The sequence below is a fragment of the Stenotrophomonas sp. TWI377 genome, from assembly GCF_039674525.1.
In the GTDB taxonomy this organism is placed as follows: domain Bacteria; phylum Pseudomonadota; class Gammaproteobacteria; order Xanthomonadales; family Xanthomonadaceae; genus Stenotrophomonas.
In genome coordinates this window covers 55,599-108,555 of record NZ_JBDJNT010000015.1, presented here as the reverse complement: position 1 = coordinate 108,555, position 52,957 = coordinate 55,599, and the positions used below count along the sequence as shown (strand labels likewise).

The window sequence follows — 52,957 nt, the reverse complement described above, 5'->3', positions numbered from 1 at the left end:
GGGCGGCAGCCCCCCCCCTGTTGGGCCGGCGGGGGGCCGCAAACGTTGACCTTTGAGGCCTCCCGGGGGCCCCGCCCCGCGCCCGCCACTACCGTGGATCCATCATCGGCGGCTGACGTTTCGGCGGGTACGCTGGCTCTCTCGTGAAACCGATGGAGCCACCCATGCGCCTGTCCCGTACCCCGTTGCTGTTGGCCTTGGCCAGCCCGTTGTGGTTGGCCGCCTGCAGTCCGTCGGCGCCGCCGCCGGCCGATACCGCTGCCGCGGACCCTGCCCAGGGCCCGGCCACCGCCATTCCTGAAGGCCGCCCGACGCCAGGTGACACCGTGCCGTCCTCGGGCCTGTCGCCGGATGCGGTCACTGCCGGCAGCCCCGCGCCAGATGCCGCTGCGCCTGCTGCGGGCGGTGCCACGACATCTGCCGCGGATGCCGCCGCCACCCCCCCCGCGCCGACCAGCGACGTCCGTCAGCGCATCGACCAGGTCCTCGGCGACGCTGCCCAGTACGAAGCGGTCTTCAATGCCTTCCAGAAAGCCGTCAATGGCGGCGATCGCGCGGCCGTGGTCGAGGAGGTCCGCTTCCCGTTGAACATCGCCAACGGGGCCAAGATCACCGGCCCCGGCGAGTTCCAGCGCAACTACGAGCGCATCCTGACCCCGGCCGTGCGCAAGGCGATCGCGGCGCAGAAATTCGACGACGTCATGGTCAACCAGCAGGGCGTGATGATCGGCGACGGCCAGGTCTGGCTCAACGGCACGTGCCTGGATGCGGCCTGCAGCCGCACCGAGGTCAAGGTCGTGACCATCCAGTAAGCCGATGTAGCGCCAGAGCGCGCGTGAGTTGTGCAGGCTGCCGGCGATGCGCCGGCAGCCTGCCAGGGCTCAGGCTTTCGGCGTGAGCTTGAGCAGCTTGCCGTTGCTGCCGTCTTCCAGCAGCCAGATGGCGCCATCCGGACCCTGTTCGATCTCGCGGATGCGCTCGCCCATGTCGAAGCGCTCGGCCTCGCGGGCGGTGTCGCCGTCGAAGGCCACGCGGACCAGCGCCTTGGACGACAGGCCGCCGATGAAGCCGCTGCCCTTCCACGCCGGGAACTGCGTCCCGTTGTAGATGACGAAACCGGCCGGGGAGATCACCGGGGTCCAGGTCACCTTGGGGGCAGCGAACTCCGGGCGGGTGTCATGGTCGGGGATGTCGCGGCCGTCGTAGTGGCTGCCGTTGGAGACGATCGGGTAGCCGTAGTTGGCACCGCGTTCGATCAGGTTCAACTCGTCACCGCCGGCCGGGCCCATTTCATGCACCCACAGCTTGCCGCGCGCATCGAAGGCGATACCCAGTGCATTGCGATGGCCCAGCGACCACACCTGCGCGGCAACGCCGCCCTGCGAGGCGAACGGATTGTCGGCCGGCACGCTGCCGTCGTCGTTGAGGCGGATCAGCTTGCCGAGGTTGCCGCTCATCTCCTGGGCCGGATCGAACTTCTGCCGTTCGCTGGAGGTGATCCACAGTTTGCCGTCCGGACCAAAGGCGAGACGGTGGCCGTAGTGGCCCTTGCCGCTGACTTTCGGGGTCTGGCGCCAGATCACCTTGAGGTCTTCCAGCGTGCCGCTGCCATCGGCGGCCAGTGCCAGGCGCGCGCGCGCCACCGCAGCACCGCGGGTATCGCCGTCGCCTTCCTCGGCGTAGCTGAGATAGATCAGCTGGTTCTTCGCGAAGTCAGGATGCGGCAGCACGTCGCCGAAGCCCCCCTGGCCGCCGTAGGCCACCTCGGGCACACCGGTGATGGTCGCGGTCTTGCGGGTCTGCACGTTGAAGTGCTTCAGCGCGCCCTTCTTCTCGGTGACCAGCAGGCTGCCGTCGGGCAGGAAGCTCATCGCCCATGGCTCGTCGAAGCGGGCGAATTCGGTGGCCGCGAACGGCCACTGGGCCTTCTTGAGCACGGGCGCGCTGGGGCTGGCCGTGTCTGCCGCGACGCAGGCGGTGGTGAACAGGGCGGGGGTGAGGCTGATAGCGAGGGTGAGCAACAGCTTGCGGGTCATGGAAGTCTCCGTCGGGGAGGCGATGGCCAGCCCCTGTTGTACACCATGGCCATCAACGTCGCGTGGACCAAAGGTCCTGCGGACATGACAACGGCGACCCGAAGGCCGCCGCTGTCGTTTGCGCTGTCGCCGTGAGGGCAGGCGCGATCAGGTACCGCGCGGCACGCCTTTGTCCAGGTGTGCCTGGCGCAGCGCGGTGGATTCATCCCAGCCGCGGCGGACCGCATTGCGGGCCTGTTCCCAGCTCAGCTTGCTCTGGCCGTGTTCCTGCGCCCAACGGGTCTGCAGCTCGGCCTCCACTTCTTCATACGCGCGGATCATGTCGTCGGCACGGGTGCGATGACCGAGCTGATACGCGGGCTCGTAATCATCGAAGAACTGGTTGTTGTCGTAGTACGGTTCGCTCGGGAAGCGCTCACGCCAATAGTCCGATACGGCCTGGCGCGGGACACCGTCTTCCGGCACCCGGCCGGGGATCTGATAGTCAGTGCTCATGTGTTGGCTCCGGTTGGGTGAAGCTTCACCGTACCCAAAGCCGGGTTAACGTCATGGACCCGCGAGGTGAATGACACATCAAGCGCCATTCACCTGCGCATCGGCTCAGCCCGGGTGATCGCGGCGCGGGAATTTGTAGATCACCGCACCCACGGCAAACGCGATGCCTGCCGCGGCGATGTTCTGCCAGCTCGCACTGGCGAACAGGGCCAGGCACAGTACCAGCGCGAGGATCGGAATCAGCGGGCCACCCGGCAGTTTCAGCGCACCCGGGCGATCACGGAAACGACGCGCCAGCACCAGCACCGCGGCGGCCGTGCCGATGTAGGCGAACAGGCGCGTGGTCATCGACAGCAGTGCCAGCTGCACGAACGAACCGGACAACGCCAGCGCCAGCGCGATCAGGCCCTGCGCGATGATCGCCGCCGCCGGGGTGCGGAAGCGCGGGTGCACCTGGGCCAGGATCTTCGGCCCGTAGCCATCGCGCGCCAACGCGAACAGGAAGCGCGGCCCCATCATCATCGTGTTGCTGTTGGTGCCGAGGATGGAGATCGTCGCGCCGACGGTCAGGATCAAGGCGAGCGTCAGACCACCGAAGCTGGCGGCGGCATCGGCCAGCGGCGTCGGCGAGCTGGCCAATCCGCCCAGCGTGCCCTGCGCGATGAACTGCACCGCGCCATAGATCACGGTGACGGTGATGATCATGGTGATCAACGCGAACGGAATATCGCGGCGCGGGTTCTTGTACTCGCCGGCGGCGGCCGGGATGTTCTCGAAGCCGGCGTAGGCATACAGCAGCAGAAGTGCGGCTTCGCCCATGCGCTGCAGATCGTGCGGGTCCGGGCGCACGCCGGAGAAGGCCAGATCGGTATCGACGTAGAACACGCCGATCGCCACGAACAGCAGCAGCGGCAGCAGCTTGCCGATCACCAGGATCACCCCGGTGCGCGCCGCCGAGCGCACGCCGGCCACGTTCACCGCGGTGAGGAAACCGAGCGAGACCACGATGATCGCGACGCGGCCGATGTCATGCCCGGCCCAGGGCCAGAAGCGCGCCACCGCATCGGCCAGTGCATTGCTGAGCGCCGCCGCGGAGCTGATCCGGGTCAGCCAGATCATCCAGCCGATCTCGAACCCGGCAAACCGGCCGAACGCCTCACGCGCATACAGATAGCTGCCGCCGGGCTCGTCGAAGTAGCTGGCCGCCTGCGCGTAGCAGAGCACCAGCAGCGCGACCACGATGCCGGCGGCGACCACGCCCCACAGACTGAAGGGACCGAGCAGGGCAACGGTGGCGGCCGGCAGCAGGTAGATGCCACTGCCGATCACATCGTTGATCGAGAGCCCCACGATCTGCCAGCGGCTGACCGCGCGTTCGAGCTGCGGATCCGGCGGTGCGGTACTCACGGTACGCTCCCCGCCAGCACGGGCAGCTGCCACTCGGCCTGCAGGCGCTGGTACTCCGCGCGCGGCAACAGCACGAAGCGCGGCCGCGCGCTGGCCTGCAACCAGGCCAGCAGCGTGGTCATCGGTGCGGGCGCCATCGCGGTGCAGCCGGCGGTGGCCTCACCGGGCGCGCGCCACAGGTGGGCGAAGATGCAGCTGCCACGCCCGGGCGTGGCCTTGGGGTTGTGCTCGATGACGAAGCCCTCGCGGTAGCGCACGTCGCCCTTGTTGTGCAGGTCCAGCCGCATCGGCTCGGTCGAGCCTTCCACTGCCTCCGCCCCGACCACCTCGGCATCGACGATGCGGTTGTAATACGGCGAATCCGGCACATCCATGCAGTAGCTGGTGTCGCGCATCGGCTGGTAGGGCAGGCCGCTGGTGACGCCGGGCGCATAGCCGAAGGCCGGCCCGATCGCAAAGATACCGGCCGGGCTGCGCCCGTCGCCTTCCTGCTTCTGCGGCGTTCCGGCCTGGGCCGGATGCAGTCCTTCACCCCAGGCGCTGCCGCTGCGGCCCACGGCAACATCGACGGCGGCGCCGTGCGGCTGCCAGCCCTGCGCAGTGCGCTCAAAGGCCTGGAGATTGCCCTGGGTGGCGTCCCAGCCTTCGGTGGTGACCACGACCAGCTGCGTGCTGCCGTCCAGTGGGGTGGCCAAGACGGGAGCGGTGGCGAGCAGCAGCACCGCGGCGGTGACGGAACGGAACAGCGACATCATCGTGGCGGACTCCCGGGATCAGCTGTCGATCAGGTGTTCGATCCGTTCCAGGTTCACCCCGAGCTGGCGGTGGCGGTCCGGGTTGGCGTGGCACAGCAGGACGAAGACAACATCCAGCAGGGACTGCAATGAGGAACGGTACAGCAGTTGTGCCACGTGCGGCGCCGGGTCGTGGGCGCACAGCACCAGGCTGGCATCGGCGTGCGCGCGCAGCGGGTTGGCGCTGTGGCGGGTGATCGAGACCACCTTGCCGCCCATGTCCTGGAACTGGCGCGACAGCTGGAACAACTGCGGCAGCTTGCCGAATTCGGAGAACACCAGCATCGCATCTCCGGGCCGCGCGGCCGAGAGGTTGGCCATCATCAGGATCGGGTCGGCGTGGTGCACGGTGAGCATGCCGAGCAGCGACAGCCGCATGGCGAACTCGCGCGCGTACAGGCCGTCATCGCCCAACCCGTAGACGAATACCTTGGGCGCCCCATCGATCAGCTGCACGATGGCTTCGATGTCGGCCTGGGGATTGGCCAGCCAGGTCTCTTCTTCGGCCGCGGCTTTGCTTGCGCGCAGGCGCTCGGCGATCTGGGTGAAACCGTCGGCCGCCTCAGGCGTGGGTGGCCGGCTGTGCGGGTCGTTGCCGGCGCGCGCGACGGCCTCGCCGATGGAGTACTTGAGATCGGGGTAGCCCTTGAAGCCCAGCTTCTGGCTGAACTTGACCACGCTGGACTGGCTGATCCCCAATGCACTGGCCAACTGCTGGGAGGAGTAATCGCGCAGGAGATGGGCGTTGTCGAGGATGAAGTCGGCGATGCGACGTTCGATCGCCGACATGTGGTCACGCTCGGAGCGGATTTTCACCAGAGGGGGCATGGGTGGGGCATCAGGACCGGAAAGGAGAGAATACGCAAAGCACCGGGTAGAGCCGACCGTTGGTCGGCTGCGCAAGGCGGAATCGCGCGAAGTAGAGCCGACCGTTGGTCGGCTACGCACGCCGGAATCGCGCGAACAGCAGCCACCCATGGGGTGGCTCTACCCGCAGGTGGTGCAGGCAGTGTCACCACCGCCGCGGCGTGATCACCTCCAGCCCACGTACCTCGGTGATGCCCAGCCCGGGCGCATCGCTGATGGTGATTTCCGATTCGTTGAAGTTGACCCCACCGGTGACCGGGTTGAACTGGCCCAGTGACGGCCCGTCCAGATCCACCTTGGTGATGATGTCGCTCTTGGCGACGGCCAGGTGCACGGCGGCGGCCACGGAGATGCTCGATTCGATCATGCAGCCGATCATGCACGGTACGCCGTAGATCGCGGCGATGTCGGCGATGCGGATCGCGTTGGACAACCCGCCGGTCTTCATCAGCTTGATGTTGATGATGTCGGCGGCGCGCTGCTGGATCAGGTCGAATACCTGGCCGGGGTTGAACACGCTTTCATCGGCCATGACCGGGGTGTTGACGCGGTCGGTGACGTATTTCAGGCCACTGATGTCGGCGGCCTTGACCGGCTGCTCGAGCAGTTCCAGCACCACGCCGGCTTCTTCCAGCGCACGCATCGCATGCACGGCCTGTTTGGCGGTCCAGCCCTGGTTGGCATCCAGGCGCAGCAGGGCGCGGCCCTGCACCGCGGCGTGGATCGCCTTGACCCGCTCGATGTCCAGGCCGATGTCCTTGCCGACCTTGATCTTCAGCGATTCGAACCCGCGTTCGATCGCCGAGAGCGAGTCGGCCACCATCTTGTCGATGTAGTCCACGCTGATGGTGATGTCGGTGGTGATCACCGGATCGCCACCGCCGAGCATGCGGTACAGCGGTGCGTTGTGCAGCTGGGCCCACAGATCGTAGACCGCGATCTCCACCGCCGCCTTGGCGCTGGTGTTGCGCTCCATCGAGGTCTGGATCAGCCCGCAGAGCCGGTTGAGGTTGGCCACGTCCTCGCCGATCAGGCGCGGTTTGATGAAGCTGTCGATGGCCTCGATGATCGAGCCGTGGGTATCGCCGGTGATCACCGCGGTGGCCGGCGCTTCACCGTAGCCGGTGTGGCCGCTGTCGGTGCGGACCAGCACCACCACGTCTTCGACGGTGTCCACGGTGCGCAGCGCGGTCTTGAACGGGGTCTTCAGCGGCACGCGCAGCATGCCGAGTTCGATGTCGGTGATCTTCATTCAGGGGGTCTGTGGCCGAAGGCGCTGGATGTTGGTGATGCGGTCGATGTAGCTCACGGTATCGCTGGCCATCATCGGCTCCAGTGGAGTGACCGACACGCCGTTGAGATGGGCCTGCACGCGCTTGCCGTCCGCGCCGATCCAGCCGCCGCCGGCGGTGTCATGGATCAGCCAGGCACGGCCGTCGATGTGGCCGATCGCCATCATCACGTGGCCGGGGATGTAGACCAGATCGCCGACCTGCAGTGCTTTTACGGCGGCATCGCGCGTGGGCGTGCCGTCCTTGGCGGTAAAGGCGATGCGGTCCAGCGCGGGGCTGATCGCCTGCGCGCTGGTGTTGCGTGGCATCAGCACGCCGGCACTGCGGTAGATCTCCGAGACGAAGCCGCTGCAGTCGCGGGTGTCGTAATCGTGGCCCCAGCCGTAGCGTTCGCCGAGGAACTTGAAGGCCTGGGTCAGCAGCGTGCGCGGGGTCAGCGGCAGGTAGTCGTCCGCAGTGTCCTGCGAACGCGGCAGCAGTGCCGGGATCAGCGCCAGGCGGCCCTCGGCATCGCGCACCGGCAGCTGCACCACATGCGCGGCGTGGGCCTGTTGGCCATTGACGGTCTTCTCCAGCGGCCAGTCGGCGATCACCGGCAGGCGCACGCCCATGTCCAGTTGGAGCCGCGACACGCGCGGTTCCTTGGGGGTGTAGGCGGTGAACGCCGTGGCGCCGGTGACCACGCGGTAAGGACCGTGCTGACCGTAGCCGAGCACGGTGTCCGCGTCACCGATACCCACGAAGCGCTTTTCGATCCACGCCGAATAACGTTCGCTGGTAATGAACAGCCAGCGCCCGTCGGCGCTTTCATGCAGCACCGCCACGGCGTCGCCGGGGAACAGCGCCGACTCCTGGAAGCGGTCGATGTCGGTGTCGCCTTGGCTGCTGAACACCCGCAGCGCGGTCGGGAACGCCCGCAGCGCGGCACGATGGGTGACCAGGCCGTACTGGAGGGGGCGCTGCGCCGGTATCGCCTCCAGCGCGAGATTGGCCAAGGTGTCAGTGCGCTGCCGGTCGCTGATGGTCTTGCCGTCCTGGCCATACAGCGTGCGCTCCGGCCATTTGGACAGCGACTGGATGCTGCCCAGCACGTGAGCGCGGGGCAGCTGCGCCGGCAGCGCGCGCAGGTCATGGATCGAGGCATCCTCGGCCCGCATCCGGGCGTTCTGCGCTGCGATACCGGCGCGATCGAGGATCACGCGGTCCGGATCGGGCAGGCGATCGGCCCAGAAGCCGGGGCTGAGGTAGGCCTCGCGCAGGGCGATGACCCCGCCGAAATCAGCGCTGGGCGCGGCACGCGGCGCCTCGGCCCACACTGGCGCGACGCTGGTGGCCAGCAGTGCAGCCACCACGGCGCGCGACAGCCAGCGGGACCGCACGGGGCGGTGGGGGGAAGCCTGGATCATCACGCGGTCACCCTCCTCGGAAGCATCAGGAATATTTATTCCTTTTTTCGGCGAAAGCAAGAATAAATTATTGACCGGCTATCAGGCCCGTGTTACACAGCGATTACCCCACCCGCACCTTGGGAAGTGTCGCCGTGGATCCTGTGATGCGCAAACCGCGATTGCCTCTGCCTGCTGTCTGGTGCCTGTGCGCTGGTCTGCTGGCAACGCCGTGGGGGCTGGCCGCTGCGCCGGCCGCGCTGCCGACGGTGATCGCCGGGATCGACCGCGGTGCGTTCGCGCAGGCCGAGGCCGACATCGCGACGGCGTTGCAGGATCCGAGCCTGTCGGCAGCCGATCGTCAGGCCTATACCTTCGAGCGCGAACGCATGCGACGCATGCGCCTGGACTTCGCCCTGGATGCGGCGGCTGCCAAGGCGCAGCTGCGCAAGCAGATCCCCGACCTTCGCGAGGACGAGTTCGCACGCTGGGAGGCGGCCGGCTTGCTCGAACACCTGGATATCGATGGCCAGCGCCGCTACTTCAAACGCGCGCCGTCCAATCTGTTCCGGATCAGCGCCGAGGCACGCGCCCGGCGCGCGCCCGATGCCCCGGTGCCGAAGGACGGCCCTTACGAGCACCTGCACCCTCACCACGAAGAGATCGTCGCCGCCGCCCGCGCTACCGGCGCGACCAGCCTGGTGCCGCGCCGCATCGAGGTGACCCAGTCGCTGGTGGTCACACCCGATGCCGTGCCTGCCGGCGAAACGATCCGCGCGTGGATTCCGTACCCGCGCGCCATTGCTGGCCAGCAGGAAGACATCACCTGGATCGCGAGTACGCCGGCCGGTGCGCAGGTGGCGCCTGAAGCCACGCTGCAGCGGACCGCCTACCTGGAGCGCAAGGCAGTGGCCGGCACGCCCACGGAGTTCCAGATCCGCTACGCAGTGACTGTGTACGCGCGGCATATCGAGGTCGATCCGGCCAGGGTCCAGCCCACCCCGGACGATCCTGCGCTGACGCCGTACCTCGCCGAGCAGGCGCCGCACATCGTGTTTACCCCGGCGCTGCGCGCGTACTCGACGAAGGTAATGGGGACTGAGACCGATCCATACCGGATCGTGCAGACGCTGTTCGACGCGGTGGACGCCATTCCGTGGGCCGGTGCGCGCGAGTACGCGACGATCTCCAACCTCAGTGATTACGCCCTGCACGCCGGTCATGCCGATTGCGGGCAGCAGACGCTGCTGCTGATCGCCCTGTTGCGCTTGAACGGTATTCCCGCGCGCTGGCAGTCCGGCATGGTCTATTCGGATGATGCGGTCGGTTACAACAATCTGCACGATTGGGGCGCGGTGTATCTGGCCCCGTATGGCTGGGTGCCGATGGATGTCACCACCGGGCGGCTGGACAGCCCGCAGCCGGCGCTGCGCGATTTCTATCTGGGCGGGCTGGATGCCTATCGCATCGCCTTCAACGACGACTACGGCCAGCCGCTGGTGCCAGCCAAGCAGCACGTCCGCTCGGACACGGTGGATTCCCAGCGCGGTGAGGCCGAGTGGTCCGGCGGCAACCTGTACTTCGATCAATGGCATTACGACGTCCAGTCGCACGTGGTGCCACTGGCGGCAACGCGGTAAACGGCGGTATCCACGATTCCACATCTGCAGGAGAGAGCAGGGAATGAATGCAAAGCGATTGAAGCGTGCGGCGTTGTACGCCGCGCTGGGGGTGTGTCTGGGCAGCTTGGTGCCGATGGGCGCTTCGGCACAGAACGTCAGTGGTGCCGTGGCCGGTCGTGCCACGGCCGGTGACCAGGTGACGGTGGTCAGCAACGCGACCGGCCTGACCCGTACGGTCACCGCCAGTGGCGATGGCAGCTACCGCCTGGGCCAGTTGCCGGTCGGCGATTACCAGCTGCAGCTCAGCCGTGATGGCCAGAAGCTGGGCGAGCCGTTCGCGGTGAGCGTGGCAGTCGGCGGCACCACCACGGTCAACCTGGCCAGCAGCGGCGACGTGGTCAACCTCGATGCGCTGCAGGTGATCGGTGCCCGCGTGGTCAATCGCGTGGATGTGTATTCCACCGAAACCTCGTTCAACGTCAACCGCCAGGAGCTGTCGCGCCTGCCGGTGGCGCAGGATCTATCGGCAGTGGCATTGCTGGCACCCGGCGTGGTCGGCGGCAATTCCTCGTTCGGTGGCCTGTCCTTCGCCGGTTCCTCGGTGGCTGAGAACGCGGTCTTCATCAACGGCCTGAACGTCACCGACATGTACACCCGTCGTGGCTTCTCCAGCGCGCCGTTCGGGTTCTTCAACGAATTCCAGGTCAAGACCGGTGGCTACTCGGTCGAGTTCGGGCGCTCCACCGGCGGCGTGATCAACGCGGTGACACGCTCGGGCACCAACGAGTTCCAGGGCGGCGTGGAAGTCACTGCCGAGCCGAGCGCGCTGCGCTCCAGCCCACGTGACCATTTCCACCGCGACGGCACGCCGCATTCCTATGCCAGCCGCGACAACAGCTCGTTCCTGAAGACCAACGTCTGGGGTTCCGGCCCGATCATCAAGGACAAGCTGTTCCTGTTCGCGATGTATGAAGACCGCGACGACACCGGCCACAACACCTCCTCCGACGCGCTGAGCTGGTTCAAGAACAAGAGCGACAACGGCTTCTGGGGCGCCAAGCTGGATTGGAACATCAACGACAACCACAGCCTGGCGCTGCTGGCGTTCTCCGATGAAGGCGAGATCACCAACGGCGCGTACAACTACGATTGGGATGACGATCAGATCGGTGCGTGGGGCGGCGATTCAGTCACCGAAACCGGCGGCAAGAACTGGTCGGCAACCTATACCGGTCACTTCGGCGAGAGCTTCACCGCGCGTGCCATGGTGGGCGAGAACAACCAGCGCGCCTTCACCAGTTCCTCGCTGGATGAAGCGTGCAGCCCGGTATTCACCGATGCCAGCTATGCATCACGTCTGGGCAAGCTCAACGGCCTGCGCCCGGGCTGCCACCCCACCGGCGCCGCCGTTGCCGAACGCGACGACACGCGTGAAGTCGCGCGGTTGGACTTCGAATGGCAGGTGGGCACGCACCTGCTGCGCTTCGGTGTTGACCGCGAGCTGATGACCACCGAACAGTCCACGCGTTACCCGGGGCCGACCCAGCTCAGCTACACCGCCTACGTCGCCCGGCCCGGCGATGAAGTGTGGGACGGCGCCAATGCCTATGTGCCGGCCGGCGTGACCGAGATGCTGCGTGCGCGCAACCGCGTCTCCGGTGGCACCTTCGAGACGGAAGCCAACGCGTTCTACCTGGAAGACATCTGGAACATCACCCCGAACCTGATGTTGAACCTCGGTGTGCGCTGGGACCGCTTCGAGAACCGCACCGCCGATGGCGACGCCTTCATCAAGATGGACGACCTGATCGCGCCGCGCTTCGGCTTCTCGTGGGACATGAAGGGCGACGGCAGCACCAAGCTGTTCGGCAACGCCGGCCGCTATTACCTGCCGGTGACCAACAACATCAACGTCAACTTCGCCGGCGGCCTCACCGACGAGTACTCCTACTACGTGCTCAACGGCTGGCAGCAACAGGCCAACCCGGTCACCGGCGCGCCGTACATGGCTCCGGTCATCGGCCAGCAGATCGGCCCGGTCGATACCCGCATGAACACCGGCGCGGCCGACCTGCGCCAGAGCGTGGACAAGGACCTGAAGGCGGTCTACCAGGACGAGTACATCCTCGGTTTCCAGACCATGATCAACCAGGCCTGGTCGTGGGGCGTCAACGCGACCTACCGCAAGATGGACCGCGCCCTGGATGACATGCGCATCAACCACACCCCGTGCGGCCCGACGGGCACCACCCTGTGGCCGATCGCCAACCCGGGCGAGAGCCTGACCATCTGGGGCGACTCCAGTATCGGCTGCGCCACCGAAGGCTGGATCACCATCGACACCTCCAAGGATGGCTACCGCAAGGGCGGTAGTCTGGAGGTGGTCGGCTATTCCAAGCCCAAGCGCACTTACAAGGCGCTGGAATTCCAGATCGACCGCGCGTGGGATGAGAAGTGGCTGTTCAATGCCTCCTACCTGTGGTCGCGCAGCGATGGCAACTTCGAAGGTCCGGTCAATTCGGATACCAACTACGGCGACACCGGCATGGTCCAGCACTGGGATCATCCGTCCAACAACCAGCGCTATGGCCCGCTGTTCAACGATTTCCGCCATCAGTTCAAGTTCCGCGCCGCCTACGCGCTGAACGAGCAGTGGTCGTTCGGCACCACGCTGCAGGTGGTGTCCGGTGGCCCGATCACCGCCTTTGGCGTGATGTGGCCCAATGACACCGTGGCCGGCGGCAGCACCTCCAGTGAAGGCAGCGGCGGCGGTACCGGCTGGCTGTGCGTGGCCAACTGCTCGGGCGCGTACAACCAGCGCCAGTTCGAGTACAGCCCGCGCGGCGCCTTCGGTCGCCTGCCGTGGACCTGGACCATGGGCGCCAACGTCACCTGGCGGCTGCCGGTGGAGGGCATCGACCTGAGCGCGCGCCTGTCGGTCTACAACCTGTTCAACAACCAGACCGTCATCAACGTGCACCAGCGTTATGAAGCCCAGCCGGGCCAGGTGCGTGAGAACACCTTCAACACCGGCACCCGCTGGCAGGCCCCGCGGTACACGCAGCTGATGGTGACCTGGAACTTCTGATCCGGTGCGCACGTGGCAGGTGCCGACCGTGAGTCGGCACCTGCCTTCACCGCCATCCGGTAGGTACCGACCGTTGGCCGGTACAGCTTTCAACCGGCGGCCAAAGAAGCACGCCCTCCGGTCATGACGAGGGAACCCATGCCGTCACGCGCTTCAGCACACAGTCGATCCCGTCTTCTCACGCTTGGCCTGGCCTGCACCCTGGCCATCGCCCCCAGCGCATGGGCAGCCGAGCCCGCTGACACCTTCAATCGCCTGCTCGATCAGACGGTCGCCCACGAACAGCTGCCGGGCATCGCCATGGCCGTCGTCGACGATGGCAACCCCGTCTTCATCGGCACCCGTGGCGAGCGCCGCGCCGGGCAGGGTGAGGCCATTGATCCGGATACCCTGTTCAAGATCGCCTCCAACAGCAAGGCGATGACCGCCGCGCTGCTCGCCCGGCTGGTCGACCGCGGTCTCCTGCGCTGGGACGATCCGGTCATCAAGTACCTGCCGCAATTCCGCATGCATGACCCGTGGGTCACGCAGCAGATGCAGGTCCGCGATCTGCTGATCCATAACAGCGGCCTGGGCCTGGGCGCCGGCGATCTGATGCTGTGGCCCGAGCCGAACCGCTTCACCCGCCAGGACATCATCGCCGGGCTGGCCCATCTCAAACCGGTCACCAGCTTCCGCAGCGGCTATGCCTACGACAACCTGATGTATGTGGTCGCCGGCGAAGTCGCCGCCGCCGCCGGTGGCAAACCGTACGATCAACTGCTGCGCGAGGAAGTCTTCTCGCCACTGGGCATGGATCGCTGCCAGGTCGGCGCGTGGTCGGTCGCGGCGGTGGGCAACGTTGCCCAGCCGCACGCGCGGAAAGACGGTCGCAACGTGGTGCGTGCTGCCGATGGTGACACCAGTGCCGATCTGACCTCGATGGCCGCCGGTGGCATCCGCTGCAGCCTGCGCGACATGACCCGCTGGATGCAGGTGCTGCTCGATCCGGCGCTGGTTCCTGGTTGGCTGAGCACGGCGCAGCGCCGCGCGCTGTGGACCGCACACATGCCGATCCCGCTGGGCGAGCGCCAACGTCGCTGGGACAACGCACATGTGTCGGCCTACGGCTACGGCTGGCGCGTGTCGGACATGGACGGCCAGTGGAAGGTGGCCCACACCGGCACGCTGTCCGGGATGTATTCCTCGCTCGCGCTGCTGCCGGACCGCAAGGTCGGCGTGGTAATCCTGATCAACAGCGACGCCGAGGATGCACGCACCGCGCTGATGCAGGCCGCGTTGAAGACCTACACCGCACCGGACGACACGGCCGACGTGAGTCATTATCTGGCCCTGCTGGACCAGGAGCGCACTGGCCGCCGCGAAGCCGGGCAGGTGCGCCCGGATACCGGCGCGCGCCGACCCGCATCGCTTCGCACCACCGCCGCCGCGCACGGCCGTTATCGCGACCCGTGGCTGGGCGAGGCGCTGCTCTGCCCGGCGCAGGGCGCGCTGCGTTTCAGCGTCGCCAAGTCGCCGATGCTGCGCGGCCAGGTCATGCAGCTCGGTGAGCGCTGGCTGGTGCAGTGGGATACGCTCGGGGCCGATGCCGAGCCCTGGTTGCAGTTGCAGCCCGGCGCGACGCCCGCCCTGACCTTGGCCGCGATCGATCCGGAGATCGACTTCAGTTATGACTACCAGGACCTGCACTTCACCCGCACCGGCGATTGTCCGTAGCGCGCTGCTGCTGGCGTTGCTGGCCGGCAGTGCCCACGCGGCAGCGCCAGCGGTCACGATCTCGTCCGCGCGCGATGTGGCCGAGGCCGGACTGGTCGACATCCGCACGCTGGCCCCGGCGATCGAACAGGACATCCGCTACGCCGGCCCCGACAACTTCACCGGCCAGCGTGTGCCCGGTTATGACGCGCCCAAGTGCTATCTGCTTGCCCCGGCGGCCACCGCGCTCGCACAGGTGGAGGCCGACCTGCGCGCAGAGGGCTACGCGCTGCGTCTCTACGATTGCTACCGCCCGGCTCACGCGGTGACGGCCTTCGTCGCCTGGGCACAGGATCCCAAGGAGCAGTCGCGCAAGGCCCTGCAGTACCCGGACCTCGACAAGCCGGCCCTGCTCGGCGACTACATCGCCGAGACCTCCGGCCACAGCCGGGCTGCCACGGTCGACCTGACCCTGCTCGATTGCCGCACCGGCCCCTGCGCGCCGGTGGACATGGGCACCGACTTCGATTTCTTCGGCCCGCGCGCGCATACCGATGCGCCGGAGATCAGCACGGCCCAGCGCAGCCACCGCCAGCACCTGCGCCAGGCGATGGCCCGGCATGGCTTTGCCAACTACCCGATGGAATGGTGGCATTTCACCCTGCAGCCCGAGCCGGCGCCGACCACGGCCTACGATGTGCCGGTCCGCTGAGGCGCACCGCTACACTGTGCGCTGACCGCCGGATCGGACCACGATGAATCTGCCGCTGCACGTTGGATTGCTGGGAACGCTGGAGGCAGGGCTGATCGCGCTGTTCGTCGGGCTGCTGGTGTATGCGCTGTGGCATCGCCTGTGCCGCTGGGCAGGCTGGACCGACGGGCATGCGATCGGCTGGGCCTGCGTGATCGCGGTGGTGGCCTCGGCCGGCATCGATGCGTGGAATCTCTTCTATATGGGCATGATGCGGCTGGAGTCGCCGCTGTATGCGCGGTTGTTCCTCGCCGGTATCCATGATCCGAACGAGCTGGGCTCGCGCGTGGTGCTCGAAGTGGCCGGCGCGATCGGCGGTGTTGCACTGGGGTGGCTTCTGTTCAGTTCCCGCTCAGGCGAAAAAAACAGCAACACCGCGTGAGATTGCGTTCGCATCCGGTTAAATTCGCGGCCAATGAATGGGCGTGTTACCAACTGCTCACCTGCGGCTAACCACTGCGGTAATGCACGCGTTCGCGCAGGTGGTTAAGGCTGCGTGCGCAGCGCGGTCGAGGGGCAATATCGATTCACAAACGGGGTGGCAGTGTGGGGCCGTGCGGAAACAACAGGCCGCGCAATACCTACCAAGGAGACCACCCCAATGACTATTCGCAACCGCAAGCCCCTGATCGCCCTGATCGTCGCCGCAGGCAGTGTGCTGGCCATTCCGGCGATGGCCCAGTCGGCACAGCAGAGTGCCGCGCAGGCGCAGAATCAGGCCGCCCAGGCACAGCAGGCGGCAGCGCAGGCGGGCGACGCAGCAGATACCGCTGCCAACGCCGCCGCACAGGCCTCCGCGCAGGCCGGTGGTGGCGGTGGCCAGACGTGGGCAAGCGTCGATACCGACGGCAACGGCACCATCAGCAAGGCCGAGGCACAGGTGAACGCGGGCCTTGCCCAGGTGTTCGACCAGGCCGACACCAACAAGGACGGCGAGCTCTCGCCGGATGAATACAAGGCGTACGTGGCCGCCCAGCAGGGCAAGGCCGCCGGCAACGGCGCCCAGCAGAGCAAGTAAGGACCGGGGACACCGGTAGCGCAGTGAGGGGGAAAGGGCGGCTTCGGCCGCCCTTTCTTTATGCGCCGCCGGGGTGGGGTCGCTGGGCCGCTGTTGGTATCCTTGGCCGATGATGACTTCCCTGCCCACGCCGCAAGGCGCTATCGGCCTGGTTGGTTTTGACGGTGATGACACGCTGTGGAAGAGCGAGGATTTCTACCGCAAGGCCGAGCAGGACTACCTGGATATCCTGTCGCGCTACATCGACGTGCACGACACGCAGACCGCGCGCCACCTGCTGGAAGTGCAGCAGCGCAATCTCGGTGTGTTCGGCTATGGCGTGAAGGGCATGACCCTGTCGATGGTGGAAGCCGCCATCGAGATCACCAACCAGACCATCAGTGCCCGCGACCTGCAGCAGATGCTGGACATCGGCCACGACACCCTGCGCCACCCGGTCGAGCTGATCGACGGCGTGCGTGAGTCGGTCACCGAGATCGCCCGCGATTACCCGGTTGTGCTGATAACGAAGGGCGACCTGTTCCATCAGGAAGCCAAGATCAAGCTCGCCAAGCTGCGCGACCTGTTCCCGCGCATCGAGATCGTCTCCGAGAAAGACCCGGAAACCTATGCCCGCGTGCTGGAAGAGTTCGATCTGCCGATCAAGCGCTTCGTGATGGTCGGCAATTCGCTGCGCTCGGATATCGAGCCGGTGATCACCCTCGGTGGCTGGGGTATCCACACCCCGTACGCAGTGACCTGGGCGCACGAGACCCAGCACGGCGTGGCCGATGACGAACCGCGCATGGTCGATGCCCCGACCGCCTTCGACTGGCCGCAGGCCCTGCGGACCATCGAAGCCAAGGCCGCACAGGCCGGATGATGCGCGCCGGCCTGCTCGCGCTGCTGCTGATGCTGCCCGGGGCAGCCACGGCCGAGCAGACCCCGGAGAAGTCCGCAGCGTACGTGGTGGACACCGGCGATGCCTGGGTGGATGCCCAGCTGCAGGACATCAACCACTACGCCGAACGCTACCCGGACAGCTTTCTGGATGAAGTCTCGCGCTATGCCGGTGTCTCGCGCGGCTATATCGCCGCGCTGATGCACACCCACGGCTGGCAGGCCGGCGACATCTACTTCGCCTGTTTCTGGGCGCATGTGATCGAACGTTCCTGCCGCGAGAGCGTGCAGACGTGGTCGCGCACGGTTCCGGAGGACGGTGAGGCCAAACGCTGGGAAGCGGTGGTGGCCCAGCTGCCGGTCACGCCGACCAACCTGCACTGGCGCGCGCTGCGCCACGCCATCGTCGCCAGCCATGACCACTGGGACCGACCGGTGACGCTCGACGCCACGCTGCAGCGCCAGCTCGGCAACCGCGAGCAGCGCCAGCGTGCGGCGAGCAGTCCCACGCCACCCGCGCGCTGAGTTGCCGCGCACGCACCCACCGGGTGCCATCGGGTAGAGCCACCCCATGGGTGGCTGCCCTTTGCGACCATTGCATTCCGTGCAGCAACCCATGGGGTGGCCCTACCCGGTTGTCCCTTTGCTGCTGTGCAGATCGCGGTAACCCACGCCCTCGGCGACAATGCAGCGCTTGCTGCACCTTCCCCCGTGATCCGTTGCCGAGTACGTCATGAGCACCGACCGTTTCGTTTCACCCGACGATATCCGCAGCCTGTTCGCCCAGGCGATGTCCACCATGTACCGCGCCGAGGTGCCGCTGTACGGCACGCTGGTCGACCTGGTGGCCGAGATCAACGATGCCGTGCTGACCGCCCATCCGGCGCTGGCCGAGCAGTTGGACCGCACGGACGAACGCGCCCGGCTGGACCAGGAACGCCACGGTGCGATCCGGGTCGGCACGGCCGAAGAACTGGCCACGCTGGGCCGCCTGTTCGCGCTGATGGGCATGTACCCGATCGGCTACTACGACCTCTCGGTGGCCGGTGTGCCGGTGCATTCCACCGCCTTCCGCCCGCGCACCGCGCAGGCGCTGGCGCGCAATCCATTCCGCGTGTTCACCTCGCTGCTGCGGCTGGAGCTGATCGAGAACGCCGCGCTGCGCGAGCAGTCCGCTGCCATTCTTGCCCAGCGCCGGATCTTCACCGACACCGCGCTGGCCCTGATCGCGCAGGCCGAACGCGACGGTGGCCTCGACGAGGCCGATGCGCGCCGCTTCGTCATCGAGGCGCTGGAGACCTTCCGCTGGCACGGCGATGCCACGGTATCGCTGGATACCTATCACGCGCTGCACGACGCGCACCGGCTGATCGCCGACGTGGTCAGCTTCCGTGGTCCGCACATCAATCACCTGACCCCGCGCACGCTGGATATCGACGCCGCGCAGGCCGGCATGCTCGCCCGTGGCATCGACGCCAAGGCGGTGATCGAAGGTCCGCCACCGCGGCGGTGCCCGATCCTGCTGCGCCAGACCAGCTTCAAGGCGCTGGAAGAAACCGTGCACTTCCCCTCGGGGGAGGCTGGGGATGCCGGCACGCATACCGCGCGTTTCGGTGAGATCGAACAGCGGGGCCTCGCCCTGACGCCCAAGGGCCGTGCGCTGTATGACCAGCTGCTTGCGCAGGCGCGCGACAGCGGTGGCGCCGGGAGTACCGGTCAGGATTACCCGACGCGTCTGGCCGCGGCATTCACTGCCTTCCCGGACGACCACGACACCCTGCGCCGCGAGGGCCTGGGGTACTACCGCTACGCCCTGACCGACGCCGGTCGCGCCAACCCGGCGGCCGTTGCGGATCTCCCGGCCGAAGCGCTGATTGCCGCCGGTCTGGCCAGCGCCGACCCGATCGTCTACGAGGATTTCCTGCCGGTCAGCGCCGCGGGCATCTTCCAGTCCAATCTCGGCGGCGACGAACAACGCGCCTACGCCGCGCACGCCAACCGCGATGCCTTCGAGCAGGCGCTGGGCATGAAGGTGGAGGACGAGTTCGCCATCTACGCGCGGCTGCAGGCCGAATCGCTGGCGAGCCTGCGGAACCGCTGACGGCGAGCGATCGCTGACCGCGCGGTGACCGCCCTGCAGACGGGATCCTGAGCCACGCGGGGGCCGCTCCCCGGGTAGTGCCGGCTGCTGGCCGGCTCTTCATGTACCAAACGCGCATCCGGGCTTGCGGACGGTAATGCGTGGAGCCGGCCAGCGGCCGGCACTACCACGAAACAGAACGCCCCGGTCCGTGCATCGCAACACGGAAACAGAACGCCCCGGTCCGTGCATCGCGACACGGAAACAGAACGCCCCGGTCCGTGCATCGCGACACGGAAACCGAACGCCCCGGTCCGTGCATTGCAACACGGAAACCGAACGCCCCGGCAGGTACCGACCGTTGGTCGGTACCGTGCAGCATCAGGCCTTCATCGTCCCGGTATCCAGCCACCGCTGGTGCCACGACAGCGCTTCCGGCAGCAGGTGCGGAGTGTGCTTGCCGTAACTCTCACGGCTCGCACGGTCGAAGTAGTCATTCAACTGATCGCGGAAATCCGGATGCGCGCAGTTGTCGATCACCACCCGCGCACGCTTGCGCGGGGTCAGGCCGCGCAGATCGGCCAGGCCCTGTTCGGTGACGATGACCGACACATCGTGCTCGGTGTGATCCACGTGGCTGACCATCGGCACGATCGCCGAGATGCTGCCGTTCTTCGCCGTCGAAGGACTCAGGAACGCGGACAGGAAACCGTTGCGCGCGAAATCGCCCGAGCCGCCGATGCCGTTCATGATCCGGCTGCCCATCACGTGCGTCGAATTGACGTTGCCGTACAGGTCGGCCTCGATCATGCCGTTCATGCCGATGCAGCCCAGGCGGCGCACCAGTTCCGGATGGTTCGAGATTTCCTGCGTGCGCATGATGATGCGCTCGCGGTAGAAATCGATGTGTTCCTTGAAGGTCTCGTTCGCCTGCGGGCTCAGCGCGAAACCGGTGCAGGAGGCGTAGCTCAGCACGCCATCGCGCAGCAGATCGAGCATGCCGTCCTGGATCACCTCGGTGAACGCACTCAGATCGCGGAAGCCGCTCTTGGCCAGCCCGGCCAGCACCGCGTTGGGAATGTTGCCGACGCCGCTCTGCAGCGGCAGCAGGTTGGCTGGCAGGCGGCCCTTGGCCACCTCGTGCTTGAGGAACTCGATCAGGTACTGCGCGATCTGCTCGCTGGTGGTGTCGATCGGGCTGAACGGGCTGTTGCGGTCCGGGCCGTTGGTGCGCACGACGGCGACGATCTTGTCCGGGTCGCAGCGCAGCGCGGTCTCGCCGATGCGGTCGTTGGCGTGCACCAGCGGAATCGGCTTGCGGTGCGGCGGCAGCGCGGTGCCGTAGTAGATGTCGTGCATGCCGTCCACGCCGGCCGGCTGCCATTCGTTGACCTCGACGATCACCTTCTTGGCCAGGTCCAGCCAGGTCTTGTTGTTGCCAACCGAAGTGGAGGGCACCAGCGAGCCATCCTCGCGGATCGCCGAGACCTCGATCACCGCGGTATCGATATCGCCATAGAAACCGAACCAGACGTGCTGGGCGACATGGCTGAGGTGGATGTCGATGTAATCCAGCTTGCCCTCGTTGATGCGGTTGCGCGCATCCGGGTCGCTCTGGAAGGGCATCCGCATCGCGATGCCATCGGCCTTGGCCAGCGCGCCATCCAGCTCCGGTGCGGTCGAGGCGCCGGTCATCAGGCTGATCTGGAAGGGCAGGCCCTGGGCGTGCACCGCTTCGATGCGCTGCGCCAGCGCGACCGGCACCGCCTTGGGATAACCTGAACCGGTAAAGCCGCTCATGGCGACGGTTTCACCCGGCTGGATCAGGGCGGCGGCGGCCTCGGCGGAGACAACGCGGTCACGCATACGCGCGTTTGCAATGCGATCGACAGACATGACGACAACGTTTTTGGGGGGATCTCCATTATCGGCGATCCACGCAGGGGCAGGGGTTCTACCTTGGTGGGATGGCGTTTTCAGTTCGTCGCTCCCCTGTTCAGGTTTCCGGCCTACTTCTGTACCCGCAAGTATTGTTTTGCAGTGCAGCGTGCAAGTTCGTCGCCGACCCTAGAAGATCGACCTGCATCCCGACGTGGGGGAGGGAGCAGAGCCCGCTGGCAGTTCGCTGCAAGCGGGCTTTTTTATGTCTCGCCTTCGGAACACCGGGGCGCCGATGGGTCTCGCGCGTCGACACGCGCCCGGTCATGACCGCGCAACCGGTGAACACGCTTCTTGCCCTGCAGGGCGACCCGCGCCGGGCATAATCCCCCCATGCCGATCTCCGACCTCGCCGCGCCCGCGCGCGTCCCCGACGCCCTTGTTCCCCTGGTGGATCGCGCCCTGGCGCGCCTGGCCCTGTCGCTGACCGACGCCGGCCACTGGCCGCCTTCGGCGCCCGTACTGGAGACCCTGCGCGCGCTGGCCGTCACCAGCGACTTCGCCATCGACACCCTGTGCCGCCAGCCGGCGCTGTTGTCGCATCTCACCCAGGAAGGCTGCCCACCGCTGCCCCTGCCGGCACTGGATCCCCTGCAGCCCAGTGAATGGCAGCAGCGCCTGCGCCGCTACCGCACCGCCGCCTCCACCCGCCTGATCTGGCGCGACCTGACCGGGCAGGATGACGTGCCTGCCACGCTTGCCGGTGCCACGCGCCTGGCGGAGGCGTGCCTGCAACTGGCGCTCTCCGCGCTGGAGCAGGAATTCACCGGCCGCCACGGCGTGGTCCGTGCGGCGGATGGCAGCGCGCAGCAGCTGGTCGTGTTCGGGCTGGGCAAGTTGGGCGGTGGTGAACTCAATTTCAGTTCGGACGTGGACCTGGTCTACGCCTACCCGCAGGGCGGCGAATCCGATGGCGCGCGCCCGCTCGCCGCCGAGGAATACTTCGCACGCCTTGGCCAGCGCCTCGCGCGGTTGCTTGATGACACCACCGTGGATGGCTTCAGCCACCGCGTCGATCTGCGCCTGCGTCCCTTCGGCAATGCCGGGCGCGTGGCGCTGTCGTTCGCCGGCATGGACCAGTATTTCCAGCGCGAAGGCCGTGACTGGGAGCGCTATGCCTGGCTGAAGGCGCGTGCCGTCGCCGGTGATATCGCCGCGGGCGAAGCGTGGCTGCAGACCCTGCGCCCGTTCGTCTACCGCCGCTATCTGGATTTCACCGCGCTCGATGGCCTGCGCGAGATGAAGGCCGCGATCACCGCCGAGGTCTCGCGCCGCGAGATGCACGACGACATCAAGCGTGGCCCCGGCGGCATCCGCGAAATCGAATTCCTCGCGCAGGCCCTGCAGCTGATCCGTGGCGGCCGCGAAGCCCCACTGCGCGAGCGTCGTCTGCTGCACGCGCTGCCGGCGCTGGTCGCCTCCGGCCAGATGGCCGAGCAGGATGGCGCCGACCTGCTGCATGCCTACGGGTTCCTGCGGCGCCTGGAAAACCGCCTGCAGATGCTGCGCGATGCACAGACGCATGCGTTGCCCACCGACACCACCGACCGCCTGCGTATCGCCAGCGGACTCGGTTACGAAGACTGGGACGCGCTGGTTGCCGCGCTGGATGTGCAGCGCGAGCGCGTCAGCACCGAGTTCGCCGCACTGCTCGCACCGCGCCGTGGCCAGGCCGCGCCGGATGCGCTGGCCAGCTACTGGCGCGGCCTGCCCGACAACGGCAGCGCCGAGGTGCTGGCCGAAGCCGGCTTCTTCGATGCCGGCAGCGCCGATCAATCGCTGCGCGACTTCGCGCAGAGCTCCGGGGTGAAGTCCTTGTCCGATGCCGCGCGTGCGCGCCTGGACCGCGTGCTGCCGGCGCTGCTGCACGCCGCCACGCGCTCACCGCAGCCAGATGCCGCGCTCAAGCGCGTGCTCGGCCTGCTGCAGGCGATTCTGCGCCGGACCAGCTATCTCGCCCTACTCGACGAACAGCCCAGCGCATTGGCGCGCCTGGTCGACGTGCTTGCACGCAGCGCACTGCTGGCCGAGCGCCTGGCGGCGTATCCGCTGTTGCTCGATGAACTGCTGGACGTGCGCGTCTCCGGTCCGATGCCGGACGCCGCGGGCATGCAGGCCGAGTGCGCTGTCGCGCTGACCATCGAGGATCCCGAAGCCGCGCTGCGCCTGCTCAACGAGACCCGGCTGGCGCTGAGCTTCCGCATGGCGATGGCCACGCTGGATGGTCGCCAGCGTGCCGTCGACACCACCCGGCAACTGGCCGAACTCGCGCAGGCGGTGGTCGTCACCGTGCTCGCGCTGGTGCAGGCCGACATGCAGCGCCAGCACGGCGGCATTCCCGGCGGGCGTTTCGCCATCATCGGTTACGGCAGCCTGGGCGGACTGGAGCTGGGCTTCGGCTCGGACCTGGATCTGGTCTTCCTGCACGATCACCCGGCCGATCAGGACAGCAGCGACGGCCCCCGCCCGCTGGACCCCGGCCGCTGGTATGCGCGCCTGGCGCAGAAGGTGATGGCGATGCTCGGCGCGGTCACTGCCGCCGGCCGCCTGTACGACATCGACGTGCGCCTGCGCCCGGATGGCGGCAAAGGCGCGCTGGTGTCCTCACTGGCCAGCTACACCGAATACCAGCGCGAACGCGCCTGGACCTGGGAGCACCAGGCACTGGTGCGTGCCCGCGCCATCGCCGGTGATGACTCGCTGTTGGCCGACTTCGAACGGGTACGCGCGCAGACGCTGGCGCGCCCGCGCGACAACGCCGTGCTCTACAGCGACGTGCTGAAGATGCGGGCGCGCATGCGTGCCGAACTGGACCGCAGCGATGCCGCACGGCTCGATCTCAAGCAGGGCGCAGGTGGCATTGTCGATCTCGAATTCCTGCTGCAGACCGGCGTGCTCGACAGCGCCGGTACGCACCCGCAGGTGGTGCAACCGCGCGATACCCCCAGCCTGATCGACGCGCTGGCCGACATCGCCTGGCTGCCCGGCGGCACCCGCGCTGGCCTGCATGAGGCGCATGCGGCGCTGCTGGATGTGGGCCTGGCCTGCACGCTGGACCGCCGCCCACGCCTGGCGCCACCGACACCTGCATTGGAAGCGGCACGCGCGATGATCACCGCGGCAAGCGATGCGGCAGGGTTGCCGTTCCAGCAACAGATCGATGTCGTCAGCTGACGGCGGTTTGCACCGTCACCGACCTCGAACCGCTCTGGCACCGGTAGTGCCGGCCGCTGGCCGGCTCCCATGAACTCTGCAGAGCCGGCCAGCGGCCGGCACTACCCATCGTGATGCCCGACCGATAGCGATACCCGACCGATAGCGATGCCCGACCGATAGCGATGCCCGACCGATAGCGATACCCGGCCGATAGCGATGCCCGACCCAGGGTGATGCCCGACCGCCAGCGCTACACCGGGCGATCGGCGCGATGTCACACCGCGCGCGGCGCCATCTTCCACAGCAACGCGCGGAACGGCGCCAGCAGGAACACGCCGATCGTCAGCTTCACCGCGAGATCGCCCAGCGCCCAGCTCACCCACGGCAGGCTGGAACCGGCGAACGCGATGCTCCAGAAAATCGTCGTATCCAGCGTCGCGCTGCAGGTGGTCGCCACCATCGGCGCGCGCCACCAGTGCCCACGGCGCAGCCGGTCGAACACGGTGATGTCCAGCAGCTGCGCAGCGATGAAGGCCAGGCACGAGGCCACCGCGATCCGCGGCGTGGCGATCCAGATCGACAGCAGCACCGCCAACGCAAACCCGGCCCAGGCCACCCGCCGTGCCGCCTCCGGCCCAAAGCGGCGGTTGATCAGATTGCTGACCAGGAACGCCACCGGGTAGCTGAAAGCGCCCCAGGTGAGCCAGTCGTTGATCGGGTACTGCACCAGCACGTTCGAGCCCAGCACCACCGCGCCCATGGCCAGCACCGCCAGCAACAGCGAGCGCGGGGTCAACGGGGCAAAGGCAAGGGCAGGACGCGCGGACATGGCGGGAATGGGGCAGGCATGCAAGGGGCGGCATTATGGTGGCAGTTTCAGCTGTCTGCCACTTGCAAGCTTAAGCCGCAACAGACGTTTCGCTCGGGTACCATCAGAGTCCTTAGGACTCTGATGGTACCCGAGCCAGTCGCCTTCTGCCTGAACCTGCAGCACATCCGTGAGCTGTGACTCTGCAGCTGCTTCACGCGCAGATGGCTGGATTCGTAGTACCATCAACGTCCTGAGGACGTTGATGGTACTACGCACCAACGGTGTGTAAGAACTCAGCAAGAGGCCTGACTTATGTCCACCCAATCCCAGCTAGCGTGGCGCGACGCACTCGACCTCAAAATCCGTGAGGAGTTCAGGGCGCCCGTGATCAGCAACCATGCGCTGGCGGTTGCTCTGATTCAGCTACTTGATAAGGCTGAATACGCCGGCCGACCTGTGCGGCTCCCTCGCAGCGAGCTGGACCGCAAGACGTTTTTTTCCGCTCGCCAAGCCTTGATAGACCGCGGGGCGCTGCTCCCGGAGCGGGGATTGCCCAATTCCCTTTTACGCATCCCCGGGCGCAAGGACGCTTCGCCGGGTGAAGTAATGTGCGCGATTGATCCTTTTGGGCACGTTGCCTTCCTGAGTGCGATGGAATTCCATGGCCTCACCAACCGCCTGCCCAAGATTCTCTACTTCGTCACTTTCGACGCCGTGTCATGGCGTCAGCAGGCGTTGCAGCGGATGCAGCGTGAACTGGGCGATCTCCTCGCGGTCTTCAACGACGCTGACCTGCCCCCGTTGCAGTACTCGAACATCAGGCGACTCAACGGCGTCGTCATCGAAACCCTGCGGACGAAGGATGCAGGCGATTGGCGACATGCATTGGACGGTGCGCTACGGGTGACAGGCGTCGGGCGCACCTTTCTGGACATGATCAAGCGGCCCGAGCTATGTGGTGGTATCCGGCATGTCATCGAGGTGTTCGAAGAACATGCGCTGACCTATCTCAATGCCATCGTTGCCGAATTCAACACACATGGTGGGAAGATCGACTGTGTGCGTGCCGGCTACATATTGAACGAGCGATGTGGGATCGACCGCGCTGAAATTGATGCCTGGGTTGTCCATGCTTCACGAGGTGGGTCGCGAAAGCTGGATGCGCAGGCGGAGTACTCGCCAGACTTTTCCGAGAAGTGGAGCCTCTCCATCAATGCCTAGTCTGCTTCACGACATTCCGGTCTGGGTCCGCTCGGCAGGCGTCCAGCAGGTGCCGCTACGGCAAGCGGTCCATTGCGTGCTCGAGACCATTGCGCGGACCCCTCGGCTGAGAGCATTGCTCTGCATGAAAGGGGGCATTTTGATGGCCCTGCACTACGACAGCCCCCGCTTCACCACCGACATCGATTTCTCCACGCCGGATTCGTTCACCGAAGAGGCAGAGAAGGAAACGGTGGCGCTGATGTCTGCCGTGCTTCCGGGCGTCGGCGAAACGCTTGGTTATGACGTGGAGTGTCGGTTGCAGGGGCATAAGGTAAGGCCCAACCGCGAGGGCACACGAGTCAACCTCACCATGAACATTGGATATGCCCTCAAGGGCACCCCAGCGCATAGACGTCTGGCGGCGGGCCAGTCGCCGTTCTCGCTTTCGATCGACTTCAGCTTCAGGGAGCGCATCCCTGCCTCGGAAGAGGTGGAGATCGGCGAGGGGGGACATCTGTGCGTTTACGGTTTGACTACGTTGGTTGCCGAAAAGATGCGTGCGCTGCTTCAGCAGCCACTCCGCAATCGATACCGCCGGCAGGACGTGTTTGACCTTCATTACCTGCTCGAACAGCGCTCGGAGCTTTCGCTCCCGCAATGGCAGAGGGAGGTGCTGAGTGACCTGCGGATCAAGTGCGAGGACCGCTCCGTTTCTCTGAGTGCTGACGCGATCGATGACCCCGCCGTTGCCGAGCGCGCCGAACGCGACTACGACACGCTTCTGGCGGAGGTTGACGGCGACGTTCCGCCATTCCACATCGCCTTTGAGCGCGTCCGCACCTACTTCCACACGCTGCCTTGGCAATAGGTGCGGGACCTACCAGCGTTCGCTCATGCTGGTAGCCGCCGCATCCTGGGTCGGCAGGAACGCCAGCGCAGCGCCTTCGGCATTGGCCACCATCCAGCCCGCACCGGCCGGCGTCGGGGTGAACGCCAGCACATCGCCCACCTTCACGCCTGCCGCCGGATTGTCGGCACGCGCCGGCCATGCCACCACGGCCGGTGCCTCGGGGGCCTGCGGGTTCTTCAGCACCACCTGGTAGCTGCCGTCCGGTTGCTGCGCCACGTGCTCCACGGTAAGTGGCGGCATCGGCGCGGCCTTCTGTCGCTTTGCGGCCCGGGCGGCGCGGTTGTGCGGCATGGCGGCGTCATGCAGTTCGCTCACGCCCAACGCGCTGAGCCAGACCGGGGCGGTGATCACCGCCAGGCTCACCACCGAGGTGGTGAGGACGCTGCTGGTGACCGGCGAGGCATTGCTGAGGTTCTGGGCGCTGACCGGCAGGCTGGTCGCGAGCAAGGTCAGCGCCAGCAGTGGCGCAGCGGCAGGACGGAATATCCGGTTCATTCACCAGCTCCACGAGACAGCGGACAGCGAGGGGTCACCAACGTGCACTCGGCTGCGCGGCCGCCGCATCGGTGGGCAGGAAGGCCAAGGCCGTGCCCTCGGCCGTGGTCACCGTCCAGCCGGCGCCGCCCTGGGTGGGTGTCAGCGCCAGTACGTCGCCCACCGCCACCGCGGCTGCCGGGTTGTCCTCGCGCGCAGGCCAGGCAATCACGGCCGGCTCGTCCGGTGCCTGCGGGTTCTGCAGGGCCATTTCGAGGCCGCCGTCGGGCGTGCGTTCCACCTTCTCCACGGTGAGCGGCGGCAGCGGACCGGCTTTGCCACGGGCGTCCTTGGCCGCGCGGCTGCGTCGGGCCGAAGCATCGCTGGCCTTGCTCAGGCCGGCCGAGACCAGCCACACCGGTGCGGTCACCACCACCACGCTCACCACCGAGGTGACGATGACGCTGCTGGTCACCGGGTGATTGATGCCCACCACCTGCGCGGGCGCGGGCAGGCTGGCCGCGCCTACGGCAATGGCCAGCAGCGGTGCAACGACTGCGCGCGAAACACGTGTCATCGAAGATCCTTCTGATGTCTCAACATAGGTCCGCAGTATGCCCGCTGGCGTGCTGCCCGCCGCTGACTCACGGTTTGGGGGCGGTAATGCCTTTCACCGGCACATGCGGCACGGCCAGCTCCTGCTGCAGACTGCTGCGCAGTTGCAGGAAATCAAAGATCGATTCCACCGTCACCACCGAGTAGTTGCCGGAAATGCGCTCGCTGGCCGGGTGGTCGGTAACGGCGGCATTGGGCACGAAGAAGCGCGCGCCCAGCCGCTTGGCCACGCCGATGTGCAGCGTGCTGGGGGTATACATGTGCCGCTGCAGCCATTGCTGGGCCTGGGTACGGTTGACGATCAGGGTGCGCTCTTCCACCTGCGCCATCGCCGCGCCCAGCACTTCCAGCACCCATTGGTTGGAATTCTGGTACTCGGTGCGGAACGGATAGGCCACCACGCTGTAGCGCGCCTCGTGCAGCGCCTTGGCTTGGATCGCCGGCTGGGTGAGCATCGCCTTGACTGCATCGCGCAGCGCAGGTGTCGGCACGCCGATGCGCAGGTCGGTATGGCTGGAGGTTTCGCCGATGAAGGTGGCGACCCCTTCGCGGAACAGGTGCGACTCGGCGGTCTTGCACGGATTGAGCAGGTGCACCGCGCGCCACTGGCCGTCGTCTTCGCGCAGCAGGAAGGCCAGATGGCTGTGGCGCAGGCCGTACTTGCTCAGGTCCTGGCCACCGCGGGCGATCAGCACCACATCCACGCCCTCGAGTGCATCCAGCGCGTCGGTGGTGGCCAAGGCCACATCGAACATGGAGGCCAACGCGGCCGGAGTGGGATAGCGTTCGGTGCACTGCGGTTCGGCGTGTGCGGTCAGCGTAGCGCCCAGCAATACCGCACACAGCAGGGCGGGATGCAGGCGCTTGATCAGCGCAGCGCAGGGTACGTCCATGTCACACGGTCTCCGGCGGCACCGGCCGCGGCCGCATCATAACGCTGCGCGATGCCGTCAGGCCTGAATCCCCAACCGCGCACGTACTTCATCGGCAACGCGCGTGGTCTCGCGCAGCGGCTCGATGCGGCCCTGCGTCTGCCAGTCCAGCCAGCGCGTCTGCAACCGGCCACGTTCGCGCAGCGCGTGCTGGAAGTGTGCGAGTCGCCCTTGCGCCTGGTCGGCCAGGGCCACGGCGACCGGCATGCGCGTGGCGCACGCTTCAGAAAGCAGGTTCACCGAATCCGGCGAGACCACCACGCGGTTGGCCCAGCCCAGCAGCCCGGCATACGGGTTCACGCCGTCGCCGCCATCGCCCCAGATCACATTCGGTACCTCGGCAAACGCACTGCGCAGCGCCCCGACCAGGGCCGGTGGGGTACGTCGCGAGGTCGTGGCCAGCAGGCTGCCGCCTTCCTCGCGCAGCTGGGACGCGAGCTGCTGGAACACCTGCACCATGTCCGGCTCGTGCCAGGGCGCATGCGGGGTCGGCCCACCGACCAGCAGCGCGGTGCGCGGGCCGGGCAGGGCGCTGAACGCGGCGAATGCCGCACGGCCGCAGGCCAGCCAGTCATCGTTGACCGGATTGAGGCTGCCGAGCAGGGTGAGCACGTTGCTGCCGCGCAGGCGGTCGTGTTCGGGCACGACCAGCAGGTCCCAATGGCGCGGGCTGAGGCGAGGGTCGAGGATCTGGACGACCCTGGTGCCACGGCGGCGCAGTTCGCGCAGCGCGCCGGCGGCCTGGCGGCCACACCCAATGGCCAGTTCGGGTACCTCGGTGGCAAGCGTGGCGAAGGCCTCGCCGTAGCCGTTGGCGGCACCCGGCAACCAGCGCGGGGCCAGCCAGCGCCAGGGCGCGCGCGGGGTGAGCACCAGCGGACGATGCGCCCCCAGCTTCAATGCCGTGGCCAGGGCCACCGCCTGCCGCACATTGCCGGCACGGCCGTCAGTGATCGTCCAGGGCGGACTCCATCGTTTCACGTATGGCATTAATTCGTTTCAGTCAGGCTGGGTGTTGCAACTGTCGCGACACTCTACACTGCCAGCCTTCGCCGATCGCGCGGTCGCCCTGCCACGGTAGCCGATGCGCGAACGATTCCCCTTGTTTCCGGAGGCTTCATGTCCCACGTCCTTGACGATGCTGCGCTCGATCAGTTGTTCCGTACCGCCCGCACCCAGAACGCCTTCCTTGATAAGCCGGTCGACGACAGCCAGCTGAAGGCGCTGTACGAGCTGCTCAAGTGGGGCCCGACCGCCGCCAACGGCAGCCCGGCGCGCTTCGTGTTCGTGAAATCCCCGGAAGCCAAGGCCAAGCTTGCCCCGGCCCTGTCCGAAGGCAACCACGACAAGACCCTGGCCGCCCCGGTCACGGTGATCGTCGCCTTCGACGAAGACTTCCACGAGAAGCTGCCGTTCCTGTTCCCGCACACCGATGCCAAGGCGTGGTTCGACGGCCCGCGTGAAGGTCGCACCGAAGGCGCGTTCCGCAATGGCAGCCTGCAGGGCGCCTACCTGATCCTGGCCGCGCGCGCGCTGGGTCTGGATGCCGGCCCGATGTCCGGGTTCGACAACGCCAAGGTCGACGAAGCCTTCTTCAAGGGCACCGCGATCAAGTCGAATTTCCTCGTCAACCTGGGGTACGGTGACGCCTCGGGCCTGTTCCCGCGGCTGCCTCGCCTGTCCTTCGACGAAGCCGCCCGCATCGCATAAGCGTTACCGCCGGATCGTGGCCCGTCCGTGCGGATGGGCTGCATGAATTTTTTTCTTTTCCCTTCGATTACGAGAGAGACCTGACATGACCGTGACCCGCAAACTGCTGCTGCCGCTCGCCCTGACCCTGGCCATCGCCGCCTGCTCCAAGCCGGCCGACGAAGCCGCTGCTCCGGCCGCTGACGCGCCGGCCGCCACCGAAACCGCCGCCCCGGCGGCAGATGCTGCGGCTGCCGCCCCGGCTGCCGAGGCCATCCAGATCGCCTCGGGCACCTACAAGCTCGACCCGACCCACACCGACGTGCTGGTCCAGTGGAGCCACTTCGGCTTCTCGCACCCGACCGCCCACTTCGGCAGCGCCGAAGGCACCCTGGTGTATGACGCCGCTGACGTGACCAAGTCCACCGTGGAAGTGAAGCTGCCGCTGACCGGCCTGAACAGCTTCACCGCCAAGTTCGACGAGCACCTGAAGAGCGCCGATTTCTTCGACGCCGCCAAGTTCCCGGCCGCCACCTTCAAGAGCACCAAGGTGGAAGCCAACGGCACCAACAAGCTGACCGTCACCGGCGACCTGACCATCAAGGACATCACCAAGCCGGTGACCCTGGATGTCACCATCAACGGCGGCGGCGAGCACCCGATGGCCAAGGTGCCGGCGGCAGGCTTCGATGCCACCACCACCATCAAGCGCAGCGATTTCGGCGTCGGCGCGTACGCCCCGAACGTCAGCGATGAAGTGAACATCCGCATCACCACCGAGGCGACTGGCGAAAAGCCGGCTGCCTGAGTTTCTCCTCACTCGTCGTGAGAAGGCAGAAAGCCCGCCAATTGGCGGGCTTTCTTTTTGTGCGACCGCCGATCGACACACGGTAGTGCCGGCCGCTGGCCGGCAACCAGGAATCCCGCCGAAGCGCAGCCACGCATGGCGTGGCTCTACCGTTGACGCGGCCGGGGTAGATCCACAGCGCAGCCACGCATGGCGTGGCTCTACCGTTGACGCGGCCGGGGTAGATCCACAGCGCAGCCACGCATGGCGTGGCTCTACCGTTGACGGGACCGGGGTAGATCCACGCCATGCGTGGATATCAGCGCGATCAAGCCGCCGCCACCTGCGCGCTCACCTTGCCCAGCCACAGCGTGGTGAAATCGGTTGGCGTGCGCCGCGCCGGCGCGGTCAAGCCGCTCTCACGCAGGAACGCATGGGTGGCCTGCGCAAACGCCTGGCGGGCCAGCAGCGCGGCCTGCTTCACCGAGGCCTGCTGCTTGCGCAGCTGCACGATCTGCAGGCTCGGCTTACCGGGCATCGCGTACTTCTGGTAACGGCGCAGCTCATCGGCGACCAGGTCGATATCGATGTTCGCCTGCACCAGCGCGGCCTGCGCACGGGCCAATGGCACCAGGGCGGTGCGCAGCTGGGCGATGTTCTCGCCCACGGAAGGCGCCAGCGCCGCCAGGGCGGCATCCAGCGCGGGATCGGCACGCTCGGCGCGGTCGATCAGATCGGTCAGTGCCGAAAGAGGAGAGGCTTGCATGAAAGGCACCGGCACAAAACGCGATTGTCGCATTCGCGGCCGGTGCCCGTCGCGGGCTCAGTCGTCGTGGTGCTCGCTGCCGTGCGCCTTCCAGTAGCCGGTCGAGCGGATCCAGTCCTTCGGCACGCCCAGGTGGCCCTCGATGTACTTGCGCATCATCCGGGCCCGGCGCGATTCGGCCGCGATCCAGTAGAAGGTATCGCCGTCCGGTTCCTCGAAATCGGTCAGCACGTCTTCCAGCAGGGTGCTGCTGGCCGCGTCGAAACCGTTGCGCTCCAGCCACGAGATGCGGATGCGGTCGTCCTCCGGCAACTCTTGGCGGTCGCCGGATTCGGGGATCTCGATGTAGACATCGGCATTGGCGCCGTCCGGCAACGTCTCCAGCCAGCGGCCGATGGCCGGCAGCGCGGTCTCATCGCCGATCAGCACGTAGGTGTCGAAGTCATCGGCGGTCATGTGCGAGCCACGCGGGCCGCCCACGGCGATCGCATCGCCCGGCTGCGCGTTGGCGGCCCAGGTCGAGGCCAGGCCGTCGCCGTGCATGACGAAATCCAGCGCCAGCTCGTTGGTCTCCAGGTCCCACCAGCGCGGGGTGTAGTCGCGCGAGGGGGAGGGCGTCTGGCCGTCCGGATAGCGCGGGCCTTCCGGGGTCATCGTCGGGACCACGAACTGGCCCTCGGCGTTGGGGAAGAACAGCTTGACGTGGTCATCCGGCGAGGGCGAATCGAAGCCTTCCAGCGCCTCGCCACCGACGATCACCCGGCGCATGCACGGGCTGATCTCTTCGGTGCGCAGCACCTGCAGCGGGCGGAACTTCACGGTATGACGGAGCAGTCGGTTTTCATGCAGAGCCATGGGAATACCTGGATCAGTGCCGCAGCGCGGCGTTGAGAAAGAAGGACCTGGCGGGCGGTGGCTGGCTGGGTCTGAAACGAAGATGGGAGGTCAGCGGCCCTGCGCACGGATGTGCGCGGCGGCCTCGCGCAGCGCCTCGGCGACGGCCGCGGCGTTGTCGTCCTGCCAGCGGCCGTGGCACAGCCCCAGCGCGTGCTTGAGCTCGCGCAGTGCATCGCGCACGGACGGCGGCAGGTTGGCCTTGGTGATCGTGCGCGCGCTGTCGCGTACCCGGTGCACCGCGGCATCGACCTCGTCGCGCTGTGCCTCCAGTTCGGCCAGGCCCAGTGCGCTGAGCGCATACCGCTTGCGCCCACCGTCCTCGACCGCGCCAACCCAGCCGGCGGCCTCGAACTGCGCCAGCACCGGGTAGATCGAGCCCGCGCTGGGTGTGTAGACCCGCACGAACATGTCACTGATCAGCTGGATCAGCTCATAGCCGTGGCGGGGCTGGTCGGCGAGCAGGGACAGCACCAGCAGGCGCAGGTCGCCGCGGCTGAGCGGCCGGGCGGTCAGCGGGCGGGCAGGGCGGTCGAGGTCGCGCGGAGAGGTCATTTCGATATATCGAATGCAGTGGCGGAACGATATATCGAAAACTCCGGTTCGGCCAGCCGTGGCGCACGCATGGCAGGGATGCGTTCAGGTGAATCCAGCGTGCGACGGTGCGTGCTTGTGATGGAACACTGCACTCGGTTGCCGCCTCCCAACGGTACCGATGATCCACGCCGATGCGCGTTCAAACGCCCCGGCGTCGCGCACGATCCACGCCAATCGCCTGCGCCGCAGCGCCTGCGCTGTCCATCGGTGTCCTGCTGACGCGCCGGTGTCATCGCCGCCGGGCAGGCTGAAATGCAGCGTGGAACCTTCCGACGCGGCCCTCGCGCTGTCGCCTGCTGTCCTTCCGGACACGCCTGGATGGTTCCATACGCAACCGTAGCGAAGTAAGCAAACCCCTTGGTGCGCTACACTTTGCGGCTAGAAATCTAAAACAGTCGCGCGCGTGCGTGCGGTCATGGGAGCGCAAATGAACTGGTTGAACGAGGTGCTGAACAACGACCCGAATCCTGTGGAAACCCAGGAATGGATCGAGTCGCTGAAGGCCGTTATTGATGTCGAGGGCCCCGAGCGCGCGCATCAGCTGTTGGAAGGCATGGTGGAACTGACCCGTCGTTCGGGTGCTTACCTGCCGTTCTCTCCCACCACCGAGTACGTGAACACCATCGCGCCGACCCTGGAGGCCAAGAGCCCGGGCAACGCCGAACTGGAATGGCGCATTCGTTCCATCATCCGCTGGAACGCGATGGCGACCGTTGTGCGCGCCAACCGCAAGCCGGGCGACCTGGGCGGCCACATCGCCTCCTTCGCCTCCGGCGCCACGCTGTATGACGTGGGCTTCAACCACTTCTGGCGCGCCCCGAGCGAAGACCACCCGGGCGACCTGCTCTTCATCCAGGGCCACAGCGCTCCGGGCATCTATGCGCGTTCCTTCCTGGAAGGCCGCATCGACGAAGCCCAGCTGGACAAGTTCCGCATGGAAGTCGACGGCGGTGGCCTCTCCAGCTACCCGCATCCGTGGCTGATGCCCGATTACTGGCAGACCCCGACCGTGTCGATGGGCCTGGGCCCGCTCGCCGCGATCTACCAGGCGCAGTTCCTGCGTTACCTGGAAAACCGTGGCCTGATCGAGAAGTCCGACCGCAAGGTGTGGTGCTTCATCGGCGACGGCGAGAGCGATGAGCCGGAAACCCTCGGCGCGATCGCGCTGGCCGGCCGCGAAGGCCTGGACAACCTGATCTTCGTGGTCAACTGCAACCTGCAGCGCCTCGACGGCCCGGTGCGTGGCAACGGCAAGATCATCCAGGAACTGGAAGGTGTCTTCCGTGGCGGCGGCTGGAATGTCATCAAGCTGCTGTGGGGCGGTTACTGGGATGCCCTGCTGGCCAAGGACACCAACGGCGTCCTGCGCAAGCTGATGATGGAAACCGTCGACGGCGAATACCAGAACTGCAAGGCCTTCGGTGGCGCGTATACCCGCGAGCATTTCTTCGGCAAGTACCCGGAAACCGCTGCGATGGTCGCCGGCCTGAGCGACGATGACATCTGGCGCCTCAACCGTGGTGGCCACGATCCGCACAAGGTGTACGCCGCCTACCATCAGGCCGTGAACACCAAGGGCATGCCGACCGTGATCCTGGCCAAGACGGTCAAGGGCTACGGCATGGGCAGCGCGGGTGAAGCACTGAACCCGACCCACCAGACCAAGAAGCTGGACGACGACGCCGTCCGCCACTTCCGCGACCGCTTCAACATCCCGGTGACCGACGCCCAGCTGGCCGACGGCCAGGTGCCGTTCTACCACCCGGGCCCGGATTCGCCGGAAGTGAAGTACCTGCAGGAACGCCGCGCCGCCCTGGGGGGTTACCTGCCGCAGCGCCGTCGCAAGGCCGAAAAGAGCTTCAACGCACCGAAGCTGGAAAGCTACGAGCGCCTGCTCAAGAGCAGCGGCGAGCGCAGCTACTCCACCACCATGGCCTTCGTGCAGAGCCTGAACATCACCCTGCGCGACAAGGAACTGGGCCCGCACATCGTGCCGATCGTGGCCGACGAAGCCCGTACCTTCGGTATGGAAGGCCTGTTCCGCCAGATCGGCATCTACGCGCCGTTCGGCCAGAAGTACAAGCCGGTCGATGCCGACCAGCTCATGTTCTACCGCGAAGACCAGAGCGGCCAGGTACTGCAGCAGGGCATCAGCGAGCCGGGCGCCATTGCCTCGTGGATGGCGGCCGGTACCAGCTACTCGGTCAGCAACGTGCCGATGCTGCCGTTCTACATCTACTACAGCATGTTCGGCTTCCAGCGCGTGGGCGACCTTGCCTGGCAGGCCGCCGACATGCGTACCCGTGGCTTCCTGCTGGGCGGCACCGCCGGCCGCACCACGCTGAACGGTGAAGGCCTGCAGCACGAAGATGGTTTCAGCCATATCGTGGCCGGTGGCATCCCGAACGTGCGCAGCTATGACCCGACCTTCGGCTTCGAAGTGACGGTGATCCTGCAGCACGGCACCAAGGCCATGATGGAAGATCAGATTGATGAGTACTACTACATCACCCTGATGAACGAAAACTACACCCACCCGGAAATGCCGGAAGGCGCGGCCGACGGCATCGTCAAGGGCATGTACCTGCTCACCGACGCCGGCAAGCCGAAGAAGGGCGAGCTGCGCGTGCAGCTGCTGGGTTCGGGCACCATCCTGCGCGAAGCCATTGCCGCGGCCGAGCTGCTGGACAAGGACTTCGGCGTGACCGCCGATATCTGGAGCTGCCCGAGCTTCAACGAACTGCGCCGCGACGGCTTCGACGTGGAGCGCTACAACCGCTTCCACCCGGAAGGCGAGCAGCGCAAGGCGTTCGTGACCGAGCTGCTGGAAGGCCGCCAGGGCCCGGCGATTGCCGCCACCGACTACGTGCGTGCGTACGCGGACCAGATCCGCTCGTTCGTGCCGATGTCGTACACGGTGCTGGGTACGGATGGCTTCGGTCGTTCGGATACCCGTGCGAATCTGCGTCGCTTCTTCGAGGTTGACCGGTATTACATCGCGCATGCCGCGATTGCGGCGCTGGCGAAGGAAGGGAAGATGACGGCTAAGGATGTGGCCCGGGCGATCAAGCAGTACAAGATTGATCCTGAGAAGGCTAATCCTGTCGGGGTTTGAGGCTTAGGACATGGTTCAACAAAAAGCGGCCGAATGGCCGCTTTTTTTCTTTTCCATAGTTGCCCTCTTCTGCTTTCATGTGTAGCAACGTGGTCCATTGGCTGGAGCTATCCAACTGGGTAGTATCGATCTTTCTAATTGACCGATGAGCGGGCGAAGTCGCCCATTTCATCTACAGGGGGCTGTAATGAGTAAGGAGTTAGTAGCGTTTGCGCTTGTCGCAGAGGAGTACGAAAAGACTGGCGATCCCTTACGGGGCCTGCAGCCGCTATTCGCTCCTCTGCTTATGGATTGCAAAGGGCAGCTGTTCAATCCAGAAAAGTTCTCTGCCGATTTTACAGAGGCTTATGGTCTCCAGATGAGCGCTTTCGTAGCGAGTGCGCTAGCCGAGAGAATGGAAGAATTAGGCTTGCTTGTGCGGAGCCATGATAGAAATACCGGAACCAGCTACGCTGTAGCTGAGTTCGAATGGGCCGCGGAGCCAATTGCCGAGGCGCAGGTTGAGAACACAATAAATTTCTTCGTCGAGTGGGCAGTGGTTCGAGCGTCCGAATATGGAAAAATATTCGATAACGCTGTATTAGAAGAGGCAATGCTATCCCGACTGGCCAGGCCGGAATTCGCGTCAATCTTCGTTCAAAACGACGGCGATAAGAATAGCCGTCTGCGCAAAATGATGGGTGTTGCTGCGGTAGATTTTAATGCAAAGGATGAGGCTTTTCTGGACTATCTGGTTGCATCTTTCATCTTGCATTCTGAAGCAAATGCACCTTCGATATTTGATTCGATATCGCTAGTTTCATACGGATCTCTAATTGCAGATGCTGTTGCAGGTCTGGCGGTCCCCGTTAGGCCACAAACTGGTGAGAAGCAGTTAAGAATTGTGCTTGATGCGCCTCTGGTGCTAGATTTGCTTGATTTGAACTCTCCAGCCCACCGCCAGTACGCGGCAGGATTACTGGAGATCGCGAAAAGTTCCGGAATGATGCTCGCAATTTTCGATCACTCGCTCGAAGAGATGCGGCAAACCATTCAAGCAACTCTTGAGGCAAGTGCAAGGGGGGAAGGGTATGGCCCCATGGCACATCGATTCAAGACTGAGAATGGAAAGCGGTTAAATGCGACCTTGATCCGAGATCACTTGCGCGAGCGAGTGACCGATCTTGGATTCACCGTAATGCGAGCGGAGTTGTATCGAGAGGCCCGGTTTATTAAGTGGTTCCCGGAGGAGCGTGTCGATCAGGTAAGAAATGCAATTGGCGATCTTCATGAGCATCTTGATGCGCGTGTTAGAGATGCGGAAAGTGTTGCCGCGGTTGCGAGACTTAAAGGGGAACGGTCTGAAGCTGGCTCGCTTTTTGATTCGGGTTCAATATTCATCACTCGCAACTCAGTTCTGTGCAAGAGAGTTAATCGTGTTCTATCTCGCGGACGCAGTGGGCCAAGTCCGACCTTCACTATTGCCACTGACGGCCAGATTGTTGGGGTGCTCTGGTTCGTGAGCGGCATGCAGGGGGTGGAGTTGTCTAGAAGGCGACTCATCGCCAACTGCTCTGCGGCTGTGCTCCCAAAACGGGAGTTAATTTCTCGAATCTCATCCATGCTCGAAGGAATAGCGCCGGAGCTTAGGCAAGAATTTGAAGTGCTCATGGCCGATAGTCGAGCAAGCCTTTGCGTAATGCGCCTAACGGCTGGGGACCTTGATCTGATTGATAGGGATAAATCAATCGAGTTGATCGAGGAAATGAGAGCGGAACTTGCTGCCCCTGCGATAGAGCGTGCCGAGGCCGCGGAGGCCCACGCCTCAGCCGTCGAGAAAGAGACGTCGACCAAAATCAATGACGTAGAGCGACTTTTGCAGCAGGAGAAGGCTTCTGGCCTACGCCTAGTGGGGGAGAAAGAGGGCCAGATTCAGGGTGTCAATGCAGAGCTTGTTCAGTTGCGGCTGGAGCTTGAAGCTGAAAAGCGACGGAATGAAGAGGCTGAGGCCAATGCTGTCGCTGAAAGGACTGAAAGAAAGCAGCGCATTAGTGAGTTGGAACTTGCATACAGTGAAAAAAGCAATGGGCTTGTGAGGAGAGTAAAGGTTCTGATTCTGCTCTTGGCGGCCATTATTATAATGGCCGCCATCAGTCAGGATGCAGCAATGTGGATGAGGGTGGGGGGCGCGGTTATATCGATACTTTCCCTTGGTGTGTTTTTGCGATTCGCAGAGGATGCCTTAGTTAAGTTTTCTCGATGGTATTTTAGGGAGGATAGAATCGCAATTTCGGAGCTTAGAAGGGCTGCTGATCGGTAGCTTTAATATGGTGCTAATTTGCGAAAAATTGTGAATGGATTTAGCAATTTTATACGCGGCATCTATGAGCTTGATAGATCAACAGGAGCGGACGATCTCCCATCTTCCGGACCATCGCGCATGGTGTTCATCGGATTGTAGAAAATCCTCTGATCACAGAACGTTGGATGTTCCTTTGTCGGAGGTGGCTATTACAGCCCCCTCGTTGAAATACCCCAGCCGGTCGCTACTAGACGCTTTCTAACCTCACGACGCCCTTGCCATCCCGGCAAGGGCAAGCCCTGCAGGAGGTCCAACATGTTTACGCCGTGGGAGGTCGAACCCGATGACGCGCGCCCGAAGCGAAATCCCTACGCCCGCCCCCACGCAGCTACCGCGTAGGCGCGCTACGCATTCAGCGGCACCCGCTCGCGCTTTGGCAGACGGCGCTTAGCAGCGCTTCTCATGTTGAGCTTCGTCGCCTTGCACGCGCGATAGATGCGCATCGGATTCGAGTCCGGTCGTTTCTTGCGGAGTTGAGCCTGTACTTCCAGAAACCTCGGCTGGGCTGCTCCTCGACCGATTTGACCAGGGCGGAGATCAGTTCCGCATCAAGCGCAGTCGAATCTGGTGGCGGCAAATATCATGCCGCACGAGACATACCCATGTAACCGCACGACCCGCTCCGGGACCGTGCATGCACGTCGGTGAGCAGACTCACAGCATCAGGCTTCTGACCCGGCCGTACAGACCCTCTGCGATCAGCTCCTTCGATGCTGCTGGGCTGTCGAGCGCCATCTCCGCGGACATAGGTTTGAGCCTGGCGTTCTCACCTTCAAGATCCTTAACGCGCCGAAGCTCGGATGCTTTAAGCCCACCGCATTTGCTCCTCCGCCGCTAAGACGTCGCTGCGCCGATGCCGGACTGGCGGCGTGGGCCCTTCACCGCTAGCTCGGCACCGTCCTGCTTGGGATCGAGATGATCTGCGTCTCGGTGAGTTTTGATGTGCGCATCCAATTTCTCGACTGGTGAGGAAGATGCCAGATATTTTCACGTATCGGGTGTCTGAATACAGTGGCGAAGCCAAAGGGTCATTGATGAAGGCTATGGCGTTCCGATACTGTGACGCAATTGGCCCATTTCCTGCGCGGCCACCAGACAGCGGCTAGGAGCTTCATATGACAGATCAGTTGCCAGGCCAAGAAGCCCAGGACCTAAGGGGCATGCTTGGCACGATCCTTCGCACGTACCAGCAGGCGCGATCTGAAGTCAGCTTTGGCGGAGAGAATGAAGTCTCAGAAGTCTTTCGGGAGCTAAGAGAGGCAGTCGAGAGCATTCCGACTGTTGCCGGCAACGAGCACCTAAAGGTGGTAGCGAGCTACGGCAAGGGCAACTGGGCAACGATCCCTTGGCTGTCAATCCTTGATCGACGAGAGACGACCACCACTCAGCGTGGTGTCTATGTGGTCTATCTCTTCAGCGAGGCAGGGGACGGGGTCTACCTTACTCTCGCCCAAGGAGTCACCGAGCTCGAGTCACTTCATCGCAGGGAGGCTGTTAGGAAGCTCAATGACCGCGCAGATGGGCTGAGGACTCTCATTCCCAGCCTTGCTGAAGCGGGCTTCGACTTCTCCGCGGGCATAGATCTCCGCTCCAAGGGCAGCAAGGCGCGTATGTATGAAGCGTCGACGATCGCGTCCAAGTACTACGGTGTGGATGAACTCCCCTCCGATGAATCGCTGATCGCCGATCTCGACGCTGCTCTGCAGGCTTACGGCGCAGTCGTCGATGCTCACAAGGACCGGGTGGCGCCAGGGCTAGAAAGGCGCGTTGCCCTCGTGGGGACATGGGGGACAATCTCTCGGGACTTTAGCTCTGTACGAGAGAGCATAGACAGCAATGGTGGATGGGCGAGCGGCTGGACATTCAGGCTCCGAGAGGGCGTTCGTGACGAGCTCTCCAGAGGTTTCACGCTTTACATCAATGGCGGCAGGCGGCAGATCGTCGCCAGGGCGCGCGTGGGCGCGCTCCGCTGCGCGCCGTCTGCGGATGGAATGGCCAATCCATGGCCCGCGCTACCGGGGACCCACGACGAAGGAAATCGATTCAACGATAGCGCCAACGGCGCTTACAAGACGTGGTTCAAAGTCGAGGCCATCGAGTCCATTGCCCCATTCCCGGTAGAAGAATTGGACCTGGTAGACGGGTTCTCTACATCTCTCAGCGTGGTGAATCAAAATGCATTCGGCTACGTTTACGAGAGACTCATAGACTCATACCCCGGCGCCGATGACGGCCGAGATGCTGCCGGCGCGGACGAATCGACCATTTCAGCCGAGCCCGAACCGGATCTGGACATGTCATGGTTGGCGGCTGAGACGCTCCTCACCGAAGAAGCACTTGGCAGCATGATCGATTGTCTGCGCGGGAGTCAGCCACAGCTGATTCTGGCGGGCCCACCCGGCACAAGTAAAACCTGGGTGGCCCAGAAGCTTGCAACCTACCTGACCAACGGTCGTAAGGGTGCGGTGCGACTGGTGCAGTTCCATCCCAGCTACACGTACGAGGCATTCATCGAAGGTTTGCGCCCAGTAGCATGTCCTTCGGGCGTTTCGTTCGATGTGACCGCTGGCGTAGTGCTGCAGGTAGTGCGTGATATGCACAAGGGGGGACATCTCAACGATCCAGACCACCCTTACGTCATCATCATGGATGAGGCAAATCGGGCAAATCTCCCTCGGGTGATGGGCGAGCTTCTGTATCTTCTTGAGTATCGGGATCAGGCAATCAGTCTCCAGCTCTCCAAAGAGTTCAAGCTTCCTTCCAACCTGATGTTCATCGCAACGATGAACACCGCCGATCGCAGCATTCGCTCCATAGATGCGGCGATGCGGCGCCGTTTCGAGATTTTCGAGCTCGCACCGGATGCGGAAATGCTGGAGCGCTACTTCAGCTCCATAGCTCTACCCTCAGCAGCCGTGATAGAAGGGCTGTCCAGGCTCAATGGGCATCTCACAAGGGATCTGGACCGACACCACACCATCGGCCATTCCTTCTTCATGCGCAATGACATGTCCCCAAAAGTTCTACGGGAAGTCTGGATGCGAAAGCTGTTGCCCCTCATTGAGGAGTACTACTACGATCAGCCGGACGGCATGGGTTCCCTGAGCGTCAACCAGTTGTGGCCTGACTATGCTGACTGAAGTGGTTCTCGAGGAAAATCGAGAATGCTCCGTTCGGTTATCAGATCAGCAGGTCCAGGCGTTAGAGGAAATTGGTCGTCGGATGGCCGGCCGCCTAAACTGGTGGGGCTCAAAGTCCAAAACGAATGCCGACGGTAGCGGTAACCCGGATGAACAAGCATCAGTGGTTAGCGTCAGGTATCGGCCTAATGGCACGCACCTAGTGAAATTTAGGAACGTAGTGGGCGTAGTTCGTTTGGGCGACCTACAGCTCCAGGTTGTGCCCAAGATCCCGCTGAGCCACTTCTGCCACCTCATGGGGAGGTCTGAGGTGGCGCCGAGAGTGGATGATTCACCAACTCGTATCGGCAGCTCGCAAGAATTGCGGGAACTGGTCTGTAGATGGCTGCTGGCGGAAGCCGAGCGCGTGCTAAGGCTTGGGCTGCATAGGGACTACAGCGAGTACGAGGATGAGCTCTCTGAGGTGAGAGGCTCCGTACAGCCTGTACCCACGATGCTGGCAAACCTCTCTGGTCGAGTCGCGGTTCACTGCACCTATTCAGAGCTAGACGAAGACGCGGCGATCAATCGCCTGATGAAGGCGAGCTGTGCAGCCGTTGCTGCGGACCCGGCTATCGACTTGTCCCAGAGACGGCAGGCGCGCCGTCTCGTACTGGCGATGGGTCCTGTGGGTGTCCTACGTGAATCCGACTGGCGATTCCAAGCGACACGTCTGCATGCACGCTACTCACGGGTACTGCCGCTTGCGAAGCTAGTTCTGGCGTCACGAGGAGCATCCATGGAAGCGGGAAATGTCGCGGGGACCTGCTTCCTGATCCCAACGCCAGGCATCGTGGAGAGCGGATTGCGCAACATTCTCGCAAACGCGCTATCACCGATTGATGTCAGGAAGCGGGGGCTCCGGTTGACGGAAGGTGGAATCACGCTCAATCCAGATCTCGTTGTGGACGGAGGTCGCATCGTGGGGGACGTCAAATACAAGTACTTCGGCGGCGACTGGGACCGTGCTAGCTTCAATCAGATCGTGGCATTCGCATCTGGCTTTGAGGCAGAGAGAGGCTTCATCGTCGGCTTCAGGCACAGGGAGGATGGCTTGGTACCCTTGCCAGCCGCAATCGGAAAAATTCGGGTGAGGAAGTTTGCGTGGGTGGCGTCATCTGGGACAGACCCTGTGCTGAGCGAAGGCGTGCTCGCTGAAGAGATCCGAACTTGGATCAGCGTGTAAGCCTACGAGTTCAGCCGCGCCAAGTTCCTAGGGCTGGCGTCGTAGTGACCAGAATGAGTCCATCCGAACCAAGTCGTAGTCCTCCCCAAACGCCAGCGCTGCCTCCCACGCTGGAAGGTCCATGTAACACGCAAGCAGAGATTCATCCATTCCGGCGTCCGAGTGGTCGATGGCAAAGAACTCCTGCATTGCCTCATCAAACGCCCGCAGCCACTCCCCATCAATCTTGGTCATCCAACCACCTCGCGAAAGAGGGCGAAGGATGCGCGGAAGCGATCCCACAGGCTGCGACTGCTGCCTTTCGACTCCCTGCGCAGGCGCTTATCTACACACCCTGCTACCATTCTCCGGCATTCCAGCCAGCCATCCCACGCACCACCATGCGGGGCCGGCCGTCACATGTACGGCCCAGCGAGCCAGGACACCCTCCCGTGCCCCTTCAAGGAAGCTCGCATGTACCGCAATTCCGTAATCCGCTCGGCCGCTCTGGCCCTCGCCATCTCCCTGAGCCTTGGCGCCCCGTCCGCGTTCGCCGCTGATCAGGCCACCGCATCCGCCAGCAGTACCGCCGTCCAGCGTAAAGCCGTCGCTCAGGGCCTCTATGAGCTGGCCTTCAGCCCCAAGCAGAACGCCGTGTTCGTCGCCTCCTCGGGCGGCTTCGGTGACGCCGCTGGTCCCTCCCAGGTCCTGCGTCTGAACCCGGAAACCCTGGCCGTCGAAACCACCATCCCGCTGGAGCGCAAGGCCTTCGGTGTGGTGCTGGACGATGCAAACAACCGCCTGTACGTCGGCAACACCGTCGATACCTCGGTCACCGTGGTCGACACCGCTACCAACAAGTCGGTCGGCATCGTGCAGCTGATGGAAAAGAAGGTCGGCAAGGACGGCAAGGCCGCCTACACCCACGATCTGCGCGAGCTGGTCGTCGATGGCGCGAACAACCGCCTGTACGTCACCGGTCATTCGGGTGAGGGCAGCGTGCTGTTCGTGGTGGATACGCAGTCGCTGAAGGTCATCAACACCATTCCGGGCCTGGGCAACGCCAAGGCACCGGGCCTGGCACTGGATGCCAAGGCCAAGCGCGTGTACACCTCCAACCTGCTGGCCGAGGTCGTCACCGTTGGCACGGACAGCGGCAAGGTCGAGCAGCGCTTCAAGGTCAGTGCCGAGCAGCCTATGAACATCGCGCTGGATCCGGCCGGCAAGCGCCTGTTCGTGACCGACCAGGGCTCGGAGATGATCCGCAAGTACCAGGCCAGCAGCTCGGGCTTCGAATCTAAGCATCCGGGCCAGCGCGTGCTGGTGCTGGACCGCACGACCGGCAAGGAACTGGCCAGCATCCCGACCGACGCCGGCCCGCTGGGCATCCTGCTGGACGCACCGCGCAAGCGCCTGTACGTGACCAACCGCGATGGTGGCACCGTCACCGCATACAACAGCGATAGCTACAAGCAGGTGGCGACGTACGCGGTGCCGACGCACCCGAACAGTCTGGCGCTGGATGCCAAGAAGAACGTGCTGTACGTGACCGTCAAGAACGGTGACAGCGAGCCTAAGGGCAGCGAAGAATCTGTTGCGCGGATTGCGCTGTAACGTGTTGTAGCTGGACCAAGGGCCGGCCGCCTCGCGCGGCCGGTCCTGTATTCGCTGCGTCGGAAGCTCTATTCCCGCGCGCCGTGATGCGAGACTGGCGCAAAGCCCTCGGCGTCGGCCCCAATCGTCATCAAATATCCCGCTTCCGCCGCACGTAATACCCCCGCCCCTCCCCAAACACCACACTCAACGCTTCCACCTTCCCGAACGCATCCCGATGGAACTCGATCTCCAGCCCATCGATATCCGGTGACACAAACCGATTCGGCGACACCGGCAGCACGCGCCCATCGCGCTTCGTCCCAGCCACACCGACGCGCACCTCCCCACCAGCCACCTTCACCTCCAACGCCGGGATGTCGAAGATGTCGGCCAACGCACGGCGTTGCGCCATCGGCACGCTCTCGTCCTGCTCGAACACCCCGGCATAGTCCGCATACCGCGGCTCGCGCAGGTCCAACGCAACCGTGCGCACGGCAGGATTCACCCCACGCCCGATCGCATCCGACAGTGCATTGCGGATCTCCGTCGCGAGCGCGGCGCCATTCTCACCATTGGTAAGAATCACAAAGCCATCGCCCGTCTCCAGATACCCCTCGATCCACGCCCGGTAACTGTCGTTGGAGCCGCCATGGTGGAAGATCCGGGTCTGCCCGGTACCGTCCAGACGCGGGCCAAGGCCGTGCCAGCTCGGCGAGACCTCGGTCATCATGTCGGTCGCGATGGGGTGCGGCAGGAAGTTGCCCTGGCCACGGTAGCTGGCGGTCAGGGCGGCGACGAACGCGGCCAGGTCGTTGGCGCTGGTCCACAGGCCCGAGGCGCCCTGTTCGGGGAAGGACTGCCAGCCGCGCGGCAGGGCGGTGGGCTTGCCGTCGCCGTCATGCGCTTTGGCAATGTTGTCGGTGTTGGTGGGCGGATCGGTGAAACGACTGCGCTGCATATGCAGTGGCTCGAAGACCTGCCTGCGTGCGAGCGTGTCCAGCGGCTGGCCGGTCACATCTTCGAGCACAAGCTGTTCCACCATCACGCCGCCGCCAGAGTAATCGCCCCGTTCGCCGGGTGTATGGATCAGACGTACGGGTTTGTTCTTGGCCGGGGCGATGCCGTCCAGTGTCTGCAGCAAGGTGGGCAGCGGCTCGCCGGGCAGGTAGTCGGCGAAACCATGGACGCCGAGCCCGGCGGTGTGCGACATCAACATGCGCAGGGTCAGCTGCGGTGCCGGCACCGACGGGGTAGCCGGGACTTTCCAGCTGCGCAGGTAGGTGGCGATGTCCCGGTCCAGCGCGAGGGTGCCGTCGGCGACCAATCGCAGTGAGGTGGCGGCCGTAACCACCTTGCTGACCGAGCCGACCGAGAACAGCGTGTCGGCATTCACGGCAGCCTGCGTGCCCGCCTCGCGCGTACCGTAGCCGGCGCTGTGCACGAGCTTGCCGTCGCGCAGAACGGCGATCGCAACGCCCGGGACATGGTGCTGGGTCATGCGTTCCTGCAGCGACCAGTGCGGCAGCCCGGTATCGGCCGGCACCACGGTGGGGCGCAGGCCGGAGGCGAGCGCCGTGCGAATCGTCGCGTCTTCGCGGTCCGCCGCCGCGCCGGGGCCGGCAAGCAGCAGTAGCAGCGCGGCACACAATGACGCGCGCAGCAGGCCGTACTGAGCGCGGTGGAATCGCAATGGTGTGGATGCCTGCGGAGTGGATGCGTAAGCCATGCGATACCTCATGAGGGGGGCGATGGGCGAAAGACAGGCGTGCGCGTGCACGCCGCAGAGAGGGGCGATACGGTGCAGCGAAAGAGGTATTGCGTGGCAGGCGATGGCGGCGGAGGCCATCGCACCGATCAGCGTCACCCGTGGGGAGTGCGGCCGGTCAGCGTCTGCCGGCGACCGCACCACGCTGGGTGAGGTAGTCACGGACGCGATCGTTGCGTGCCTGGTTCAGCGGCGAGCGCCACTGCCCGAAATCGGCCACCACGCCCAGGTTGACGTCGGCACCGTGCTCGACCAGATAGGCCACGGTGTCGACGTCACCGGAGCGGGCCGCATTGATCAGCGGGGTTTCGTCGTAGGCGACGATGCGGTTGACGTCGGCCCCGGCGCCGACCAGACGCTCCACTACCGGCAGATGACCGCGACGTGCCGCAGCGATCAGCGGATTGCCATCGCCGCGCGAGGCCAGGTCGGGTTGCGCGCCGAGCACGAGCAGGGCGTCGACCATCGCCAGTTCGCCGTGCTTGGCGGCGACGATCAGCGCGGTGCCGTCGCCACTGACCTGCGTGTCCACGGCAACACCCGCCTTGACCAGCTGCTGCACGCGGGAGATGTCGCCGTTGCTGGCCGCGCTGAGCAGCTGCTCGGCGTGCGGCGAGACGGTGCGCGACGTGGTGGCGGTCTCGTTCTCTGCAATGACGATCGCGTTGCCCAACCGCGGCGTAGCGGCCACGGTGACACCAACATGCGCGACCAGCGCAACCGCACACAGTGCGCCCCAGCCGAAGCGCGTTGTCCAGCGGGTCGAGCGCGTGTCCAGGCGCAGCAGCCCATCGATGCGCTGGCTCAAGCCACTGCGGGTGGCGGACATGCCGACGGCCAGTGGCGCGCTGCGCCCGCGCTGCGTCATCAGTCCGGCGATACCGGCCAGCAGGGAATCGGCATAGCCGCGGCCACTGCCGGTGCGCAACGCGGCCTGCTCATCGCAAGCCATCTCGCGGGCGAGATCCAGCCGACGGCCCAGCAGGTGCAGGAACGGGCTCCACCAGTACACGGCGAGCAGTGCACGCTGTGCAGCGGTGATCCACAGATCATGCCGACGGATATGGGCGGCTTCATGCAGCAGCAGATCACGCAGCGCGGCCGGGGGCAGGGTGGATGCCATGGTGGTCGGCACCAGAATGCGCGGCGACCACAGGCCAACCACCATCGGGCCCGGGGCGATATCGGATAGTGCAACGCTGGCACCCGCAGGCAGTTCTCCACCCAGCAGCGCTTCGTGCTGGGGCGAATGCCGCGCGCTGCGATGCAGGCGACGCGCTTGCCATGCGCCTTGGCCCAAGCGGGTCAGGCCCCAGAGCGTGCCGAGCAACCAGATCAGTACGGCGCCGTGCAGCAGGGTCGGCGTGGTGGAGGCGGGGATCGTGTTGGTGATGCCGTCCACTTTCTGCGCGACAACCGGCACTGGAGCCTCAGTCGCTAAGGGCAGTACGGCCTGCTGCGCGACCTCGACAGTCGTCGGCGCGGTGCGAGGCAGCAGGACCAACAGCGGTGATGCCGCAGCCAGCACAAAGGCCACGCAGAGTGCCCAGGAGCGCGCTTCTGCATTGATCCGGCTGCGCCCCACTACAAGGGCAGCCAGCGCGAACAACAAGGCGCTCTGCCAGAGGTGTTGCACGGCCATCGTCGTCACGGCTTGGATCCAATGCACGGTCATTTGGGCGTCCTCGAAGGAGATGCGTCGTCCACGCGCTGCTGCAGCGCTTTGAGCTCGTCAGCGTCCATGTCGTGCTCATCGATCAGGTGCTGGGCCAGCACGCTGGGCGAATCGTTGAAGAAGGACTTGAGCAGATTCTCCAGCGCCTGCTTGCGCGCGTCGCTGCGGGTGATCGCGGCGCTGTAGATGAAGGCGCGACCCTCGCTGCGATGGTGGACCAGTCCCTTCTTGTCCAGCACCTTGAACATGGTCAGCACGGTCGTATACGCGACCGACTTCTTCCTGGACAGCTCATCGGTGACCTCACGTACGGACGCCTCCTTCTTCTTCCAGAGCACCTCCAGAATGCGGCGTTCGGCGTCGGTCAGGGCAGGCGATACGGGGCGGGCCATGGCTATCTACTGGTTCGTTAGTTGGTGCCCGCATCGTGCGCCCGACGGATCGGGCAGGTCAACTATGTAATTAGTAATGGCCGGCCTGCGCGGCGAACCATGGCTCCGCCGGCCACGTCGCCGGCACGCATCTATGGGGTGTCATGGCCACGCAACAGCGCGCAGCTGGCACAGCACTCGCTCTCCGGCCTCTGCCGCAGAGCAGCACGCAATGCCGCATGGGCTGCAGGATGCGCACCAAGGCCATGCAACAACAACGTAAGTGCCAGCCCACAGCAGGCGTTTCCGGACGCGCAGGGTTCCACACGATGCGCAGCCTCCGGCGTGATCTCATGACAGTCCATGTACCGGTTCCCAGCGTCGACGATGCCCCATCGCAACTATCGTCCGCTACCGTCTCAGATGCTGAGATCGTGGGCGAATGATGCCAGCATCGCGCCGCTGAACGCCCCGGCAGGTATCAGTCAGCCCTGTGCACGTCACGTCAGCGACATCGCGCTTTCTTTCACGGCTCACCCAACCCCGTCTCCCTAGGATCGAACCTTCCTTCCCCATCGCTCCAAGGAGTTCCCATGGCTGCTTCCCGCGTTCGCCTGCACGTTGAAGATTCCGGTGGTACCGGCCGCCCGGTGGTGCTGATCCACGGCTGGCCGCTGTCGGCCGAATCGTGGAAGGCCCAGGTCTCCGCGCTGCGCGAGGCGGGCTACCGCGTGGTGGCCTACGACCGCCGTGGCTTCGGGCGTTCGGACAAGCCGGCCGACGGCTACGAGTACGACACGCTCGCCGATGATCTGGCCGGTGTGCTCGAGGATCTGGATCTGAAGGATGCCACCCTGGTCGGCTTCTCCATGGGCGGTGGTGAAGTGGCGCGCTATGTCGCCAAGCACGGCGAGTCGCGCCTGCACAGCGTGGTGTTCGCCTCGGCGGTGCCGCCCTACATGCTCAAGACCAGCGACAACCCCGAGGGCCCACTGACCCAGGAAAAGGCCGATGAAATGCGCGAAGGCCTGGAGAAGGACCGTGACACGTTCTTCGATGGCTTCACCAAGGATTTCTTCAGCGCCAACGGCGAGCTCAAGGTCAGCGAGGAAGAACGCCAAGCCGCCATCAAGCTGTGCCAGCAGTCCGATCAGACCGCCGCGCTGGGCTGCATGAAGGCCTTCGGCACGACCGATTTCCGCGGCGACCTCAAGAAGGTCACGGTGCCGACCCTGGTGCTGCATGGTGACAGCGATGGCACAGTCCCGTTCGAGGGCTCGGGCAAGCGCACCCATGCGGCCATCGCGGGCAGTGAGGTGGTGGTGCTGAAGGACGCGCCGCACGGCTGCAATGCCAGCCATGCCGATGCGTTCAACAAGGCGCTGCTGGACTTCCTAAAGAAGTAAAGGGCCGGGGCACTTCGAGGTGGCCAAAGGCGTCGACGCTTTTAGGTGTCGACGCCAAGGCAAAAGAATAGATGTCGCTCAAGAAGAGAAATCCACCGCCGATAGTCCTTGTGCACATGGAACATAGGAACGCGCGGTGGACCAGGGAAACTTGGATGTATGGAAGACTTTGATCGCCGGCCTTGGCGTCATTATCACGCTGCTGGTGAGTGCGTGGAAAGTTAGAAAAGACCTGCACGGTAGAAGAACTCAACTCAGAGATGATTTTCGCTTTGCGCTCGAGTTCGAAAAATCGAAGTCGGAAATGACAATGTCTCCATTGATGGAGGAGCGAGGCTATTGGGCTCTCATCGGTCGAACCGATGTCCCCTACCGCGTGGCCAAGCATCTTGTCTCATTGGATGAACCTGCACTGGCTCTCCGATTCTATCCTTCCGCCGAGCCCCGCCTCAAATTCGACACAGAGAGCGGAAGCTTCAGCTTCAAAGGCTTCTACGCTAGTTCGGCTTTCAGAATGGTGATTAGTGTCGGCACCTGGATCGCTTTCGTGGTTTTGTACCTAATTGCCACCTCTCCTTTGATGCTGCATGCGCTCAAGGTAGTCACTGCCTCACAGGCATGGGGGCTGGCGGCGCTGACGATACCTGTCTTCTTATCACTATCAATCTTTTCTCTAAGGTTCGGAGTCGGAGTGAAACGAGCTGAGCGATTGATGGAACTGCAGGCGACTGCAGCGCTTCCCAGCGCTAGGCACATGCCTGCCGAGGTAACCAACGTCGCCACTTCGAGTTCTGCAGCCAAGAGGGCGTCTACAAAGAGGCTCGCTGCTGAGAAAACGGTTGCTAGGAAGACTGCCGCTGAGGCTGCTCCTATAAAGGCGCGACCTAAAAAACCGGCTATCGCCTCGCCGCGAGCACCCCATCCATCGCCAGTTCGGCCTTGAAGCCTGCCTTTTCCAGACGCTTGGCGACCTCGCGCGGCACGTCGCGGCCGCTGGTCAGTTTGTTCGGCGCGCCGGTGTAGTGGAACATCCGGCCGCCCTTGCGGATGACGCGCGCGAGCTGGTCATAGAACACCTGTGAATACAGTTCGCCGGCGATGCCGAAGCGCGGCGGATCGTGCAGGATCGCGTCGACCGAGGCGGTCTCCAGCGCTTCGATCTCCTGCGACACATCACCCTGGCTCAGCGCCAGACGACCGCCGCTGCTGTCCGCGTCCGGATCGGGCGACCACGGATTGAGCGTGCGCAGCCACAGCACATCCGGATTCTTCTCGAACGAGCGGATACGGGTGACCCCACCTTCCAGGCAGCACGCCGCGAAGTAGCCCAGGCCGCCGCAGGTATCCAGCACCGTCTTGCCGGCCGGCGCGATCAGCGCGACCTTGCGGCGGGCATCCTCGAACGGGGAGACCTGTGCGCTGGGCAGCATCTTGATGCCGTCGATCTCGAAGGTCGGCGCGTCCCAGTCGGTCGGCACCAGCTTGATCAGCGCCGAGCCGAAGCGCGAGATCGCCAGGAACTCCTCGCCGTCCCAGTAGTACAGGGTGCGGTCCTTGGTCTTGCCGGGATAGGCGTAGGTCTGACCCTTCCACTGCCAGTGGTCGGCCGCCAGCGTGGCGGTGCCGGTGGAGCGGCCGAGGTCGAGCGAGCCGGTCCATTCCCCGGTGCCGGCATCGCGGGCGCGGGTCAGGCTCTCGGCGAGCGGGCGGGTCAGCAGGGGGCCGGTGTAGTGGGGCACGGGATCTCAGGCCGCGGCGCGAGCGCCAGACGGTGTGGCAGTCAGGGGTGGGCATCGTACCTGAGAAGCCACTGGCCGGCCGTCATGCGGTCCGTTCATGACGGGAGCCCGACCCTTGGATGCGCTGCGCTCCGAGGTGCTCACAGGGAGTGCACTGATTGTGGCTCGGCCTGGCGCTTTGGATACTTGGGCCATGTCCTACGACCACATCCTCTGGCCGACCGGCACCGCCTACTTCTTCAGCGCGCACCTGCGCGATCGCAGCAGCAGCCTGCTGGTGGAACAGGCGCAGACCCTGCGATTGGCGTTCCGGGTGGCGCAGCAGGCGCGGCCGTTCCGGATCAACGCGATCGTGGTGCTGCCGGACCATCTGCACGGGGTGTGGACGCTGCCGGAGGGCGATGAGGAAGGCCATCGGCGCTGG

Annotated in this window: 44 protein-coding genes (1 of these 44 running past the window's edge); 23 read left to right on the top strand and 21 right to left on the bottom strand. The window is 65.0% G+C overall.

Going from position 1 to position 52,957, the window contains the following annotated elements:
• Nucleotides 1-164: 164 nt before the first annotated feature.
• On the top strand, nucleotides 165-812 hold the full coding sequence (locus tag ABE546_RS13740; RefSeq protein ID WP_346464106.1) for a hypothetical protein: 648 nt from the start codon (nucleotides 165-167) through the stop codon (nucleotides 810-812).
• A 69-nt stretch (nucleotides 813-881) separates the two neighbouring features.
• On the opposite strand, the gene ABE546_RS13735 is transcribed toward ABE546_RS13740, so the two are convergent.
• The 7 genes from ABE546_RS13735 to ABE546_RS13705 all read right to left on the bottom strand — a co-directional run bounded on the left by ABE546_RS13735 (nucleotide 882) and on the right by ABE546_RS13705 (nucleotide 8,207).
• A complete protein-coding gene (locus ABE546_RS13735) occupies nucleotides 882-2,036 on the bottom strand; it encodes a PQQ-dependent sugar dehydrogenase (protein ID WP_346464104.1) in 1,155 nt (384 codons plus the stop codon).
• A gap of 147 nt (nucleotides 2,037-2,183) precedes the next feature.
• A complete protein-coding gene (locus ABE546_RS13730) occupies nucleotides 2,184-2,531 on the bottom strand; it encodes a hypothetical protein (RefSeq protein ID WP_070471533.1) in 348 nt (115 codons plus the stop codon).
• A 105-nt stretch (nucleotides 2,532-2,636) separates the two neighbouring features.
• Entirely contained in the window at nucleotides 2,637-3,938 is a 1,302-nt protein-coding gene (locus tag ABE546_RS13725) for an amino acid permease (RefSeq protein ID WP_346464103.1), read from the bottom strand.
• Nucleotides 3,935-4,693, bottom strand: a complete 759-nt coding sequence (locus ABE546_RS13720) for a hypothetical protein (RefSeq protein ID WP_346464101.1) — start codon at nucleotides 4,691-4,693, stop codon at nucleotides 3,935-3,937. Before ABE546_RS13720 ends, ABE546_RS13725 begins: the two co-directional genes overlap by 4 nt.
• 18 nt (nucleotides 4,694-4,711) lie before the next feature.
• Nucleotides 4,712-5,560, bottom strand: coding sequence for a MurR/RpiR family transcriptional regulator (locus ABE546_RS13715; RefSeq protein WP_346464099.1), 849 nt, complete (start codon nucleotides 5,558-5,560; stop codon nucleotides 4,712-4,714).
• A 184-nt stretch (nucleotides 5,561-5,744) separates the two neighbouring features.
• Nucleotides 5,745-6,851, bottom strand: a complete 1,107-nt coding sequence (locus tag ABE546_RS13710) for a dipeptide epimerase (RefSeq protein ID WP_346464097.1) — start codon at nucleotides 6,849-6,851, stop codon at nucleotides 5,745-5,747.
• Nucleotides 6,852-8,207 (bottom strand): SH3 domain-containing protein, encoded by a 1,356-nt coding sequence (locus ABE546_RS13705; protein WP_346464112.1) that lies wholly within the window; start codon nucleotides 8,205-8,207, stop codon nucleotides 6,852-6,854.
• A gap of 224 nt (nucleotides 8,208-8,431) precedes the next feature.
• On the opposite strand from ABE546_RS13705, the gene ABE546_RS13700 reads away from it, so the two are divergent.
• The 9 genes from ABE546_RS13700 (at nucleotide 8,432) to ABE546_RS13660 (ending at nucleotide 19,430) form a co-directional block, all read left to right on the top strand.
• Complete coding sequence (locus tag ABE546_RS13700; protein ID WP_346464095.1) at nucleotides 8,432-9,916, top strand: transglutaminase domain-containing protein; 1,485 nt, start codon at nucleotides 8,432-8,434, stop codon at nucleotides 9,914-9,916.
• 43 nt (nucleotides 9,917-9,959) lie between these two features.
• Nucleotides 9,960-12,986, top strand: a complete 3,027-nt coding sequence (locus ABE546_RS13695; protein WP_346464094.1) for a TonB-dependent receptor — start codon at nucleotides 9,960-9,962, stop codon at nucleotides 12,984-12,986.
• Between the two features lie 138 nt (nucleotides 12,987-13,124).
• Nucleotides 13,125-14,702, top strand: coding sequence for a serine hydrolase domain-containing protein (locus tag ABE546_RS13690; protein WP_346464092.1), 1,578 nt, complete (start codon nucleotides 13,125-13,127; stop codon nucleotides 14,700-14,702).
• A complete protein-coding gene (locus ABE546_RS13685) occupies nucleotides 14,656-15,393 on the top strand; it encodes a M15 family metallopeptidase (protein ID WP_346464090.1) in 738 nt (245 codons plus the stop codon). The genes ABE546_RS13690 and ABE546_RS13685 overlap by 47 nt, the downstream gene beginning before the upstream one ends.
• A 43-nt stretch (nucleotides 15,394-15,436) precedes the next feature.
• Nucleotides 15,437-15,814, top strand: a complete 378-nt coding sequence (locus tag ABE546_RS13680; protein ID WP_346464088.1) for a hypothetical protein — start codon at nucleotides 15,437-15,439, stop codon at nucleotides 15,812-15,814.
• Between the two features lie 219 nt (nucleotides 15,815-16,033).
• Nucleotides 16,034-16,450 (top strand): EF-hand domain-containing protein, encoded by a 417-nt coding sequence (locus tag ABE546_RS13675; protein WP_259262113.1) that lies wholly within the window; start codon nucleotides 16,034-16,036, stop codon nucleotides 16,448-16,450.
• Nucleotides 16,451-16,559: 109 nt separating this feature from the next.
• Nucleotides 16,560-17,312: an HAD family hydrolase gene (locus ABE546_RS13670; protein ID WP_346464086.1), complete on the top strand. Its 753-nt coding sequence runs from the start codon at nucleotides 16,560-16,562 to the stop codon at nucleotides 17,310-17,312.
• Nucleotides 17,309-17,854, top strand: a complete 546-nt coding sequence (locus tag ABE546_RS13665) for a hypothetical protein (RefSeq protein ID WP_346464084.1) — start codon at nucleotides 17,309-17,311, stop codon at nucleotides 17,852-17,854. The genes ABE546_RS13670 and ABE546_RS13665 overlap by 4 nt, the downstream gene beginning before the upstream one ends.
• 208 nt (nucleotides 17,855-18,062) lie before the next feature.
• Nucleotides 18,063-19,430 carry a VOC family protein gene (locus ABE546_RS13660; protein ID WP_346464082.1) on the top strand — a complete coding sequence of 456 codons (1,368 nt, stop codon included), beginning with the start codon at nucleotides 18,063-18,065 and terminating at the stop codon, nucleotides 19,428-19,430.
• 360 nt (nucleotides 19,431-19,790) lie between these two features.
• Here ABE546_RS13660 and ABE546_RS13655 read toward each other — a convergent pair whose 3' ends face one another.
• Nucleotides 19,791-21,305 carry an acetyl-CoA hydrolase/transferase family protein gene (locus tag ABE546_RS13655; protein WP_346464080.1) on the bottom strand — a complete coding sequence of 505 codons (1,515 nt, stop codon included), beginning with the start codon at nucleotides 21,303-21,305 and terminating at the stop codon, nucleotides 19,791-19,793.
• Between the two features lie 375 nt (nucleotides 21,306-21,680).
• On the opposite strand from ABE546_RS13655, the gene glnE reads away from it, so the two are divergent.
• Nucleotides 21,681-24,521: a bifunctional [glutamate--ammonia ligase]-adenylyl-L-tyrosine phosphorylase/[glutamate--ammonia-ligase] adenylyltransferase gene (gene glnE, locus ABE546_RS13650; protein ID WP_346464078.1), complete on the top strand. Its 2,841-nt coding sequence runs from the start codon at nucleotides 21,681-21,683 to the stop codon at nucleotides 24,519-24,521.
• A 256-nt stretch (nucleotides 24,522-24,777) separates the two neighbouring features.
• Here the strand turns inward: glnE and ABE546_RS13645 are convergent, their stop codons facing one another.
• Nucleotides 24,778-25,332: a queuosine precursor transporter gene (locus tag ABE546_RS13645; protein WP_346464076.1), complete on the bottom strand. Its 555-nt coding sequence runs from the start codon at nucleotides 25,330-25,332 to the stop codon at nucleotides 24,778-24,780.
• 294 nt (nucleotides 25,333-25,626) lie between these two features.
• Between ABE546_RS13645 and ABE546_RS13640 the strand changes: the two genes are divergently transcribed.
• Entirely contained in the window at nucleotides 25,627-26,535 is a 909-nt protein-coding gene (locus ABE546_RS13640; protein WP_313220105.1) for a hypothetical protein, read from the top strand.
• Nucleotides 26,474-27,385, top strand: coding sequence for a nucleotidyl transferase AbiEii/AbiGii toxin family protein (locus tag ABE546_RS13635; protein WP_313220139.1), 912 nt, complete (start codon nucleotides 26,474-26,476; stop codon nucleotides 27,383-27,385). The genes ABE546_RS13640 and ABE546_RS13635 overlap by 62 nt, the downstream gene beginning before the upstream one ends.
• Before the next feature lie 9 nt (nucleotides 27,386-27,394).
• On the opposite strand, the gene ABE546_RS13630 is transcribed toward ABE546_RS13635, so the two are convergent.
• The 4 genes from ABE546_RS13630 to ABE546_RS13615 form a co-directional block, all read right to left on the bottom strand.
• Nucleotides 27,395-27,922: a hypothetical protein gene (locus ABE546_RS13630; protein ID WP_346464074.1), complete on the bottom strand. Its 528-nt coding sequence runs from the start codon at nucleotides 27,920-27,922 to the stop codon at nucleotides 27,395-27,397.
• 34 nt (nucleotides 27,923-27,956) lie between these two features.
• Nucleotides 27,957-28,478 carry a hypothetical protein gene (locus ABE546_RS13625; protein WP_346464073.1) on the bottom strand — a complete coding sequence of 174 codons (522 nt, stop codon included), beginning with the start codon at nucleotides 28,476-28,478 and terminating at the stop codon, nucleotides 27,957-27,959.
• A gap of 67 nt (nucleotides 28,479-28,545) precedes the next feature.
• On the bottom strand, nucleotides 28,546-29,409 hold the full coding sequence (locus ABE546_RS13620; RefSeq protein WP_346464071.1) for a DUF2145 domain-containing protein: 864 nt from the start codon (nucleotides 29,407-29,409) through the stop codon (nucleotides 28,546-28,548).
• Between the two features lie 57 nt (nucleotides 29,410-29,466).
• Nucleotides 29,467-30,438 (bottom strand): mitochondrial fission ELM1 family protein, encoded by a 972-nt coding sequence (locus ABE546_RS13615; RefSeq protein WP_313211647.1) that lies wholly within the window; start codon nucleotides 30,436-30,438, stop codon nucleotides 29,467-29,469.
• A 129-nt stretch (nucleotides 30,439-30,567) separates the two neighbouring features.
• Between ABE546_RS13615 and ABE546_RS13610 the strand changes: the two genes are divergently transcribed.
• Nucleotides 30,568-31,158 (top strand): malonic semialdehyde reductase, encoded by a 591-nt coding sequence (locus ABE546_RS13610; RefSeq protein WP_088434587.1) that lies wholly within the window; start codon nucleotides 30,568-30,570, stop codon nucleotides 31,156-31,158.
• 85 nt (nucleotides 31,159-31,243) lie between these two features.
• The gene (locus tag ABE546_RS13605; RefSeq protein ID WP_121042323.1) at nucleotides 31,244-31,945 is read left to right on the top strand and encodes a YceI family protein; all 702 of its coding nucleotides are present in this window, start codon (nucleotides 31,244-31,246) and stop codon (nucleotides 31,943-31,945) included.
• A gap of 307 nt (nucleotides 31,946-32,252) precedes the next feature.
• Here ABE546_RS13605 and ABE546_RS13600 read toward each other — a convergent pair whose 3' ends face one another.
• From ABE546_RS13600 to ABE546_RS13590, 3 genes are all read right to left on the bottom strand, one after another.
• The gene (locus ABE546_RS13600; protein ID WP_346464070.1) at nucleotides 32,253-32,690 is read right to left on the bottom strand and encodes a hypothetical protein; all 438 of its coding nucleotides are present in this window, start codon (nucleotides 32,688-32,690) and stop codon (nucleotides 32,253-32,255) included.
• 57 nt (nucleotides 32,691-32,747) lie between these two features.
• Entirely contained in the window at nucleotides 32,748-33,545 is a 798-nt protein-coding gene (locus ABE546_RS13595) for a siderophore-interacting protein (protein ID WP_346464068.1), read from the bottom strand.
• A gap of 90 nt (nucleotides 33,546-33,635) precedes the next feature.
• Nucleotides 33,636-34,139 carry a PadR family transcriptional regulator gene (locus ABE546_RS13590; RefSeq protein ID WP_070471510.1) on the bottom strand — a complete coding sequence of 168 codons (504 nt, stop codon included), beginning with the start codon at nucleotides 34,137-34,139 and terminating at the stop codon, nucleotides 33,636-33,638.
• A gap of 469 nt (nucleotides 34,140-34,608) precedes the next feature.
• Between ABE546_RS13590 and aceE the strand changes: the two genes are divergently transcribed.
• The 4 genes from aceE to ABE546_RS13570 all read left to right on the top strand — a co-directional run bounded on the left by aceE (nucleotide 34,609) and on the right by ABE546_RS13570 (nucleotide 44,002).
• Complete coding sequence (gene aceE / locus ABE546_RS13585; RefSeq protein ID WP_346464067.1) at nucleotides 34,609-37,296, top strand: pyruvate dehydrogenase (acetyl-transferring), homodimeric type; 2,688 nt, start codon at nucleotides 34,609-34,611, stop codon at nucleotides 37,294-37,296.
• 187 nt (nucleotides 37,297-37,483) lie between these two features.
• Nucleotides 37,484-39,595, top strand: a complete 2,112-nt coding sequence (locus tag ABE546_RS13580; RefSeq protein ID WP_346464065.1) for a hypothetical protein — start codon at nucleotides 37,484-37,486, stop codon at nucleotides 39,593-39,595.
• Between the two features lie 1,202 nt (nucleotides 39,596-40,797).
• The gene (locus ABE546_RS13575) at nucleotides 40,798-42,777 is read left to right on the top strand and encodes a DUF3578 domain-containing protein (RefSeq protein ID WP_346464063.1); all 1,980 of its coding nucleotides are present in this window, start codon (nucleotides 40,798-40,800) and stop codon (nucleotides 42,775-42,777) included.
• Entirely contained in the window at nucleotides 42,767-44,002 is a 1,236-nt protein-coding gene (locus ABE546_RS13570) for a hypothetical protein (RefSeq protein WP_313211636.1), read from the top strand. The genes ABE546_RS13575 and ABE546_RS13570 overlap by 11 nt, the downstream gene beginning before the upstream one ends.
• A 27-nt stretch (nucleotides 44,003-44,029) precedes the next feature.
• Here ABE546_RS13570 and ABE546_RS13565 read toward each other — a convergent pair whose 3' ends face one another.
• The gene (locus ABE546_RS13565; RefSeq protein ID WP_046272879.1) at nucleotides 44,030-44,236 is read right to left on the bottom strand and encodes a hypothetical protein; all 207 of its coding nucleotides are present in this window, start codon (nucleotides 44,234-44,236) and stop codon (nucleotides 44,030-44,032) included.
• A gap of 219 nt (nucleotides 44,237-44,455) precedes the next feature.
• Between ABE546_RS13565 and ABE546_RS13560 the strand changes: the two genes are divergently transcribed.
• Nucleotides 44,456-45,595 (top strand): YncE family protein, encoded by a 1,140-nt coding sequence (locus ABE546_RS13560; RefSeq protein WP_346464061.1) that lies wholly within the window; start codon nucleotides 44,456-44,458, stop codon nucleotides 45,593-45,595.
• A 130-nt stretch (nucleotides 45,596-45,725) separates the two neighbouring features.
• On the opposite strand, the gene ABE546_RS13555 is transcribed toward ABE546_RS13560, so the two are convergent.
• From ABE546_RS13555 to ABE546_RS13545, 3 genes are read right to left on the bottom strand one after another with little or no spacing between them, the layout of a single operon-like run.
• Nucleotides 45,726-47,441 carry a serine hydrolase domain-containing protein gene (locus ABE546_RS13555; RefSeq protein ID WP_346464060.1) on the bottom strand — a complete coding sequence of 572 codons (1,716 nt, stop codon included), beginning with the start codon at nucleotides 47,439-47,441 and terminating at the stop codon, nucleotides 45,726-45,728.
• A gap of 19 nt (nucleotides 47,442-47,460) precedes the next feature.
• Nucleotides 47,461-48,984 (bottom strand): ankyrin repeat domain-containing protein, encoded by a 1,524-nt coding sequence (locus ABE546_RS13550; RefSeq protein WP_346464111.1) that lies wholly within the window; start codon nucleotides 48,982-48,984, stop codon nucleotides 47,461-47,463.
• Nucleotides 48,985-49,013: 29 nt separating this feature from the next.
• Entirely contained in the window at nucleotides 49,014-49,409 is a 396-nt protein-coding gene (locus ABE546_RS13545) for a BlaI/MecI/CopY family transcriptional regulator (protein WP_346464059.1), read from the bottom strand.
• A 572-nt stretch (nucleotides 49,410-49,981) separates the two neighbouring features.
• Between ABE546_RS13545 and ABE546_RS13540 the strand changes: the two genes are divergently transcribed.
• Both ABE546_RS13540 and ABE546_RS13535 read left to right on the top strand, forming a co-directional pair.
• Complete coding sequence (locus ABE546_RS13540; protein WP_346464057.1) at nucleotides 49,982-50,794, top strand: alpha/beta hydrolase; 813 nt, start codon at nucleotides 49,982-49,984, stop codon at nucleotides 50,792-50,794.
• A gap of 136 nt (nucleotides 50,795-50,930) precedes the next feature.
• On the top strand, nucleotides 50,931-51,737 hold the full coding sequence (locus ABE546_RS13535) for a hypothetical protein (RefSeq protein WP_346464055.1): 807 nt from the start codon (nucleotides 50,931-50,933) through the stop codon (nucleotides 51,735-51,737).
• Here the strand turns inward: ABE546_RS13535 and ABE546_RS13530 are convergent.
• Complete coding sequence (locus tag ABE546_RS13530; RefSeq protein WP_346464053.1) at nucleotides 51,691-52,533, bottom strand: MnmC family methyltransferase; 843 nt, start codon at nucleotides 52,531-52,533, stop codon at nucleotides 51,691-51,693. The two genes, ABE546_RS13535 and ABE546_RS13530, sit on opposite strands and share 47 nt — an antisense overlap.
• Before the next feature lie 193 nt (nucleotides 52,534-52,726).
• On the opposite strand from ABE546_RS13530, the gene ABE546_RS13525 reads away from it, so the two are divergent.
• Nucleotides 52,727-52,957: the start of a transposase gene (locus tag ABE546_RS13525; protein WP_346464052.1), read on the top strand. 255 nt of this gene lie beyond the right edge of the window; only the first 231 of its 486 coding nucleotides appear in the window; it begins with the start codon at nucleotides 52,727-52,729; its stop codon lies off the right edge, out of view.

Excerpts from the sequence above, each read along its gene's own strand:
- ABE546_RS13670 (WP_346464086.1), top strand. The coding sequence starts at position 16,560 with ATGATGACTTCCCTGCCCACGCCGCAAGGCGCTATCGGCCTGGTTGGT.
- ABE546_RS13680 (WP_346464088.1), top strand. The coding sequence starts at position 15,437 with ATGAATCTGCCGCTGCACGTTGGATTGCTGGGAACGCTGGAGGCAGGG.
- ABE546_RS13690 (WP_346464092.1), top strand. The coding sequence starts at position 13,125 with ATGCCGTCACGCGCTTCAGCACACAGTCGATCCCGTCTTCTCACGCTT.
- ABE546_RS13660 (WP_346464082.1), top strand. The coding sequence starts at position 18,063 with ATGAGCACCGACCGTTTCGTTTCACCCGACGATATCCGCAGCCTGTTC.
- ABE546_RS13560 (WP_346464061.1), top strand. The coding sequence starts at position 44,456 with ATGTACCGCAATTCCGTAATCCGCTCGGCCGCTCTGGCCCTCGCCATC.
- aceE (WP_346464067.1), top strand. The coding sequence starts at position 34,609 with ATGAACTGGTTGAACGAGGTGCTGAACAACGACCCGAATCCTGTGGAA.
- ABE546_RS13710 (WP_346464097.1), bottom strand. The coding sequence starts at position 6,851 with ATGAAGATCACCGACATCGAACTCGGCATGCTGCGCGTGCCGCTGAAG.
- ABE546_RS13600 (WP_346464070.1), bottom strand. The coding sequence starts at position 32,690 with ATGCAAGCCTCTCCTCTTTCGGCACTGACCGATCTGATCGACCGCGCC.
- ABE546_RS13575 (WP_346464063.1), top strand. The coding sequence starts at position 40,798 with ATGCTTGGCACGATCCTTCGCACGTACCAGCAGGCGCGATCTGAAGTC.
- ABE546_RS13720 (WP_346464101.1), bottom strand. The coding sequence starts at position 4,693 with ATGATGTCGCTGTTCCGTTCCGTCACCGCCGCGGTGCTGCTGCTCGCC.
- ABE546_RS13685 (WP_346464090.1), top strand. The coding sequence starts at position 14,656 with ATGACTACCAGGACCTGCACTTCACCCGCACCGGCGATTGTCCGTAGC.
- ABE546_RS13550 (WP_346464111.1), bottom strand. The coding sequence starts at position 48,984 with ATGGCCGTGCAACACCTCTGGCAGAGCGCCTTGTTGTTCGCGCTGGCT.
- ABE546_RS13620 (WP_346464071.1), bottom strand. The coding sequence starts at position 29,409 with ATGGACGTACCCTGCGCTGCGCTGATCAAGCGCCTGCATCCCGCCCTG.
- ABE546_RS13625 (WP_346464073.1), bottom strand. The coding sequence starts at position 28,478 with ATGACACGTGTTTCGCGCGCAGTCGTTGCACCGCTGCTGGCCATTGCC.
- ABE546_RS13580 (WP_346464065.1), top strand. The coding sequence starts at position 37,484 with ATGAGTAAGGAGTTAGTAGCGTTTGCGCTTGTCGCAGAGGAGTACGAA.
- glnE (WP_346464078.1), top strand. The coding sequence starts at position 21,681 with ATGCCGATCTCCGACCTCGCCGCGCCCGCGCGCGTCCCCGACGCCCTT.
- ABE546_RS13675 (WP_259262113.1), top strand. The coding sequence starts at position 16,034 with ATGACTATTCGCAACCGCAAGCCCCTGATCGCCCTGATCGTCGCCGCA.
- ABE546_RS13640 (WP_313220105.1), top strand. The coding sequence starts at position 25,627 with ATGTCCACCCAATCCCAGCTAGCGTGGCGCGACGCACTCGACCTCAAA.
- ABE546_RS13605 (WP_121042323.1), top strand. The coding sequence starts at position 31,244 with ATGACCGTGACCCGCAAACTGCTGCTGCCGCTCGCCCTGACCCTGGCC.
- ABE546_RS13655 (WP_346464080.1), bottom strand. The coding sequence starts at position 21,305 with ATGTCTGTCGATCGCATTGCAAACGCGCGTATGCGTGACCGCGTTGTC.
- ABE546_RS13715 (WP_346464099.1), bottom strand. The coding sequence starts at position 5,560 with ATGCCCCCTCTGGTGAAAATCCGCTCCGAGCGTGACCACATGTCGGCG.
- ABE546_RS13570 (WP_313211636.1), top strand. The coding sequence starts at position 42,767 with ATGCTGACTGAAGTGGTTCTCGAGGAAAATCGAGAATGCTCCGTTCGG.
- ABE546_RS13740 (WP_346464106.1), top strand. The coding sequence starts at position 165 with ATGCGCCTGTCCCGTACCCCGTTGCTGTTGGCCTTGGCCAGCCCGTTG.
- ABE546_RS13545 (WP_346464059.1), bottom strand. The coding sequence starts at position 49,409 with ATGGCCCGCCCCGTATCGCCTGCCCTGACCGACGCCGAACGCCGCATT.
- ABE546_RS13590 (WP_070471510.1), bottom strand. The coding sequence starts at position 34,139 with ATGACCTCTCCGCGCGACCTCGACCGCCCTGCCCGCCCGCTGACCGCC.
- ABE546_RS13735 (WP_346464104.1), bottom strand. The coding sequence starts at position 2,036 with ATGACCCGCAAGCTGTTGCTCACCCTCGCTATCAGCCTCACCCCCGCC.
- ABE546_RS13615 (WP_313211647.1), bottom strand. The coding sequence starts at position 30,438 with ATGCCATACGTGAAACGATGGAGTCCGCCCTGGACGATCACTGACGGC.
- ABE546_RS13635 (WP_313220139.1), top strand. The coding sequence starts at position 26,474 with ATGCGCAGGCGGAGTACTCGCCAGACTTTTCCGAGAAGTGGAGCCTCT.
- ABE546_RS13630 (WP_346464074.1), bottom strand. The coding sequence starts at position 27,922 with ATGAACCGGATATTCCGTCCTGCCGCTGCGCCACTGCTGGCGCTGACC.
- ABE546_RS13595 (WP_346464068.1), bottom strand. The coding sequence starts at position 33,545 with ATGGCTCTGCATGAAAACCGACTGCTCCGTCATACCGTGAAGTTCCGC.
- ABE546_RS13565 (WP_046272879.1), bottom strand. The coding sequence starts at position 44,236 with ATGACCAAGATTGATGGGGAGTGGCTGCGGGCGTTTGATGAGGCAATG.
- ABE546_RS13610 (WP_088434587.1), top strand. The coding sequence starts at position 30,568 with ATGTCCCACGTCCTTGACGATGCTGCGCTCGATCAGTTGTTCCGTACC.
- ABE546_RS13540 (WP_346464057.1), top strand. The coding sequence starts at position 49,982 with ATGGCTGCTTCCCGCGTTCGCCTGCACGTTGAAGATTCCGGTGGTACC.
- ABE546_RS13730 (WP_070471533.1), bottom strand. The coding sequence starts at position 2,531 with ATGAGCACTGACTATCAGATCCCCGGCCGGGTGCCGGAAGACGGTGTC.
- ABE546_RS13695 (WP_346464094.1), top strand. The coding sequence starts at position 9,960 with ATGAATGCAAAGCGATTGAAGCGTGCGGCGTTGTACGCCGCGCTGGGG.
- ABE546_RS13645 (WP_346464076.1), bottom strand. The coding sequence starts at position 25,332 with ATGTCCGCGCGTCCTGCCCTTGCCTTTGCCCCGTTGACCCCGCGCTCG.
- ABE546_RS13665 (WP_346464084.1), top strand. The coding sequence starts at position 17,309 with ATGATGCGCGCCGGCCTGCTCGCGCTGCTGCTGATGCTGCCCGGGGCA.